Consider the following 57,671-nt stretch of genomic DNA (forward strand, 5'->3'; position numbering starts at 1 on the left):
CACCGCGCCCTCCTGGGTCGTGTGCATGAAGGTGAGCTGTGCCTGCCCGAACTGGAGCCGTTGCGTGCCTCTGGCGCCCTGGAGAACCTGCGCCGTATCATCGTGGTGGCCTGTGGCTCATCCTATCACGCGGGCCTGCTGGCCAAGTACGCCATCGAAAAGTGGACGCGCATCCCGGTTGAGACCATTACCGCCTCTGAGTTCCGCTACTGTGAACCCATTGTTGGACCCGACACACTCTGTATTGCTGTCACTCAGTCGGGCGAGACGCTGGACACCATTGTCGGTATTCGCCAGGCGCGTGAGCATGGCGCGACCGTGATCGCCATTACCAACGTCGTCGCCAGCGCCATTACGCGCCTCTCTGACGCCGTGCTCTACTTGCACGCGGGTCCCGAGATCTGCGTCGTCGCCACCAAGTCCTTCATCAACTCGGTGGCCGTGCTGTACCAGCTTGGCCTCTACCTGGGCCAGCTCAGCGGGTATATTCAGCCTGAGCAGATGCGCGAAATTCTGAACGCGTTTGAGCGCCTGCCCGAGCAGATCCAGAGCATCCTGGAGCATGCTAATAGCCCTGATGACGTCATCGCGCCGCTTGCGCAAGAGATGGCTCAGGCGCGCAGCATGATGTTTATCGGGCGTGGTGTTGGCTTCCCCACGGCCCTGGAGGGTGCGCTCAAGCTCAAAGAGATCTCTTATATCCATGCCGAGGGCTTTCCCGCGGGCGAACTCAAGCACGGCTCCATTGCCCTGCTTGATCCCGAGACACCTCTGGTTGCCGTCGCCACCGCCTCCCACGTCTACGACAAGGTCGTGAGCAACATCCAGGAGGTGCGTGCGCGCGACGCCCGCGTCATCGTCGTCGCCACCGAAGGCGACGAGAAGATCAAGCAGCATGCCCACGACGTCCTCTATGTCCCCGCGACCCTGGAGATCTTCAGCCCACTGCTGGCGAGCATCCCGCTCCAGCTCTTCGCCTATCACGTCGCCGTCGCCCGCGGCTGCAACGTCGACCAGCCTCGCAACCTGGCCAAATCCGTCACCGTGGAATAGGCGATTGCTGAATAGGGTTAAATATTGTTTCAAGCTCTAATGCTGAAGAGCGAGGCTCACAATCCACTCTGGTGGTTATGGGCCTTGTTCTTTTTATATTCATAGCTGTCAGAGTTACTTGCCATATCTTACTTATGTCTACCAAGCAGGAAGAAGGCAATGTTAAGAGCTTATGGTAAAGGACTAAAATATCGTAAACAATCAGCATACTTATGTTGAAAGGAGTTTTATCGATAGGTTGGGGCTGAATCTTGTAGTTGACCAATTGAGGGTAATGAGCACTGATTGTTTCATCTTGGCTGGCTACTATCTTTGTACTTGCCTTTTGCATTTGTAACTCAAAAAATGCATCTACCTCTTGAGGCGATTGTAGGTGGGTAACTTTACCTGGTGTGATCTGAGCTAATTGCTTTTGTAGTTCCTTCTTCTTGTGTATAAAAATGAAATTAATTTGGTTGCTCGTTGTAGGCCAAAATTATCTACACATTCTAGGGGGAGGTCACGGCGAGCCAACCCGTTGTAGAAGTAATGGCGCTCTATCACACGCTGTAAACACAGAGTTAAGGGCAGATCCAGGAAAATAATTGTATCAGCCATTTCCCAGGCTGGTTGGGTAGAGTAGGCGTAGTTTCCCTCAATAATCCAGCTTTGCTCTTGCGTAATTTGTTGTAAAGCGTCAAATCTCGTATCGAAAGGCTTGTTTCCCCAATTTCTGCGCCAGAAGAACCAATGATAAGAATTTTTGACATACAGACCTACTATTACAAGAAAAATATCACTACTTGATAGTGATGAACAACAACGTTTGATAAGTAAGTTCTGCAAAGTGAAACGTTCCAGGTATATGAAGCAGTAACATCTGGAGGAAATACATCTCTAATTGCCCTATTTCATAGAGTACAATATCTTTTTATCAAATACCTAAATAGAATCCATCAAATACTTTTTGTGTTTTCTTCCAACATCATCATGTACTCTTCTGAAATTCGGCTGGTCGCTGGATGATTTGCGCCGTAAGTTTTTATGTAAATTTCCAGTGCTTTGTGATAATGTACTTCTGCATCATCGAATCTATCTACACATATATAGAGTTTAGCAAGGTCAAAATATAAGATAGCTGTATAAGGATGGGCTACCCCAAGTTTTTGTTCACGTAGACATATTGCTCGTTTATAAGCTGCTTCAGACTCGGTATAGTTGCTTTGCAGGAAAAAGTTGTAGCCCCTATTGCGAAGTGTATATGCCAGGTAAGGATGTTCGTTTCCAAGGGCTTGCTCTTGAATAGTGTAGGCTTGCTCAATCATAGGTTGAGCTTCTTGATACTTTCCTTCATCGTGAAGAATTTCAACTATGCTGTTGAGAATAGTTGCTATGTGTTCGTGTTCGAGACCCGAGGTGTGCCTACGAAGTTCCAATGCTTTTTGGTTCCTTTGCATTGCTAATTCGAGCTTTCCCTGTTTATGCTGAATTCTGGCCAGCCTGTTAAGGCTAGAGGGAATGATAGGGTGAGTTTCTCCTAAAAGCTGTTCTTGAATCTGTAGCGCTAGTTTGCAATATTTCTCAGCTTGCTGATAGTCTCCCTGTGCTTCATAGATTTTTGCCAGGTTATAGTAGCTTTTGGCAACAAGAAGGTTTGATCCTCCAAAGACAGCTTTACTAATCTTTATCGCCTCTAACTCCGCGGGTATTGCTAAATTGTAATTGCCCTGTGTACGATAGAGGTTTGCCAGCCTATTTAATGTCTCTGCTACGTCAGGATGATTGGTTCCTGAGACCTGTTGGCGAACGCTAAGAGCTTTTTGTAGGTAGCTATCAGCTTCTTTGTAGCTACCTCTGATAAAGTAGAGATCGCCAAGGTCATTTAAAGTGCGTGCTGTATCTGGATGGTTTTCTCCCAGGATGCTTTGCTGGATCGAGAGCGCATTGAGGAGAAGCGGCTCCGCCTGCTCGTAATTTCCTCGTGTCATGAGATAAGCAGCCGCCTTATATAGCAAATGCGCCGCCTCAGGAAAGGCAAGGTGATACTCTTGAATATAGAATGCACATGAAAGGGCATGCGGGAGAATTCGTTGACATAGATGCCAATTTTGATGCTCAACAACAGGAAAAGCTGAATCTACGGCGTGTATGGCTCTCCTTGCCCATGTGCGTTGTTCTTCTTGCGCCAAGCCATCGCGAAGGACGGCCTGTACCAGGCGATGGATGTGCAGCGTCTTTTCTTCGGGATTTCGTCTGATCAGCGAATAACGCATAAGAAGTTTTATGATGGCGTCCAACTTTAATGGATTACTGGCTGCTAATTGGAGTTCGGGTTCAGGTTTATTTGTCCTGAGTGTAAGAATTTCTTCGGGGATTGCTTCTGGACTGAGAAAGGCAAGCAAGTGCAAAAAATCTGCTGCTTCCCGGCTGGCCTGGGCAATTTGTTGGAAAGAGAGCGACCAGGTGGTAGTGATGGAATCAGGATGCCCCATGGCTGTATCCCCCCTAAGTGAGAGGAGTTGACTGCGGCTGGTCTGGTAAAGTTGCAGGTACCGAGCCAGGCCACAACGAGTTTCTTCTATATACGCACCAGCCTGATCGAGTGCAAGAGGTAGGCATCCTAGCTCAGTGCAAATTTCTTCTGCCAGCCTTCGCTCTTCGCAGCCTATCTCTGCGAATGCATCACTCGCCTGGATGGATTTGATACGACGTAGGAGAAAGGTAACGCTCTCTTCCTGCCTCATGTTCTCAATTTCAAATTTGTGTGCAAAGGCACCAAGGGCCTGGAGCCTTGTTGTGATAAGCATGTGACCTTTGTCGAGCATTGGCACAAATTCATTGATCATGTTCAGATTATCGATGTTATCCAGAATAAGGAACCAGCGAGTGTGTGTGTTGAGCCAGCGTTTGACGGCTCGAATAACCGCGTCCTGATCTTGTTCATCGCGTTGCGTTAGCTGAAGCAACGTTGCTAGTTCCACAAAATCTGCGTATAAAGCATCATGTCTGGAGCCAGAGAGCCAGAAAATAGCCTGGTAGTCCTTCTGGTGAAGATAGGCATATTCAATAGCAATCTGTGTTTTCCCAGTTCCTCCCAGCCCGCTTAAAGCGAGAGGCAGGCTATTTTGAGACTGTGCATTGAAATAGTCATTCATGCTCGCAAGAGCTTTTGTCCGCCCTGTAAAGAGTGGATTGCGTCGATGAGGAACGCGCCAGAGTAGTTGCGTGTGTATTGTATCTGATATCGATATATCTAAAGGAGTCTCAGTCTCTGTGTCGTTTTCGGGAAGAAAGCCTAGCTCTTGTGGATTCTTCTCAAAGAGCTCACTCAGTCTCTGACGGTAGAAGGGGCTGGGTGTCGTAATACCATTCTCCCAGCGACTTACATTGATCTGGTTTGTACCAAGGCGTTCCGCAACCTCGCTTTGGGTCCAGGAATGCCGCTCACGTTCTTTCCGAAGTGGAGAGCTTTTCTTACTCCTGGATATATGTCCGGTGTTCATATAGTAACTCCTGTGAGGAACTTCCTTGCTTTATGTCGCTCAGGAAACAACAGATCTTATTTCGAAACCCATCCCCATTCGCGGACAAGCTCACTAGAGTTTTCGGATCAGAAGACAATGCAAAACAATGAGAACGCCAAATCCCTACTATTACTACTATCCAACTGGTACCTATGCGCTAATCTCTGCCGATCAAAACGGTAATTTCACGACCACTATTCAGGCCGATGGCCTTGTAAGTGGCCAGACATATCACGTGACGGCTTCTGATTTCACCTATGGATTTTCTTCTGTAAGCACTGCAACATTTGTCGCGCAGTAAGTTCTAATGCCAACGAAGAACCTCCTGACCCTCTTTCATTGAGAGCCAGGAGGCCTTTTTAATTTCATACCCAGGAGTTTCATTTCGTATTCGAGGGTTTAGTGCAGGCCCTCTTCCAGGGAGGGTGAGCTGTGGCCGAGATCCACAGGTGCCGCGCAGCAGCACCTGTGCCCCTGTCCAACATAACAAACTGCCTGACCTACTCTGTCATGTCGCGGCGGCTGTAGAGGAGGTAGCCACCGACGATGAGGATGAGCAGGTAGACTATAAGGACGATGAGCGCCGTGGTAGGACTCATAACGTCGGGATTATTGGTGGAATTGGTCGGCTCCTGGAAGAGCTGTCCAGACGGGCCACTCAGCATGGTCTGAGCGACCACGCCGGGGAGCCACTCCTGGAAGTGGATGAGATTCTTGGCGGTATTCTGGTCGAAGAGGCTGACCAGGACGACGAGAATGCTGCGCACCAGGGTCTCAAAGATCTGGTAGCCCAGGGCGACGGCTGTGCCCGCGATGGGATTGCGCCCCAATGTCGAGACGAAAACAGCGATAGTCACAAAGAAGTAGATGTTGAGGGAGTGCCCCAGCCAGTAGGTAAGCAGGCCAAGCCACGCTCCGCCCGTGGGGAGTGCCATTTGCACGCCAAAGATGTTGCCAAAGAGCAGCGAGAGGATGATACCCAGCAGGAGGGTGATCGCCGTTCCCAGCAGGGTCACGACGGCCAGAGCCGCCAGTTGCCCTGTATAGACCTGGAGGCGGCTCATGCCACGCCCCAGCAACTGACGTTGGATGCCATAGGTATATTCGCTACCGATAAGTGTTGCAGCCAGAATTGGCAGCAGGAGCGGCCCCAGCGAGCTAAGTATCGAGCCGAAGAGGCGAAATAGGGTTGGGTAGGCCAGTAAATCGTGTTTGCTGGTTGTCAGGAAGATGCCGACCATGACGATCAGGGGCAGAGCAAAGATAATGCTCAGCCACTTGCTCATGGCACGGCGCCGCATCTGGTAGAGGTTCCAGCCAACCATGCGTGCGACCTGGGCGAGCCAGCCACCTCTAGGGGCTACCTCTATGCTTGTAACCAGTGATTCTGCTTTCATAATTAGATATTCCTCCCTTGGCCGGTAGAAAGTTGGGGCTGGGCTGGCTCCGAAGTTTCATTAAAGTCCGCGTCCTCCCCAGTCAGTTCCAGGAAGAATTTCTCCAGGCTGGCTTCCTGGCGGCGAATCTCGGCTGCATAGATACCACGCTCGCCCAGGAGCGCGTTGACCTCCATGGCGTAGTCGATGGGAGCCTCAACCTGAAGAAGCGGGCTGCCTACGCTTGCCCAGGAGCCCGGTTCGGCCTGGGTATGGGTAACGCTCTTCATCCAGGGAATCTGGGCCTGAACTTCCTTGAGGGCCTGTTCCGCTTTGCTGGCCTGCTCGGGATATTTAAAGCTCAGGCTGATGCCTTCGCGTTCCGCCAGGAGTTCATTGACGTTGCCCTGGACCAGGAGCTTGCCGAACTTAATAATGGCCACACGCGAGCATACTTGTTGAATTTCGTGCAAGATATGGCTGGAGACGATAACCGTGATGCCCTGCTGCGCCAGTTGCCCGATAAAGCGGCGAATCTCGACGACGCCCGCCGGGTCCAGGCCATTGGTTGGCTCATCGAGAATAATCAGTTCGGGCTGACTGAGGAGGGCCGCGGCAATGCCCAGGCGCTGTTTCATGCCCAGGGAGTATTTCTTATAGCTATCGTTAGCGCGCTCTGCCAGGCCCACCTGCTCCAGAACCTCCTCTACGCGAGCGTGCGTTGCCTGGTCATTGGCCAGACCCGCAAAGGTCGCCATGCCGCGCAGGTTTTCGCGCCCGGAGAGGAAGGGATAGAATGTGGGCTGCTCGACAATCGCGCCCGTGCGGCGGAGGGCATCAAGGTAGCCACGCTTATCCTCTGACTGCTTGCCCATGAGCATGATAGAGCCCTGGTTTGGTTGGATCAAACCGAGTATCATGCGGATCGTGGTGGTTTTTCCTGAGCCGTTGGGACCTAGCAAACCAAAGACATCGCCTCGGAACACTTCTAACGCCAGGTTATCCACGGCGGTACGCTTCCCGAAGCGCTTCGTTAAATGCTCTGTGCGTAAGATCGGTTCTTGCTGCATGAGTAAGGTTCCTATCTTTTTATTCTCAGCCTACAGTATGATTGCGTTCTAGTCTAGTGTTGTGCTGTTTCTGACCTTCTTCTTACCCCACTAGTCCTAGTGTCTCTTTGTATCATCACGCCTCACGCCTGTGGCGCTCGCTTGGGTTTGTAATGTGTTAGAGTAGCCGTGTACGCAAGTAGCGGGCCCGCTACTTGCGTACACGGCTACTCTAACACATTTTCTACTTATTTATAACGGTAGATGTTTCTATCTCTCGTCGATGTCCTGGAATTTAACTCTTTTGGTTGATGACACCGGGTTGAGGACATCTATACACTTGAAATGAGGCAGGTTTTCATGTTGAGGGGGTGAGGGTTCTATGAGTATAGCGATAGTGTCTGGATGCCAGCAATGTCAACACAAAACCAGTATTTTCCTGAACCGGGTACGCTTGAGCAGTTGGGGAGCTATCATCTATTGCGTCCGCTCAGGCGTGGTGGATACGCGACGATTTACCTGGGAGAACATCAATATTTGCACACGCTGGGAGCGGTAAAGGTGCTCAATACCTGGTTTGCCACGGGGAGAGATACTCAGCGCTTCCTGGCAGAGGCTACCCTGCAGGCGCGTTTGCGTCATCCGCATATCGTGCGTGTGCTCGATTTTGGCGTTGAGGAGCGGATTCCCTTCCTGGTCATGGAGTATGCACCACATGGGACCTTGCAGGACCGTTTCCCCCAGCAGAGCCGGGTCGCCCTAGACGTGGTGCTTCCCTATGTGCTGCAACTTGGCGCGGCGCTGCAATATATGCATGATAATGGTGTGCTGCACTGCGATGTCAAGCCGCAGAATGTGTTGCTTGGGCCACAAGAGGAGGTCTGGCTCTGCGATTTTGGTATAGCGACCTCCGTGCTTAAACACTATCAGGAGGCTACTGATAGTTCGAATGGAACAGCGCTCTATGCCGCACCAGAGCAGATTCATGGCCGCCCTGAACCCGCTAGCGATCAATATGCGCTAGGAATTATGCTCTATACCTGGCTCTGTGGCCATTTCCCTTTTTCCGGTAGCACCACCCAGGTCTGCCACCAGCATCTCTATATACTACCAGAACCTATTCGCGTATTGATGCCAGAGGTCCCTATAGGTATCGAGCGCGTGGTGATGCGCGCACTGGCCAAAGAACCCGCCCGGCGCTTCCCCGATATCGCAGCCTTTATGAAGGCCCTCCAGCAAGCCGTCCACTCGCGTCCCACTCTGTCCAGGGGACCGCTCAAGTGGGCGCGCTCCCTTCTTAATGCAAAGCACACCTCTTAACCTGTGAACTACGCACAAATATATGCTAGTGTGGGGGAACGGTCCGCGAGCGTTCCCCCACACTAGCATATACTCCAATGAAGCGGATTTACGAGCGCTTGGTAGAATAAAAAAGGAGTAGTGACGGCGCCTTTATGTCAAGTGGTTTTGCACTAAGGTAGGAGATGACCCCTATGATTAGCGTGGTAATTGTGGATGACCATGGTATGGTGCGCGAGGGATTGCGCCAATTTCTAACAGAGGATCCCGAGATTACGGTTGTGGGAGAGGCTTCCGATGGCGCCTCTGGTGTGCAACTCGTGCAAAGCCTGCGTCCCGCGGTGGTGCTTATGGATGTGATGATGCCTGTACTGGATGGTATCTCCGCCACGGCCTCGCTGCGCCACTGCTGTCCTGAGTCCCGCGTGATTATTTTGAGCAATCATGTCGAGCGCTCAACGGTCATCCATGCCGTCAAGGCGGGCGCTGTAGGATACTTGTTGAAGGATGCCCTGGCTGAAGAGCTTTGCCACGCCATTAAAGAGGTGGTGCAGGGTAACGTGCACTTTGCCCCTCAAGCCTCTATCTTTCTCCTGCACGAGGTACGTGAACCCAACCTGCCCGAGAATCTGACGGAGCGCGAGGCCGATGTACTGCGCTTGCTTGCCCAGGGACGTTCGAATAAGGATATCGCGCGTCATCTGCATATCGTCGAGGATACGGTTAAGACGCATGTGCGTCATATTCTCTCAAAGCTCGGGGTTCAGAGCCGAACCCAGGCCGCTCTCTACGCGACCCGCCTGAACCTCGTTCCTATTGATGAGCAGGAGCAGAGCCTACAGTCGAGCCAGGCCAGGTGAGTGGTTCGGGGAGCTATGGGGAACGACGCAACTCAACGCACATGTCTATATATGATGGGATGAGTCGCTGAAACTCGTTTTTCCCTTCTCCCGTGTATCATGCAAGTGACACACAGGTCTTTTTTGTGGAAGTAAATAAGGCTGAGAACGTGCTCTGAGTTAATTCGAGTTAACTGGCAAGAATGCATTCAATTTCGCTGACCAACCACCTCTCTTGTTGTGAAAGGAGGTCTGGCTATGGCAATGGTGCAGAAGACAATCGCTGTCGGTGTTTTCGCGGATAAAGAGCAGGCCAGGAACGCTATTGAAGCGCTGCGGCACGCGGGCTTTACCGATGATGAGATTGGCTATCTGGCGCATGCTCGCCTGGAGGGGCTTTCAGAGGCGACCGCTGTCAATACAGCTACCGGTATGGTGGAGGGTGGTGTGTTAGGTGGCGTACTGGGGGCCGTGGCGACATTGTTGATTCCAGGGATTGGCCCAGCCATCGCGGGTGGTGTCCTGGTGGCAACCCTGGGTGGTGCCGCGCTGGGCGCAGCGGCCGGTGGCCTAATTGGCTCGTTTGTACGTATTGGTATTCCCGAGAAGGATGCACGCTTCTACCAGCAAGAAATCGCAGCAGGTCACACTGTTGTCACGGTCAAGACGGCCGGTGAGGCCAGCTATGACGATGCGTTAGCGATTATGCGTGCCAATGGGTCCTATGATGCCGCGACAAAAACAGGTGTGATCAATACGACGCCGCCCATCCGTCCACATGGAGTCTCCGGCCCTCTGAACACCGGTGAGAATAATCCGCCTGAAGCCCAGTCCTAGCATGAAGAACGCTTTAGAAGAAAGCAAGAACTCGCTCTCTTCTAAAGCGTTTTAGTCTCGGTCAAATAGTTGCTCACCTGGCGAGTTGACGTTGAAATGGGCGGAGTAATAAATGCGCTATGATAGCTGCACTGGCCGAGCTGGTGCAGCTATCATAGCGCATTTATTACCTATTGGTTGTTGGTAAGGTCTGAATGTTCAGGCAGGCCTGGTGTGCTATGAGTTGCTTGGGGTGTTGGATAGGTGATAGTGGATGCGGAAGCGGCGCCTGGGGGGCTCTTCCTGGTCGTAAAAGTCGTCGAAGGCGACCTCTTGCAGGCCGCAGGACTGGAAGACTGAGAGGCTTTGCCGGCTCAGGGGAGAGGGGATTTTACCGTCGCGTTCCTCGTTCTCTGTGCCACGGCAGATCACGAGCAGGTTGCCATCGGGAGCCAGGCAGAGGCTGATGCATTCCATGGCGCGGGACCTCAGTTCGTGAGGAAGGGTCTGAATAGTATATATCTCTAGAATGAAGTCGAAGGTTTGCTGCCATGCTTGTGGTAGGGCGAAGAGGTTTGCTGCCTCGTAGTGGACTTGGGTCTCGGGGAAGCGCCGTTTGCTCCATTCAATAGCCTCTGGCGCGATATCGAAGGCGGTGACCTGAAAGCCCAGGCTCGCCAGGTACTCGGCGTCATCTCCCAGGCCACAACCAACGACGAGCGCTCGCCTGTTGTTTCCCTGGAGTTGCTGGCGTTCGGCCCAGTCCTTGAAGTGCGTATTTACTTGCTGGTCCGCCCAGGGAATGGCTGAGGCGTCCCCCTGGGCTTGCTGATAGAGCGTTGAGAAATAATTCAGTACATCACCCCGGCTGGTATAGGTATCATAGAGATGCTGGGCTTTTTCCCGTGCCTGCTGTTCATCTAGCGTCATATATGTGCATCCGTTTCTATTTGGATTTAAAGGCGCCTGCTGGTAAGCCTGTTATCGTTGTATCATATTCTGCATTTACCAGGCAAGCGAGAGCTAAATGGACCCTATATGTGGATGGTGTGTGCCGCAGGCGCGAGACATCTCGCCAAAAACATCCACATGCAGTTTACTAATCAAAGAAAGGGAAGGGGTGACTTTTATAAAGGCCTTGAAAGAAGGATGAGGAAAGAGTGTACATGAGATCAGTTTTTGCTATAATAAGACACGTACACTAGTTCCAATTTTTGTGTCCTCGGGGCATAGGACGATGACTATTTTGTGTTTCGCCGCGGATTGTGTAGAATTGGAAGGGTAGGCGTGAACACATTGTCGGCATAAGAGTGGGCAGAACAGCAAAGAGGAGAAAGTGTCTTATGGATGGCCAGAAGGCGAAACTGGAAGGAGACAGCAGGCATATCTGGTTGCGCTATGCGACTGAATTTGAGAGCGGAGGGCGCAGGCATACGCTTGAGATGGGTATCCCTATGCCGCTGGGGGCGAGCGATCAGGAGCGCGAGCAGCTGTTGAACGAGGCCGAGCAGGGTATGAATCAGTTAATAAGTCGCATAGAGAAACGTGTATCTCGTACCATCCCGAGTGGCGCTCCAGGGAATGCTCCAGGTATCCCCAGGGTGAGTACGCCTGCTCCTCAGGGGGCGCCAGCTGGTGGGCGCCCTGCGGCTCCACCACAGAAACCAGCCTCTGTGCCTGCTCCGCAGACGAGTACGCAGCCGACTCAGCCCACACCTAAGGTGCGCGAGAGTGCTGCCCCTGTCGAAGAGGCACAGGTGCCAGTGCCGCGCCAGCATAGCGGGGTTAGCCTCCCCTCGGTCCCGAAGGTGACTGGTGATCTCGGTGGCGATATGTCGCTGCCAGATTTTATCCACTATATTAAAGAGACCTGGGGGATTGAGCCGCATGAAGCTATGAAGCAGTTGAATGTGCGCTCCCTCTCCAACATTAATCGACGCTCAGCAATTGCACGGTTGCGTGAATTGCGGGATGCTGACAGTGGCGGCGATGATAAGCAGCATTCGGCCAATCAATCTACGCAGACCACGGCCTCGGCAACGGGCAATGAAAGACCATATCAGGCTTCTTCAGCGGAGGCACAGAATGAGCAGAGGCCGCAGCCCAGGCAGGCCGAGGCACAGCCTGCTCCTCAGAAGCAAATTGAAGCTGCCAAGCGGGAAGCTGTTGCTGATCAGCCGACGCGACCAGTTATTGCGGCTCCCCAGGTAAATGGTAACAATCATACCACTCTGCCCACGAATGTGGTTCCCCTGAATGGGACGCGCCAGGCTGCCTCACGCCAGGCGAGAGCCTTTGATGAGGAGGTTGAGCCTGAAGATCTCGATGGCCTGGTTGACCTGGAGGAGGGCGAGGAGCCAATGTTCCCTCAGGCGATCCTGGACGTGGCTTCTGATAAACTGCACGCGTTTCGTGAGATGCAGGGCGCGACGGCTGCGAGTCCAGATCGCTTGAAGGTCCTCAATATACTGGTGGGTTCGCAGATTAGCAAAGAGCAGTTGCAGGCCTTGCTCGCGGGCGTTTGGGGAATAACCATACAGAAAAAATTGAAGGTAGATCAAAACGAAGCTTTGATTTCGTGGGCTAAGGAAGATAACTTTATACCCGAGGTCGAGGCCGTCTTACACCTGTTGGAGGAGGAAAAATATGCGCGTGGTAACCGGTGAGGCGAAAGGCAAACGGCTCAAGTCACCTAAAACGATTGACACTCGACCCATCCTGGATCGCGTCAAAACGGCGCTCTTTGATATCCTGTCTGGCGAGGTCCAGGGTACACGCTTCCTGGATCTATTTGGTGGTGTTGGCAATGTTGGTATTGAGGCCCTCAGTCGGGGGGCTGCCCACGCGACCTTTCTGGAACTCAATCCCCAGGTATTTCGTATCCTGCGCGAGAACCTGCAATTGACGGGCCTGATCAACCGGGCGGAGACGGTACGGGGAGACGCCTTTAAGTTTCTCCAGGCTGGTGCAGCACCTGGAGCCGCGCCAAAACCCTATGACATTGTCTACGTCGCGCCTCCTCAATACCAGGAGATGGCGGCGCGTGCACTGGAGATGCTGGACCATTCGTCCCTGGTTCCTGATGATGGCCTGGTGATTGTGCAGATCCATCCCAAAGAGCGACCCGGAGTTGCCGCAGTCATCTGTCAGCGTCTCACACTCGTCGACGAGCGACGCTATGGCAGCACCCTCTTGATGTTTTACCGTGTTCCCGGCGCTGAAGAAGCGTAATAAGAGAGTGTAGTATGGCCCTGGCAGCCGAAGGCTGCCAGGGCCATACTACACTCTCTTATTATTGCGAGCACCACGGGCGCGAGACCTAATTGAGCATCGCGGGACCAGGTGCCGGTATGGGCGTCTGAGGCGCAGGTGTAAACTGCTGCTGCATCTTCACAATGCCGGGAAGCGTAAAGTGGAACTGGCTCCCTATGCCCGGTATCCCCTGGCTCTCTACCCAGATCTTTCCATGCATGGCTTCGACCAGGTGCTTGCTGATATACAGGCCCAGGCCGCTGCCACGTGTTGGTCCCGCCAGGTCTTGTGGCAGGCGCGCAAATTGCTCGAAGAGCATGGCCTGCTCTTGTGGAGGGATGCCTGCCCCTCTATCGCTGACGGTGATGCGAACCTGTTCCCCATCAGTGCCCGCTTCAATAAGGATGGGACTCATGTTGGGAGAGTATTTGAAGGCGTTGGAGAGCAGGTTGTAGAGAATATGACGTATGCAATGAGCATTCCCACTGACAAAGAGGTGACGTGAGATCCTGGTATACACCTGGTTATGACATTGGTAAAGCATTTCAAATTGGGCGACCATGTCATACACAATACGATAGAGTTGTAGATTCTCTACCACCAGGTCACCTCTATTATTCGCGATAGCCATGGTATCCAGTACGTTGTTGACGAGGCGGCGCAGCTCGTCGCAGTAGTTGAGTGCATTCCTGAGATAGACCCCGTGGAGGTCGCGTGTCAGATGGCCGGTCTGCTCCAGCAGGTGTGCGAGCATTTCTATATAGCCATATGCCGCTGAGAGGGGGGTGCGCAACTCGTGATTAACGTTGATAATGAACTGGTTCTTGAGCTGGTTGAGTTGGCGCTGGCGCTCATAGGCGTTGTGCCCCTGTTTTTGTGCTTCCTCTGCGCGCCGCTGTGCCTCTTCTGTGGTGTCGAGCATACTGCGTAGCGTACACATCAGGTAACCCTCAATAAGCAAGACCACAACACTTCCCAGCAGAGAGTAGAGATAGGTCGGCGTCAGTGGTGCCAGGTGGTAGATGAACTGGTTATAGAGGATCAAGACGCCAATGTTGCAGACAAAGACGCAGAATGCTCCGTACCTGTTGAAGGTCCAGGAGGAGAGCAGCATTGGGACCGCGAGAATATACCCGGTGTGCGTAAAGGGCAGGGTCCAGTAATAGATGGTCGTACAAGCAATAAAGCAAACTCCACAAATACATAATTTCAGCGCTAAGGGGAGACGTAAGAAGAGGCGCGGCCAGGAGGTAAGCAGGTGACTCCACATGATGACTAATCCTCCGCAATCCACATATTGACAACTAGCACATGCCATGCGCAATTTACAGAATCTGCAAAAATATCTTGTACATGGGTAAACAAGATAGAGAAGAGGTATGCATAGAAATATATTAACATGCGGGAAATATGATTTTCCATGGTAAATTACTTTTGGTTTACAATTTAGCTTATTTTATTTTCTCTTGTGTTACAAATGTATATATTATTATGAATTGCTTGCCCTATTGGACAGGTTCTCTGGGTCGTGGTGTGCGCTATAATTGGGGAGAGAAGCCATAAAATTCATGATTTGCAGATACTATGGAGGAATAAAGAGCTATGTTAAATAAACCTGGAGGGCCGGGAGGTCCCGGTGGGCGTTTTGCCTTTATCGATGCGGGCGAGGCGGCACGTATGCTGGGGATTGATCGCATTACCCTGGAACAGTGGATCAAGGATGGGCGTATCAAGCCAAAGCGAGGCGTGGGACGCGAGTCCTTCTTCCGCGCGGCAGATATCCAGGCGCTTTACAATGAGTTGCATCCCGAGGCTGAGCTTGCGGCGGCAGTCGAGGCCGATGAGCGCGAGAGCGCAGGCGAGGCGCCCCAGGCCCCGGTGCGTAAGAAGCAGGACCCGCAGATGCGTGTCTATCTGCGTTTGCAGGCTGATGCCAAGTGGTTTGACATCTCCGAAGAGGATATTCAGACCTGGTTTAAGCAACTGGCCCCCGATGGCTACGAGCGCAACAAGCGCAATGTTGAGCATACGATCAAGAAGCTTCAGTATCTGGTGGGCCTGATTGATGACGCTCAGCAGCGCCAGGCTGAACTATAGTGTACTAAGAAAATAGTGTTGAGCCTGGCGGGCAAAGCTCGCCAGGCTCAACACTATTTTCTTAGTACATAAATCCTCCGCCATCCACGATGAGCTTCTGCCCGTGAATAAAGTCGGCGCCAGGTGAGAGCAGAAAATCAACGGCCTGGGCTATCTCTTCAGGCTGGCCGATGCGCTTGAGGGGGATGCTCTGCTCAATCTTTTTGAGGCGTTGAGGATCCCTCGTCCCATAGCGTTCCTCAACCTCCTGGGTCTGGATGAAGCCAGGCAGGATGCAGTTGACGTGAATTTTTGGCGCCAGTTCCAGGGCCAGACATTTGGTCATCGTCAGGATACCAGCCTTGGAGGCGCAATAGTTCAGGCCATTTTTTCGTCCCGTGATGCCGGTTGTGGCCCCCAGGTTAATAATGTAGCCACCTGCTTCCTGATGGAGCATGTAGCGCGCGGCGCATTGGGAGCAGAGAAAGGTCCCCTTCATGTTAGTATCTACGACATGATCCCAGTCCTCTTCGCTTAGCTCCAGCACTGGTTTATCGATATTCAGTCCCGCGTTATTGATCAGGACATCGATGCTTCCAAACTGGCTGCTGGCGACATGAAAAAGATTCTCAACATCGTGGGTATTGGCGACATTGGAACGTATTACCAGCACCTGTGGGGTAAGCACATGGCATTCCTGGTAGGTTTCCTGAGCTGCCACGTCATCTGAGTGATAGCTGAGTACCAGGTGATATCCTTCACGTGCCATATGCAACGCAATCGCCTTCCCTAGCCCTTTGATACCGCCTGTAATGATCGCGGTTCTGGCCATTACTGCATGCTCCTTTATCGATGTTCAAGACAAGTGTAGCGGTTGAAGTTGAGTCCGTGGAGCGAGTAGTGCCTGTTTTTCTTAGTATATAGAAAGCCGTGAGGTGGCCCGACGCTGCTGAAGCACGCGTCTACATATCAAGGCGCGATATGTAGACGCGTGCTTCAGCAGCGTCGGGCCTTTTCTCTCAGCGCCAGGCAGCGCTATAATATCCACTGAATGCAAAGTGGGCCAGGAGCCTGTATGAAGAGCATAGCAGGAAGCCAAGGAAAAGGAAGACAGAAAATATGGAATGGAAAGCGGCGGGTGCGGTTCTGGTTGGAGCTCTGGGAGCTATTGGTGGCATGAACTATTATGCGCGTCGCATTGAGCCATCCTGGCTGGAGGTAAACGAGTTCTCGCTGGCGTTGCCACGCCTGGACAGTGCTTTTGCTGGCTACCGGATCGCTCACATTAGCGATATCCATGCCGATACTACCTGGATGGATTATGCCCGCTTGCAAGAGATTGTGCAGACGGTTAACCAGCAGTACCCCGATATGGTGGTCATTACAGGCGACTTTCTCTCAGTGTACGAGCCACCTGCCCTGGAGGCGTTGAAAGCGCTGCGTTTTCTCCAGGCGCGTGATGGCGTCTTCGCGGTCCTGGGCAATCATGATCACCGGGTGGGAACACAGGGCCCCACGTATTTACGTGCCCTCTTCACGGAGTATGGTATTCATGACGCCACCGAGATGGTATTTTCGCTTGAGCGGGCGGGCCAGATGCTGCATATCGTGGGGCTGGCGGATCTCTTTCAGCAACGGAAGGTGCCTTCTGTGCCGCGCACTGTCTCCTACCAGGAGAAGTTTCAGGCTGTCGTACGCAAGATACCTGAGCAGGGCGCGGCTATCCTACTTGTGCATGAGCCAGACTTCGCCGATGTAGCCGCCAAAGCGCAACGTTTTGATCTCCAACTCTCGGGTCATTCGCATGGCGGGCAGGTACGCCTTCCATGGTTGGGCGCGCTCAGGCTGCCGCCGTTGGGCCGCAAGTACTCCTGTGGCCTCTACCGCGTGGGCGAGATGTGGCAATATACCACGCGTGGCCTGGGGATGAAGCCACCCCAGGTGCGTCTGAATTGCCGCCCAGAAATTACTATGATTACCTGCTGTGTGCAATAATATGCACAAACTACATACTCTTATTTCACGGCTTCGGGGAGGATATCCAGCAGGTCCTCGACTGAGGGGACGATGATCTCCGCGCCACGCTGTTTGTAGAGGTCGACCTCAGCGGGATTGACGCTCATCGCGCCAATGATTATGGGTTCGCCGGGTGTTCGGCCTTGCATATACTTGCGCACGAAGTCATGGTCGTCGGCGGTATCGCCGATAAAGAGGCCAGCGCGTGCGCCCGTGCGCTCAATGGCCATACGCAGGGCCTGGGGATTAGGCTTGGGGCAGATATCCGCCGGAATAACGACCTCCCACCAGCGCTCACCGCTATAGGCCTCCATGCGCTCAAGCGCGCTTTCCACCTCGGGTCCAACGCGCCCGGTGATCATGCCCATATGCTTTATACCAGCGGCGCGCAGGCGTTGAAAGAAATCGGGCTGGTAGAGCATATGCTCCCGGTGGTAGAGTCCCGCGAAGTCACTAGGGAGGTAGCGCATCTCCTGGCCGTAATATTTACGCATGCCCTCGCCGCCCCAATAGTATTCGTGATAAATGTCGCCAATAATTGCATAGTCGGCGCGGGCGCGGGCGGGAATGGTCTCCTCAACCCAGGTGCGTCCTCCATGTCCATGCAGGTTGGCCTCGCGTGAGAGGGCGGCCCATTGTGCATTGCTGCGTTCGGCCAGCTCGGTGCCTCGCCATTCGCGCAACTTCGCCGTGTAGAGCGAAGCGAGCAGGTAGCACATATCCCAGTCATTGTTATAGCCACCTGCCTGCTTGAAGATATCCACATCCATGGAGGTCAGCAGGGCTTTCCCTTCATGCTGCCCCCAGTCCAGTCCATGCAGTGTGCCGACTATGTATTCGGCGGTGGCGATATCCGTGGCATGGAAAGATTCGAGCGTATGAATTAAGATGCCATCAACATCGAAAAAGATGCTATCAAAGTCAGGGGGGAATTGTAGTCCCGGTCGTCGCCAGATGCCCGGCTTGCTCATGCGGTAAAGGCCCTTCCTCTCAGGTCTTTGGTCAGAGAATCTGTGTAAATTATCTCTCCCATTATAGCAAGTTATAAGACGACAGGTCTGAGAAGTGGGACCCTTAAACATTCTTGTGTGCTATGCAGGGCGTGTGACCAGGAGTTTGAGGAAGCGGCGCACCAGGAAGACGCCGAGCCAGTAGATAAAGATGGCGACCAGGATGGAGCCATCAATGGCGTAGCCGCTGTAGTGTGAGATGGGCATGAAGCGTTCGAAGGGAAACATAAAGGGTGCGCTAGCGGCGAAGATCCACTGTGAGAAGAGGCTATGGGTCAGTCCAAAGAGGGTGAAGAGGAAGCGCGCAGCCAGGAGCAGCGTCAACATCCAGAGCAGGAAGCCAAGCAACTGGTTGAGCTTGCGAATGAGGGCGGCACAAAAGCGCCCTATACTATAGAGGGCACGCCGGTGCCACGGCAGGTTGGAGAGATACTGTGGAGGCACTGGAGCAGTCGAATCAGGCCACCACGGCTCTGTGGTGGAGGCGTTATATGTATTCTGGTTGAAATGTGGGGTGTTGCGCATGCGCTCATAGGCTTCCCGATAGTTACGACGAAACATGCTTCTTGCTCACACTTCTGCCTACAGTCAGAAAATAATAATGCTGGATGCTCTCACTTATATTGTACCATAGGTTTCCTATACATAGCACGCGCAACAAGAAAATACAGACTTAGGCCTCAGGTGTGGGCGTGAAAGGGAGAACATGAAGCTGGATATTAGCTGCTGAGTGATTGATATCCTCCTCGTCAAGCTGGTATATCTGGTCCCAGCCTTCCTGGGGACTGTTGAGTAGTACCTGTTGTAACTGGCCAAAGTGATAGTTGATCACGTCTGCTCCCACGCGTCGCTGCCGTTGTTGTTCATGGCGTAGGCAGATGTCGGGTGTGATATTGAAGACGAAGAGACAGGTCTGATAATTGTAGCGGTGCGCCAGTTCAAGCAGGTTGCGCCGGGCGTCCCAGGAGATGGCCGTGCTATCGGCGATGGTCGTGCGGTTTTGGCGCATACGTTTGGCGATAATAAAATGAAAGAGATCGAAGGCTTCACGATTGGCCTGCTGGCTGGCCTCGTCATCGAAGATTACGCTGCGGCAATAGTCAGATGAAATAATCATGGTTGGCGCGAAGCCAGCATGCTGGTTAGCGTGAACGAGGTTGCGCGCAAAGGTGCTTTTTCCGGCACCAGCCGGGCCACAGAGCACGATTAATGTTCGCTGTGGCAGCGTAATATAGAGCGGCCGTAGCCGCTGCTGAGAGCTTGCTGTGTCCATTGCGATGCTTCTTCTCCTTTGATATAATGCGCATGCATATATACGCCTTTTTAAGAAACAGATGAAAAGGTGGAACGTAAGGTCATATGCAGCTTTTGTGTTTCATTGTATACTAACAAACACTCACACAAATGTTGTTGTTAACAGCATTTTGATGATAAAACCGGCTCTTATCTATTGCGTCTGTCTCTTTGTGTGCAGAAACGAATACAGGTTGGTGCATCTTATACCGTAATATTATGGTAACGGTAATGACGCCCCGCCTGGGCATTCCAGGCCACCTGAAACCATACACTCTATGTGTCTTTATCGCAAGAGACGCTCCCATACGCTGAGGAGGTTGTTGTGTCTGTAGAGATCGCTCTTACCAGCACGGAAATTCGTGCGCGTTTTTTAGATTACTTCGCGAGCAAAGGCCACGTCAAGGTGCCCAGCTCATCCCTGGTTCCACGCAATGATCCGACGGTGATGCTGACTACCGCGGGCATGCAGCAGATGATCCCCTACTTCCTGGGGCGCGAGACGCCTCCAGGATCACGTCTGACCTCGTCTCAGAAGTGTTTCCGCACAACTGATATCGATATCGTGGGCAATGAGCGCACGTTGACCTTCTTCGAGATGCTGGGTAACTTCTCGGTTGGCGATTACTTCAAGCGCGAGGCCATCACCTTCGCCTGGGAGTTCCTGACTCAGGTGATCAAGTTGCCCGCCCAGCGCCTGCATCCAACGGTCCATCCAGAGGATGACGAGGCACCACGCTACTGGAATGAGATTGCAGGTTATCCTGATGAGGCTATTGTACGCCTGGAGGATAACTGGTGGGGTCCTCCAGGAGCGTCGGGTCCGTGTGGCCCAGACTCTGAGATCTACTATGATCGTGGCGTTGAGCATGGCTGTGGACGTGCCGATTGTAAACCGGGCTGTGAGTGCGAGCGTTTCCTTGAGATCTGGAACCTGGTCTTTATGCAGTTTTTCCAGGATCGCGATGGGGTTCGCACGCCGCTGCCCAAGACGAATATCGATACCGGCATGGGTCTGGAGCGCCTCTCAATGGTTGTGCAGGGGAAAGAGTCGGTCTTTGATACCGACATCTTCCGCGCCATTATCGATCACTTTGCCCAGCTTACAGGCAAGGTCTATGGGCAGGAGACGCGTGTCGATACCTCATTGCGTGTCATCGCCGATCATGCACGTGCCCTGGTCTTCCTGGCTGCCGATGGTGTGCTACCTAGCAACGAGGGGCGCGGCTATATCTTCCGCCGCGTCTTGCGCCGCGCGGTGCGCCATGGTAAGCTGCTAGGACTGGATCAGCCCTTCCTCTCCATTGCCGCAGACACCGTCATCAAGCTCATGGGTGACTATTACACCGAACTGCGCACGCAGCGCGACCGCATTGTCGACGTGTTGAGCCTGGAGGAGAAAAAGTTTAGCCAGACCCTCAACACGGGCTTGCAGTTGCTGACGAGCCTCTTAAGCGACCTGCGCCAGAAAGAGATTTCGGTCATTCCAGGCAACGAAGTCTTCAAGCTCTATGATAGCCACGGTTTCCCGGTTGAGCTGACGCAGGAGATCGCCTCTGAGCAAGGTTTTACCATTGATGCAGCAGGCTTTGAGCTGGCCATGCAGCAGCAGCAGGAGCGCAGCCGCGCAGCTAGCAACTTTGCGCAGGCCGACCACGAGACCAACCTCGACGAGGTGCTCCAGCGCGTTGGTCCGACGAAGTTCACTGGCTACCAGGGCATCACCGGCACGGGTAAGGTTGTGGCCTTATTTGTGGATGGCAAAGAGGTCGAGAGCATTAGCGCGCCTCAGCAAGCCCTGGCGATCCTGGATGCGACCCCCTTCTATGCCGAGAGCGGTGGTCAAATTGGTGATCGTGGAGACCTTCTGGCCCAGGCGGGCGTGTTTAAAGTACACGATACACGCCGCCCGGTAAAAGGACTCTATGTGCATTATGGCGAAATCGCCGAGGGCTACCTGCGCGTCGGTGATAGCGTCCAGGCCGAAGTGATGAGTCAGCGCCGTGAAGATACCATGCGTAATCACAGCGCCACGCATCTTTTACATAAGGCGTTACGTGATTTACTTGGGACACAGGTGGAGCAGCGGGGATCGCTGGTGGAACCTGAGCGCTTGCGCTTCGACTTCAGCAGCCAGCGCGGATTGACTACAGATGAGCTTGCTCAGATCGATGCGCAGGTGAATCGTTGGATTCGCGCCGATTATCCCGTTGATACTACTATCATGCCTATTCAAGAGGCACTTGCCACAGGCGCGATGGCGCTCTTCGGCGAGAAGTACGATGACCTCGTGCGTGTCGTCTCGATGGGCAGTAGTACCGAGCTGTGTGGTGGTACGCATTGCGCCTCAACAGGCCAGATTGGCCTCTACCTGACCGTGCAGGAGACGAGCGTTGCCGCGGGCATCCGCCGTATTGAAGCCTTAACTGGACGGGCTGCTGAAGCCTACCTGCGCCGTCGCAGCGCCCTGGTTGACTCGCTCGCCGCCCGCTTGCAGGTACAGACCGACACGCTTGAAGCGCGTGTGGAGCAGATGCAGCATGAGCTGAGCACGTTGCGTAAGCAGGTGGCGCAGTTCCAGCGCGAGAACGCGGTACGCCAGGTGGAAACCCTGGTCTCACAGGGGCAGGAGCAGTCTGGTGTAACCATCATCGCGACCAGCGTGGATGTGCCTGACGACAAAGTCTTGCGCGAAATGGGCGAGATGATGCGTTCAAAATTAAAGCAGCCACACGTGGTGGTTCTCGCCGCACCTCTGGAGGAGCGCATCGCTCTTCAGGTAAATGTCGAGCCATCCTTGACGAAGCGTGGCCTGCACGCTGGGAAAATCGCTGCTGCCGTCGGCCAGAAGCTTGGCGGCAAGGGCGGTGGTCGCCCAGACGTCGCGCAGGGTGGTGGCAAGAACAAGGCTGAGTTGGGCGCCGCTTTAGAGTTGGTAACGCAGTTCGTGCGAGAGAATCTACAGTAGCTCCTTATACGAAAACCAATGCCACTGTCGTGGCTAGCGCTGCGCGCTCAGGTTTTCGAGAGGTAGTAACTTTGCCAGAAGTACGTTCTTTGTGTTATAACGTACACGTCATGCACTTTCGTTTTTGAGGCGACGGTGCATGACACTCTGAGCGTATATGGCGATGAGAGCGGTAGTCAGCGCGCTGTTTCTGGCGAATGTAGGTGGACCCCATCACCTGTGAAACAAAGAAAGAATGAAATCAGGGAAGACACGCATATGAATCTCTTTCAACGTCTGCGCAATTTGTTTGGCAGAGGACACGAAGAGAATGGGTATTATCCCGAACTAGATGAAGAAGAGTATGAGGTTGAACTCGAGCCTGTGGGTTCGAGCTCTGAGCGTCAGCTCTTTACAGCGTTAGATATTGGTACCGCCTATGCCAAGGCTATGATTATCGAGGTCCATGGGGATAGCGCTGAGGTTCTAGGCGTGGGACACCATCCTCAAAGCTATACACATATGTCGGATGGTATTGTAACCGATATTCCCGGCGTTATCGCCAACTGTAACAAGGCTCTGCTCAAGGCGGAGCAAGCGGCAGGGGGGTTATCGCGCCTTCCGCGATCATTGGTATCGCAGGCGAACTGGTCAAGGGTAGCTCGACAACGGTCAGTAAGAATCGGCAGCAACCGGCACGTCCGATCACAGCGGATGAGCTGGAAGCGCTAATGGCTAGTGCGCAGAATAAATTATTGAAGAGCGCCAAGGAGCGTATTGCCGCGGAAACGGGTTACCATAATATCGAGGTTCGTCTAACCAATACCGCCGTCGTCTCGGTGCGTATTGATGGGCAGGCCGTATCCAATCCTATTGGCTTTCCCGGTCGCTACTTCTCGCTGACGCTCTTTAGCGCCTTTGCGCCACTAATGCAATTGGGCGCACTGGAGGCGGTGGCCCAGGGGCTGGATCTTACTCTGCTGGCGATTGTGGCTGAACCCTACGCCCTGGCACGTTGTTTGAGCACGAATGCTGGAGCCGATAGTGGCGCCATCTTTATTGATATTGGCGGCGGTACGACCGATATCGCCCTGGTACGGCAGGGAGGCATCGAGGAGACGCGTATGTTTGCCCTGGGGGGCGCTCGTTTACGCGTCGCATTGCCACAAGTAAAAGCATCTCGATTCGCGAGGCCGAGCGCCTGAAATTGAGTTATAGCCGGGGAGAGATTACAGGCGAGGCCTATGAGGAGATGCGGGCTATTCTCGAACCCGATTGTCAGACCTGGATGGATAGTGTCGAACTCTTGCTCGAAGAGCTTGCCAAGGAGGAGTTATTGCCACCAGCCATTTATGTCGTCGGTGGTGGCTCGGGGCTTTTAGATCTGTTTCAGAAGCTTGAAGCCTTTCCCTGGATAGAGCGCCTGCCCTTCTCGCGGCATCCAATCATCCGCACTGTGCAACCAGAGATGGTGGGACATATTACTGATCCCGAGAGTATGTTGCGTAGCGCCCAGGATATTACGCCTATGGCTCTGGCATACCAGGCCGTCGAATTAGAGAACGATGATTCAATGCTGGAACAAACCCTGTATCGTGTTCTAGACGCGATGCGCATGTGATACATATTCTCTAGCATATAGATCTTATTCCGGAATCTAGCGCCACTTACGTGTCTAGCGCTGCGCGCTCAGGGTTTTCGGATCGGAAGATGCTTGAAAATGGGCAGAAAATGCATCGGGAGAGCGGAACTGGCACTATCATACGTTATTATATGAGAGACACAGGGATGTGATACTACGCTATAATTAAGCTGCACAGCCCGAAATTCGTGTGGATCCGTTATTGATGGGGAGAATCTGGGCTTATGAGTGATGAGCAAACAATTTATATTGGTCCTGAAGACGATTTAACCAGTGTACGTGAGCGCCTGCAGCGTGTTGAATCGCGGCGTGTGACCATGGTAATACCGGCGCAGACGCAGTTGCGTAGTCATGTGGCCTGGAAGTTACTGCATGCACGAGCACGGGAGATGGGGAAGGATGTGGTCATTGTAAGCTCTGATCCTCAGGTGCGTTCGGTGGCCCAGGCGGTGAAGTTTAAGGTGGCTCAATCACTCGAGGCCCAGCCCAGCGATCCTCGCCAGAATAGTCGCCCGGGGCGCTCGGCCCCGGGCGGTCGAGGACGAGGCTCCTCTCGTAAGTCCCCTGAGGGACGTAGCCTGGGGCCTCGCCGGTCTCGTCAGTTAGAACGTTCGTCCGAACGCTGGAGGTCTGCTCCCCCCTCTCCCCTGCCCCTCTCTCCTTCTCCTTACATTCAGCCAGTCTCCGAAACCTTTGAGCCAGGTCAGAAAGAGCTACCCAGCAAACACTCCCAATTTGATGGAAGCTTTGAAGAACAGAAGCGTCCAGTTGAGGAGACGCCTGCGCGTAAGTTCGAGGCGCCCTATGTTTATGAGGGGCAGAGCCGTCCTTCAATTCACTCGCTGCCTCCCCAGGAACTGGATGATGACGAGGCCGATCTGCTACTCGAAGACTATAACCAGGCTCAGAGTATTCGGCGATCTGCCATGCAAGATCAACCACGTGCACAAGCAAAGGAGTCCGAGGGCAACGCCAGGCTAGCCGCCTCGCAGCGCACCCCCGATGAGGCGAAGCCGAGCTATACAACGCCCCCTCTCTCGCCAACTGTCGCGGATGCCATTCTCTCCGATCCTTTCGCGTATTTTGATGATGAGTTACCGCCGCCACCACGTGCCGAGCAACGAGGCGCGGTAACGATAGATCAGCTTGAGAGTGGAATGCATCCCATTCCCGAGACTCCTGTACATGGTGGGCCATCGACCCAGCCCGGTATTATCGTGGATGGCGAGATTGAAGACCTGGGTGACATGGGCAGTGATGACGCCTTTCCGCCTGCCCGCCAACAGGAGATGGAGTCGGATGACGAAATTGATGAGCTTACGCCTCCTTCACTGCCCGCGGCGCGCCGTGATCGACGTTCAGTGCCATTGCAGAAAAGCTCAAAGCGTCCCATGCCCGGCCGAACCCCTCTGGAGGGGGACCAGGATGAGTATGAGGCACCGGATGTGGAGGAGCAGCCAACACAAATTATGCCACCACGTCCCGCCGCCCAGGCGCCCGCCCAGCGTTTAAGCCGCGAGTTGACTCCGGTGCATTCGCGCGCGGTACGGCCCGCGAGCGGGATACAGGAGCATCCCAATCAGGTAAAACCAGCTTCGCGTAGCAGCCAGGCGTCACAACGACCATCCAGGCAGGCACCTCATAGCCGTGTCAGTCGCCGCTCTTATCAGGAGCGTAGGCGCGGGGCCAGGGGAGGCTTCCTGGTGGCAGCCGGTATCTTACTGGCGTTTCTAGTGGTTGGTTTGCTGGCCTTTTTTGTGCCGAGCACAGATGTGACGATTACCTTTGCGGGACGTAGTTATAGCCATGCGCTCACACTGGCCGCGGTTCCCAATGGTCCGGGTGTGGTTGGGCCACGCCTCGCGCAAGCCACGAGCGCAAGTGTTCCGGCACAGCGCCTCTCACGGGACTTCACACAGAATGGCATTGGCACGGCAACCGGCCAGAAGCTTATTGATAATCAGGTGGCTACCGGCAGCATCACATTCACCAATAATGGGAGCGCTAATATTACCATTCCCTCCGGGACGGTATTAGAGACGCAGAGTGATGGCATTCAGTTTGTGACAACCGCGGAGGCTGTGGTTACGCCTCAAGGTGGTGGCGCGAACCCTGTGGATGTACCTGTGCAGGCGCAGAAGCCTGGGACGAGCGGGAATGTGGGCGCTAAGACCATCACCATACTCCCCGATAATAGCAAGAGCGAGATCGCCCGGGCGAGTCATCTCTCCTCGCCTGACCAGGTAAAGCTAACCTTTACCAACGCGGACCGCATGACAGGTGGCGGTGCTGGCAAGGCTACCGTGGTCACTCAGGGAGACCTGGATGCTCTGAAGCAGAAGCTACAGGACGCCTTGAGCGCGGATATCCAGAACTGGTTGACGCAGCAGAAGAAGTCGCCACAGGATATCGTGGGGAAGCCTGATCTCCAGAGCACCTTAACCGATGCCCCCAAAGTTGACCAGGTGGTAGAGAATAACTCTTTTACCGCGAATCTACATGTGACCTTGACGGCACTGCTTATCTCTGGCAGCGATATCCAGAAGGCAAGTGTCGATCCACTGAATGTGTCCTTGCAGCAGGAGCAGAACTTTAAGGACTACATCGTAACTGCCGATGCGGCCCCCTCCATTCAAATTCAAAAACTCTCGACAAGTGGCACAGGAGAGCACCTGACGCTCAACTTTACCGCCCAGGTAAACACCACGCCCTCAATCAAACCCGAGACTGTACAGCACCTGGTGCTGGGGAAATCGGCGACCAACGCGCGTGCCGAGGTGTTGCATAGCTATCAACACTACAATGTAAAAGAGGTCCAGATCTCCTCCACCCCATCGTTTGTCTTCTGGGTGACGTTCTGGCAGCCAAATATTCATGTCCACCTGGTGCCAGCAAACTCCTGAGCAACTTACCTGAAGCGAATGACTCTCCCATCGCTGCCGGGCCAGTCAAAGCTAGTCCGGCATTTTTCGTATGACCCCCTTACCTCAAAGGCTCGCGCAGCGAGCTGAGGTGGAAGTGAGGAGATGACTTTTGCGAGTCTCCTGGTGGTAAATCTTGGGTGAAAGTAGACAAAGCGAAGCCAGGTTCGCTAGAATGCAATAAAGAGGGTCTGGTAGGTTGGTGGTGTTCGTACAATTTTTGGGAAGGGGACGTTCATGGGGAGATTGCTCGCATTAGACGTAGGCGAGGCCAGAATAGGAGTTGCAGCGTGTGACGCAACTGGTTTTCTGGCTTCACCGTATACCACTATATATGTTACTCGGGATGAGGCGCAGACCTGGGATGCGATTGAGCGACTGATCGCAGAGACCGATGCAGAGGGCCTGGTAGTTGGACTACCAGTGAGCCTGGATGGTCAGATACATGCCCAGGGTGAGCGAATCATGGCCTTTGTAGAGCGTTTAAAAGCCCATATCGCCGTTCCGGTGACCTTCTGGGATGAGCGCCTCTCAACGGTAGAGGCCGAACGCCTACGCACACAGCAGGGGGGAAGAAAGTCGAAGCATACCGGCGGGCGTCAGCGCTCTCAGGGGAAACGTCGACGTCCAGGACATGAGATTGATGCCCTGGCGGCGGCCGTATTTCTCCAGGAGTACCTGGATGCACAAAGGAGTAGCACAAAAGAGGAATACGAATGATGAAACGACCGAAGAAATCACGTGCTGGTCTTATCTCAGTGCTGATGGTTGCGGTGGTGATATTTGTCGTCAGTCTCGTGGCATGGAATACTTTTACCTCTGTTTTTCAACCGGCAGACTCCAAGAATAACAAAACGGTGGCCCTGGAAATTCGCCCGGGCGAGAGCACGGCTGAAATCGCCAACGACCTGCAAAACAAGGGTTTGATTCGCAATGCGCTCGTCTTTCGCATCTGGGCGCGTGTGCGCGGCCTGGATAATCAGTTGCAGGCAGGCGTGTATAAAAAGCTGACACCTGATATGACGGTAGACTCGATTATCAACCAACTCTTGCGGGCCCAGCCGGACGCTGTCGCAGTCGTCTTGCCTGAAGGCTGGCGCCTCGAACAGGTCGCCAATGCCTATGCGCAAGCGCAACCCACGCTCTCGAATTTTAAGAAGGACGACTTCCTGAAGTATGCCAGAGATATCAATGCCTTTGATGCTTATGTGCAGGGCAAGTACAAAATGTCCGCGCGGGATAAGTACCCCATCTTAAAATCGATCCCGAATGGGAAAGGGATGGAGGGTTTCCTTTTTCCTGCCAGCTACCAGGTCGACCTCAAATCTGATGCGGGCGACGCTATCGGCTTGATGCTGACAACTATGAACGACGTCGTAAAACAGAATAACCTGGAGGCGCTGGCTCAGCAGCATAAGATGAGTCTGTATGATATGGTGAATCTGGCCGCCGTCGTCGAACGCGAGACGGGCCATGCCTCTGATCGCGAGGATGTAGGCAGCGTCTACTGGAACCGCATCTACCGGCCTAATGACGAGACCAATGGGAAGCTACAGGCCGATCCCACGGTTCAGTACGCCCGTGATAGCGATCAAACGCCTGCGAAGTACTGGCTGCCGCTCAATACGGTCGGAGGAGATACGGCCTCTAATAGCCCGTACAATACCTATAATACGGCGGGCCTGCCTCCCACGCCCATTTGTAGCCCTGGCCTGGCCAGTATGAAGGCCGTTGCCAATCCCAAACAGACCGACTACTACTACTTTATCGCGGATAAAGATGGCAAATCGCATTTTGCGAAGACATTCGCGGAGTTCCAGCAACTGGAGTCCCAATATGGCGGCTAAGCTGAAGAGGCCATGCTAGCATGGCCTCTCAGTTTCACTGGGAAACTTTGTCCAGATAAGTCACCGAAAGAGAGGATGCCCTCACGTGAGGCGCTTCCCAAGGCTGGTCCCTACTGGGTATACAGCGTCTTCCCAAATGAGAAGTCCAAGTTAACTTGGACTCTACAATGCGGCGGATGTGTTTACAATTACAACAATGAGAGAGATATAGTTATTTATGAATATAACAATCTGGCAGACGATTGTTCTGGCGCTATTGCAAGGCGTAACTGAGTTATTTCCGATTAGCAGTCTGGGGCATACAGTTCTTGTGCCGGGCCTGCTGGGCTGGGGCAATATGACGACCGACACGGCATGTGGTGGTGAGAGCTGTTTTGTCCCTTTGATCACGGCGCTGCACCTGGGGACAAGCATCGCTCTCTTACTCTATTTCTGGCGCGACTGGTTGCAGGTAGGCAGGACGCTGGTGGTGACAGCCAAAGATTGGAAGAGCGTACGTAAAGGCACACCAGAGTGGGTAAGCTGGCTGATCATTGTTGGTACCATTCCCGCTGGCCTCCTGGGTCTCCTGCTAGAGCATACACTCAAGCGTGTTTTCGCCTCACCCCTGCTCGCCGCTGCGTTTCTGGTACTCAATGGCGCGGTTCTGTTCCTGGGCGAGGCCATGCGGCGCAGATCTGCTGCAACGTTTTCCGCCTTGCCGCCACGCGAGCGTGAGAAGCAGTTTCGCCACCTGGACTCGCTCTCCTTCAAAGAGGCCCTGGCGGTCGGAGCTGCGCAGGCCCTGGCCTTGATTCCAGGCTTTTCGCGCTCTGGCATGACAATTGTGGGGGGCCTCTCTGTGCGCCTAACGCATGAGGATGCCGCGCGCTTCTCCTTCTTGTTGGGGACACCAGTCATTCTAGCGGCATCGGTTCTAGAGGTGCCCAAACTGCTGCACCTACCAGTCTCGACACTGCTGATGGTGCTCTTTGGCGCAGTCCTCTCTGGGATCGCGGCCTTCGTGAGCACCAGATTCCTGCTCAAGTACTTTGAGACTGGCCGTCTTGATCCCTTTGCCTATTACTGCATGGGAGCTGGCCTCATTATGCTGATCCTGTTCTTTACCGTCCTGCCAGGGCGGGCATAAAAAAGGATTAAAGCTGCACGACGCTGCTAAAGCACGCGTCTACATATCAAGGCGCGATATGTAGACGCGTGCTTTAGCAGCGTCGTCCCACTCTAGTTGCCGAATGGCTGTTCTGAGATCTGGCTATAGCCACGGAGAAATTCTTCAGTGGTCATGGCCTTTTTTCCCTCTAGCTGTAGGCGTTGTACCTGTAAGAGGCCCGAGCCGGTCGCGACCACCAGTACCTTCTGTCCGGCATGCTCACGAACGAGGGCAGTACCCGGCGCGACCGCTGTAGCGGGCTGGCGATCCAGAGGACGGGCTGTCAGAATCTTGAGCAGCTTGCCTTTCCACGTGGTGTAGGCGCTGGGCCATGGCTGGTAGGCGCGAACCTGGCGTGAGATGGCGCCCGCCGAGCGTTCCCACTGGATACGGCCATCCTCTTTCTTCAGCATACGTGTATGCGTCGCGTGCTCCTCATCCTGGGGCTCAGGCGTGATTTTTCCCTGAATCCAGAGCGGAAGGGCCTCTAAAAGCGCCTCTGCCCCCAGGTCTGCGAGTCTGGGGGTGAGTGTTCCCGTGGTCTCGTCTTCAGCCAGGGTCAGCGTGCGCCTGAGCAGGACGGGGCCAGTATCGATACCCGCGTCCAGGAGCATAATGGAGACGCCGCTCTCAGCATCGCCCTGGAGAATACATTCAGCGATAGGGTCGGCTCCTCGATACTTGGGGAGGAGCGAGGCATGGACGTTGAGCGTTCCATAGCGTGGCTGATCCAGCACATTTTGTGGTAGAATCTGCCCGAAGGCGGCCACAATGTAGAGATCGGCCTTGTAAGCGGCGAGCGCCTCACTATTTTCGGCCTTCTTAAAAGAGCCTGGCTGCCATACGGGCAGATCATGCTCTACGGCGGTCTGTTTTACGGGGGAGTAGACGATGCCGCGTCCGCGCCCGGCTGGTTTATCAGGCCGGGTGATAACGGTCACGATCTCGTAACCTTCAGGGAGAAGCGCTCCTGGCTTTGAATGCTGGATTAAGGCTTCCAGGGCAGGGACAGCAAATTGTGGTGTTCCCATATAGATGATGCGTAACAAGTCTTACCCCTCTACTACAACTCTTGCTAGATAGCGTTTATCCTTGTATTATGGTATGTATCTTGTTGTGTTTAGCGTCGCTAAGGTCATGTTGTGGCGGTATGTACAGTCCTGTTTTCCCGTGTGCCACTTCTGGCATGCAAGAAAGACTCTCTTATAGTAGCATATTCAGGCTATTTTATCACTCTTATCCGTTGATAGGGTTATGCTATATTTGCATTTGACTCATCATTAGTATTTTGTCGTTTCTAGCGTGGGAGGAAGCGTCACCTATTTTTATGGAGCCGCCCGTGAATAATGAGTACTCATTGCAACAGCCTCAGGGTCAGATTGCGCCATCGGCTACACCCCATACCCCGCGTGATTTCGCGGCCATGCGGCAGCACCAGCCATCCCAGTTGCCCTTTGGCATTAACGCGACTATGCCGCCTCCCACAGATGCACAGCATATCATGCAGCGCGTTGATGAAGTAACGACTCTTCAGCGTATGTTGATGGATCCAAACACGAGTTCTGTGATCGTGACTGGTAATCCTGGAGCAGGGAAGTCTACCCTGGCTGCCCTTCTTTTTCAGCGTCTGCTGCAAGCGCGTAATGCTGGTCAGCCCGCGCCCTCGCGCCTGGTCTGGCTTGAGATTAGCCCCTACACCACAGTCCCAGATATGCTCGCGGCCATATTGAATGGTATCGATGCAGGTGACCCCGGCCTCTTTCTGCTCAAACCAGAGCAACAGATGCAGCGTTTATTGGATGCCTTGCGCGATCCGCGCAAGAATGCCCTCGTTGTGCTCGACCAGTTTGAGGCGCTGCTCTACCCCGACGATATTCAGCCGGGAGTGGCGGCTCGGGGCGCGCTTCCCCTCTTTCTCGCTCTCTTACAGCAGGACCTGGGCGCCAGTCGCCTGCTGCTGACGAGCTATAGCTCACCTTTTGATGAATATGCCGAGAATACACGCGTACGCTCCTGCCTGATCTCGCGTATCAGCATCCCGGAGGGAATAGCCCTGTTGCAACAGCGGGGGGTGCGTGGCTCTCCTGAAGAGCTCTCCCTGGTCTGGCAGCGCTGTAGTGGCCATGTGTTTGCCCTGGCCCTCTTTGGCGCCTTGCTCAACCTGAGTGGTATATCGCTGAGCTATTTCCTGAACTCAGACGATTATCAGCCTATGTGGGCGGGCGATGTGACCTCGCACCTGTGCGCCGCCGTGTACCACTTTCTTAATCCCATTCAGGCTCAGCTTATGCACGCGCTCTGTCTCTATCACGAGTCTGTGCCTTTGTCCGGAATTCTGACGACAATTACGGGTGAGAAGGCTTTTGGTGGACAGACGATGACCGTGTTTGAGCATGAGCTGAATATGCTTGTGCATTACTCGCTGGTCCAGCGGACGTATAACTTAGAACGTTCGGCGGAGCGCATGCCACTCTTCATACTGCACCCGCTGCTGCGTCACTACGGCGTGGAGCATTATCTCGATACTCCCGAGCAGCGCACGGCTGGCAGTACCAGTGCAACGGGTTTGCGCCTGGCTCCCAACTTCGATGATACCCCTCAGCAGAACGACTCCTTGCAGGCGGCCCTCTCGCAGGCGCACATGCAGGCCGCTGCCTACTACCTGCATTTGGCTCATGAGACGGCTCCCCCCCAGGAGCAGCGACAGACGCTTGGCGATGTCGAGCCATTTATCGCGGCCGCGCGCCATTACTGCCTGGCCTGGCGCTGGCAGCGTGCGTGCGACCTCATTTTCGCCGAACACTTGCATGAGATGATGGTGCAACTCGGGGCCTGGAATACGCTGATCGGGCTGTATACGACCCTGCTACCCCCTCTGGGCGTCATTGCACGCCAGGATCAGGGCCTAGTCGCCAGTTATAATGGCATGCTGTATGGGCGCCTGGGCGATTATCAACAGAGCATAAGCTTCTTTAGCCAGGCGCTGGAGATCCAGAAACAGATGGGAGACCAGCAGGGAACCATCGCGACCCTGGTAAACCAGGGCGAGATGCTGCGCCTGCATGGCGATTTAGAGCAGTCGTACGCGAGCTTTGAGCAGGCACATGTGCTTAACGAGCAGGTGAAGGATCAGCAATTGCAGTGCGCCATCTACCATAACCTGGGCTTGCTCTATCATTCTGCCAGGGATTTTGAGCTGGCGTGCAACTACTATGTAGATGCTTTGAAGTTAACTGATGAGTCCTCGTCCCTGAATAAAGGGATGATTTTGACGAACCTGGGTATGCTGCTCTATCAGCAGAAGCAGGTGCGCGAAGGGATTGCCATTCTGCTCGCCGCACTAAGTCTGCGTCAGCGCATCCATGATCCAGCGGTAGTCTCTCTAGAGAAGTTTCTCCACGCCATTGAAACAAAGCTGGGTCCTGAGCACTATCAGCACCTCTGCCAGGAGGCGTTGGAACTCCAACAAGAGGTGTTCTCACGCTTCGTTCTCCTCAATATCTAAACCTGAGTGGAAGCTGAGAAAATTTGACAAGGGTTCTTTTGCTCGCTAAAGTAGGGGTAGGCTGGTTGCCAGTTGCCAGGCTTGTGCCGGTTGCCCGTCAATTACTGCCTAAAAAGTAAGAGAAAGAGAGTTCGTCGCGTTATGTCGTCTACTGCTGAGTCTGATTCGCGTGCCACAACCATGGTGGAGAAAGCAGCTCCCCCTGGAAATGGACAGCGTGTACATGATTGGTTTTTGATCCTGCTGGTATTTGTCTCTGGTGCCGTCTCCCTGGCGGTAGAGCTTTCGGCTTCGCGCTTGCTGGCTCCTTACTTTGGGACGTCGCTGTTTGTCTGGGCAAACGTGATCGGCCTGATTTTGCTGTACCTGACCGTCGGCTACTATGTTGGTGGTCGTATCGCCGACCGTTATCCCCGCTCATCTGTGCTTTACGGTATGACCGCTGCCGCGGCCCTGCTAATTGCTGCGATTCCTGCATGCTCACGCCCAATTTTGCAGTGGGCCTTGACCTCCTTCTCCTCCTATTCTATTGGTGTCTTTTATGGTTCATTGCTCTCGGTCATTCTCCTGTTCGCTCTACCCACGATTCTGCTGGGGTGTGTCTCGCCTTTTGCCATTCGCCTGCGTATCGAGCAGGTTGGCACATCTGGACGTATCGCTGGTGTGCTCTATGCGATTTCGACTGCGGGTAGTATTGTGGGAACGTTTCTGCCCGTCCTGGTCTTGATTCCAACCTATGGCACATACGCGACCTTCCTGATCTTCGCGGGCCTGTTGCTGGTCGTCTCGCTGATTGGCTTACTTTTTTTCGTGGGCGGGAAGCCGAGCCTTCCCAAAAGTAATAAGCGTTTTTTTTTGGCTGCTGCTGATTCTCGTCTGGTTGCTGACAGGAATGCTCGGAACGCACGGCCCTATTAAACCCGCCAGTGGCACGGGTGATGGGGGGCGTCTCCTGGAGGAACATGAATCGGCATATAACTATATTCAAGTGGTGCGCGCGGGCGATGAGACCCAGCTAGTGCTCAATGAGGGTCTGGGCATTCACTCCATTTACAACCCGCATGCGGTGCTGACGCAGGGGCCGTGGGACTACTTTATGGTTGCTCCCTACTTTAATAATCCACCCTTTACGCCTGACCAGGTCAAGCGGGTCGGCATTATTGGTCTGGGCGCGGGAACCTCCGCGCGCGAGTTTTCGGCTGCCTATGGTCCCATTCCAATTGATGGCGTCGAGATCGATAGCAAAATCGTCGAGATGGGCCGCAAATACTTTCATATGGATGAGCCCAATTTGCATGTGGTGGTTCAGGATGGGCGCTATTTCTTGAGCACGACGCAGAACAAATATGATGTGATTGGCATCGACGCTTACCAACAGCCATATATTCCCTTCCAGCTAGTTACGACGGAGTTCTTCCGCGAAGTACGCTCTCATCTCTCCTCGACCGGCGTAGCGGTCATCAATGTGGGACGCACAAGCGAGGATTACCGTATGGTTGATGCCATGGCGCAAAATATGAAGACCGTTTTCCCCAACGTCTATATTGTTGATACTCAGCGTTTCTCCAATAGCTTGATTATTGCGACCAATGCGCCAACGAAGTTCGAGAACTTCCGCAATAACGCAAATGAGCTGACCAATCCCCTGCTTCAGCAGGTGGCGAACACGGCTCTGCGCTACGGCAGTATGCGCGAGCAGATACCATCTCATGTCTTCTTCACCGACGATCTCTCGCCCGTTGAGCAAATGACCGACCAGGTTATCTTTGGCGAGATCAACCGCTTACAGAAGTAGGGTCAAAAGCCGGGTACATGACCATCTATGCCACCTGGGATCAGGAGATGCCAGGTGGTATCGACCCGGCCACCATCTTGGCAACCGTATATGACAAGGCCATTGAACGCTGAAGCCAGCGCGGGATTGTTCCTGGTGAACCTATCCGCGAAAAGCGTTTCCTCTATAGCGAAAAGGCTTAGACGTCATACCTCAATTTTCGGCGAAGTGGAAGCCGCATGTGCAAGGCTTTTCGCAACTATATCAAGCAATTCATCGAGATGAAAAGGCTTGTACAGAATAGGAATGCCTTTTTGTTCAAGGATTGCCTCTTGTTGCAAAACATCAGTAAGGCCTGCAGTACAAAGGATAATAGGGATATGCATAGTTGGGCGATGTAACTTGAGTTTCTGCAAAAAGTTCCATCCATCTTGGTGAGCACCAAATCTGAAATCAAGAAGAATGAGATCAGGTTGAAGGCGCTCAACATCTATGACATCCTCAAAGATCATCTCTGCAATCGTTACTTGATACCCGCCTTCCTCTTCTAAGACAAGGCGCATCATTTCGAGAATTGACGGGTCGTCATCAATAATCAAAAGATGGGCAGACATGACGTAAAAGCTCCTTTCATCGCTCTAGAATTGCATCAGAATGGCTCAGACAAACTTTATACTCAAGTATACGAATGAGTATTGGTATCAGATGCAGTTTGATTTTCGATCATAGCAACCTCGTGTGCCAGCTGGCACACGAGGTTTTTTTATGGAGGTTGCCCAGTATGCAGAAACCAGTAACCACGGCTCCAGGTGAGTTACAGTAAAGACGGATGTACAGTGCTGCTTACTGTCGAGGTTTTATCTCTAGAGGCTTATAAATAGGCGTTTCGTGCTGCTCTTGACTTTAGGAATATGGGGAGTGTTGTGATATACTAACCATTGTTTCTCTTTGCTCGCTTCGCTATTCCTTGCCCAGAAAGGATAAAGATATATATGAGTAGTGAACAGCTACCCCAGAATTACTATTTCCATAAGCTGCCCAATGGGATTGAGCTGATTGGGCAGTATATGCCCAGCTTGAGCTCGACCACGCTGGGCTTTCAGTTTGATGCCGCGGTTATCCATGAGCCAGCGGATAAGCCGGGCCTGGCGCATCTCTTTGAGTATATGCTCTTTCAAGGTACAAAGCAGCATGACGCCCGTGCGCTCAATGAAGCATTTGAGTCGCTGGGAGCGCGCAAAGGCGCAAGCACAGGGCTGGAGACCAGCCAGGTGTGGGCGCAGATTGTGCATACCAAGCTCGACGCCACGCTAGAGCTCTTGCGCGAGGTCATACTCCAGCCTACCTTCCCGCGTAATGAGCTGGACCAAATGCGCAATATCGTACTTCAGGAGATTCGCCGTCGCGACGATGAGCCGATGAGCCGCATCTTTGAGCTGGTGCGCTCAAACTTCTATCATGGCTCTCCCCTGGGACGCCCTATGCTTGGTAGCGATGACACGGTGCGGGCCTTACAGCGCCAGGATTTGCAGAACTTCTGGCAGGAGCGCTATCAGCCCAATAACATGCTCTTTGCCATCGCGGGCAAGTTTGATTGGGAGCATGTGGTGGCGAAGATTGAGGAGCTGTTTGGCTCCTGGCAAGGCAACGCGCAGGCTCTGACGTTGCAGAAGCCGCAACCAAGCAATAGTATTGCGCTGGAGCACCAGGAAGGCAAACAAGAGCATATCGCCATGATGGTCCCCTTCCCCAACTACATGGATGAGGATTATTATGCCGCCCAGGTGCTGAGCGAAGTGCTGGGTGGTGGCATGGCCTCGCGCCTCTTTGTCGAGGTACGTGAGAAGCGCGGCCTGGTATATGGCGTCTCCGCGGGCCTGGCTGGCAATAAGCAGATTGGCGTGCTGCGTGTCTATGCAGGCACCACGCCCGAGCAGGCCAACGAGTGCTTAAAGGTCATTGTCGATGAACTGCGCAAGCTGGAGCAGGATGGGATTACCCCCGATGAGCTGGAGCGTGCCAAGATTCAGCTTAAGAGCGAGCTGGTAATGCGCGGCGAGGGTTCTGGCTCACGCATGGGCGCGATCAGCCGCTCCTGGTGGTATGAGCGCAAGTTTAAGACGATCTCGGAGGTCAAGGAGGCGATTGATGGCGTGACTCAGGAGCAGGTGCTCAAGGTATTGCGCCGCTTCTCGCCGCTAAGTCCACTCACTGTGGCCGCGATTGGCCCCTTGCAGCATGACGAACTGGTTGGCGACACACTTTCCTTCTGAGTAGAAGGGGACAACGCTGCTAAAGCACGCGTCTACATATCATGGTACGTCATATGTAGACGCGTGCTTTAGCAGCGGTAGAAACAGGATTTTTTATGAGAATACCGCAACGCTTCTTGCTGCTTGGTTCCAGTGGCTATCTTGGGCGTACGCTGACTACTCTAATGCAGGAGCAGCCAGTAACCCTGTTCCCTACCTATCGCACCACAACTCTCTTTCCTCAAGCGTTGCGCTATGATTTCTGGCGCGATGACCTGGCAGACTTCGTGCGTGAGCAGAAAATAGACGCGGTGATCATGGCGGCTAACATGGCATATGAGGCCGTGGATCCTCTTTTCGATGGAAAGCTCTATCGGCGCCGGGTGAACCAGCTGGTTCAGGCCTGTATGCATTGTCGTTTTATCTATATCTCCAGTGATGGTATCTTTGATGGGCGGCAGGGAACATACACAGAGAGTGATCCTCCCCATCCAACTACTCCTTACGGCCAGAATCTCCACTTTTTTGAAGAGCGTGTGCGCGAGTTTTGCGAGAACTACTGTATTATTCGCCCCAGTTACCTGTACGGTTACTCACTTGGTGAACTGGATCGCCGCTTGCGGCGTGTGCGTGAGGGGTTATTGCAGGGCGAGCATTTTGAGTATTTTGATGATATGCTGAAGAGTCCCCTGGATGTAAACCAGGCCGCCCAGGCCATTGTTCAGCTTGCGCTCTCCAATTTTGTGGGTATTGTGCATGTCGCGGGTAAGCCTATGAGTGTCTATCACTTCTACCAGGCCGCGATGCAGGCCTTAGGAGTTCCTGTTGAGCATCTGCATCCCATCTCCATGCCGCCTGAGACCTATCTACCGCGCGACACCACGCTACGGACGCGCCTGATGAAGGGGTTAACGGGAATAGAGCCGTTAGAGATCGCGGAGGCGTTGACGCGCTATGCCCCGGCCTCCCTCAAGCCTCTGGAGGAGGCGTAAGCGCTCCTGTAGAGGCTTGAGGGAGACGAACTGCGCTAGCCTGTATACCAGATGCGGTAAATGGTCCCGTCTTTATCATCGCTGACATAAAGGGCGTGATCGGGTCCTACGGCGAGGCCCACTGGGCGACCCGAAGCATCATTTCCTTTGAGGAAGCCTGTAGCGAAGTCTTGCGCCTTGCCCGCGACCTGCCCATGGGCGGTCAGGGGGATAAAGACCACCTTGTAGCCTGTGGGGACGCTGCGGTTCCAGGAGCCATGGAAGGCAACGAAAAGGCCCTGGTACTGCTGGGGAAAGGCTTTCGCTCCCTGGGGGCTCTGGCCCTGCTGTTGCGCGTCATAGAATGCCAGCCCAAGCGGGGCAGAGTGCGCCTGCATTCTGACCAGGGGCTGTGTTACCCCTTTACATGAGTCTGAATTGCCCAGGTCGGGATCAATAATATTTCCCGCGTGGCAATAGGGCCATCCGTAATTTGCTCCATCTACGAGGTGGTACACCGTTTCAGGAGGAACGTCGTCCCCAAGTAGGTCGCGCCCATTATTGGTGACCCAGATCTGCTGGTTCCAGGGATTGATGCTCAGACCGACGGCGTTGCGCAGCCCCCTGGCGTAGAGGCGTCCATTGTTCCCGTCCAGGTTGTAGCGCCAGACGGTGGCGCGCTGGGGATTCTGCTCCACGCAATTGTTACAGGTTGAGCCAATAGAGACATAGAGATAGTTGTCGGGTCCAACCAGCACTGTGCGTGTGGAGTGGTTGCCGCCTACTGGCAGATTGGGCACGATTACCTTGCGCTCAGTGACCTTGTAGTCTTTATCGAGAGTAAAGCGCGTGACGCGTGATCCCTCGCCCACGTAGAGCTGCCCAGCATGGAAATCCAGGCTGGTGGGATCATCGAGTCCACTGACGACGACGATGCGCTCGCTGGCCTTTCCGCTGTGGTCGCGATCAGGAAGGGCGATGATACTTTTGGCATAGCGCTCCGCGACAAAGATCGTGCCATCGGGGCTAAAGGTAATCATACGTGGACCTGAGAGGCCGCTATAAAAGGCACTGGCATGAAAGCCAGGTGGCAGCGTGAGCGGAACTGTCGCGGCATCGCCACCAACATAGTGTGTGCCAGTCAGGAGGGAATCAATCGTGCGCCACTTGCTGGCGAGTATCCCCCCACCGATGAGCAGGAGAATTAATCCAACGATGAGTGCGATATGCCAGGGCCTGAGGCCACCACGCTTCCCGGCGGCTGGCAAATTTTTTTCACTGGTGTCCATGTGTTGCGCCTCTCTCCTTCGCCTTTTGTTATATCTCATTATGTCTCATCATGTTTTTGATTATAGGGAGGCTGTCGTATATCCGCAAGCTGTTCCTCACGTTTATCCCCGAAAGGTCCGGTATGCTGGTAAAGGTCCAATCGTGCAGTATTTGGAGGAGAGAAAAGCGCGCTCACCTCCATTATTGGTAGCTTGCTTGACACTAGCGTGAAGGCATGTGACAATGAGCATCCAATCCGTGGAGGGATGTCAGGCGAGCAGATAAGAGAGCTCCGGTTATGCTTTGTGCAGGATGCAAAGGTTGGTATATGCAGAGATGAGAAATAATTATTATGATCCTACCCGCACGCTGATTGTACCCTGTCCTAACTGTGGGGCGCGCCCCCAGGCGCGTGTCTGGTCGAATGCTCCATTAGAGCAGGTACGTATCTATAGCTCTGGTAGCCAGCCCAATACCTGGGGGGCCTCGCCCCTTTTCCCTCTGGTGTGTAGCCGCTGTGGATTGGTGCAGTTGTTTACTGATCCACGCAATTTTCAAGCAGAGACCGATATCCCGGTGAAAGAAGATACGTACACTCCCGCACCGGGTAGCGATCCAGATTAGCCTGGTCAGAGTAGACTAAAAAGAGAGACCTGCAAAGAGGAGCAGTGATATGGCAGACGAACAGAGTTACGCGAAGCAGACGGATATGTCTAAACGACACGATCAACAATATTACGACCAGGTAATGGCCCGCATCGAACATGAGCGGGTACGTTTCATCAACCTGGAATTTACAGACGTGGTAGGGATGGCCAAGTGTGTGACTATCCCTGTCGAGCAGTTTAATGACTGCCTCACGCATGGCAAATGGTTTGACGGCTCCTCAATTGAAGGCTTTGCGCGTGTCGCTGAAAGCGATATGTACCTATTTCCAGATCTCTCGACCTTCGCGATCCTTCCTGATAAAGTCCGCCTATCCTATACGGCGGAGGGCCATCGCAGCGACGACATCGGGAATGCGGACGTGGTTGCGCGTGTGATCTGTGATGTACGCACGCCTGATGGCGAGCATTTTGATGGCGACCCGCGTGCGACCTTGATGCAGGCTCTGAACCTGGCGCGCGAGATGGGCTTTCAATATAAAGTCGCCCCTGAACTGGAGTTTTTCTTGCTTAGCCTGGAGGACGAGACACCGAAGCCGCTGCCCCATGACCGGCGTGGCTATTTCGATCTCTCGACCGATCTAGCTGCGACTGTACGGCGGCAGATGGTCTACTCCCTGCATAAGATGGATATCAATATTGAGGCCAGCCACCATGAAGTTGCCGATGGTCAGCACGAGCTGGACTTTGAGATCGCCGACGCACTGCGCATCGCCGATGGCTTGATGACGGCGAAATATGTGCTCAAGGCCGTCGCGGCTCAACATAATCTCTACGCGACCTTCCTTCCCAAGCCCTTCTTTGGTGTGAATGGCTCGGGTTTACATATCCACCAGCAGCTGATTAATAGCTCGACGGGTCGCAATGCCTTCCTCAACCCCCAGGCTGATTATGCGCTCTCCGAGGAGGGGCGCTGGTTTATCGCCGGGCAATTGGCGCATGCGCCCGCCATGTGCGCCCTGCTCGCCCCCCTGGTCAATTCTTATAAGCGCCTGGTCGGCGGCTATGAGGCCCCGGTGGTTATCAACTGGGGGCGCATCAATCGCCAGGCCTTGATCCGTGTACCGCGCCTGGGAAGCGATTCCGAGAGCACGATGCGTGTTGAGCTACGCTGCACAGATCCAAGTTGTAACCCCTATCTCGCGCTGGCGGTCATGTTGCGCGCCGGCCTGGATGGCATTCAGCGCAAACTTACATTGCCAGCTGCTATGGACGAGAACCTCTTCCTGCATGACGAGGGCGACCGCCTACGTCCACGCGCGCCGATGCTGCCCGCGACCCTTGGCGAGGCCCTGGAGGCCTTGCGTGAGGACCCACTGATCCGCGAGACCCTGGGCGACGCCATCTATGAAGGCTTCCTCGATGCTAAGGGTATCGAGTGGACCGAGTATCGTGAGCAGGTTCACCCCTGGGAGATCCAGCGCTACCTCTCTGTGTTTTAGTTCTCTCCTGGCCCGACGCTGCGCCAAGCCGCCATTTCCTTACAGGTCGGAGGGGAGCAGTGGCTCCTGGAGGAAGCGGCGGAAGTTGGCGAGGCGTTGTGGGCCTTGCAGATGAGGGCATAGGATCTGGTTACCATAATGGTAGCTGAAGATGTAGATGCGCTCGATGGGATCGCGTAGCGCGTCCAGGTCCGCGCCTCCACGCAGGTAGCGTATCATGTACTCTCGAACCTCTTCGTCTGGCTTGCCATCCTCTAGCATCAGAGCGGCGTTACAGGCTACGCCCTCCAGCATATTCTGCGCATACATGATGCGTTCCTCTTCCAGAGGATTGCTATCCATATCGCGCCCTAGCTGGCTAGTGATCTGCTCGCCTAACCATTGAAAGCCCTCTACAGGCTCAAAAAGCATCTCGCGGGCCTGCATGGCAATGCCTTCGCTAATGACGATTGCAGGCGTCAGCAGGCACATGGTCGCTGCTTCTTTGAAGCCGCGCTGGCGATAGAGGAACTGGTCCTTATGCACAAACTCGGTATGATGGCCTGGATAGCACTCGTGGCAGAGCGTATCGAACTGCCGGTAGAGCTTGGGCTGCACGTTTTTGTTGAGTTCGATGCGTGAGCGATAGTTTCCCTGGCAGAAGCAACCGCCACCGAAGCGCATGTCTTCAGGAAAATGCAGGTCCAGTGTCTCGCCCTCGGGCAGGCCGAAGCGTTCGACCGTTCGCTGGCGTAGCTCGGCGAGGATCGTGGGTACAATTTGTGTCAGGAAATCACGTTTCTCCCAGGGAAGCTCACGCCGTCTATGCCAGGCACGAAGGCGGTCAAAGATAGTGCCTTTCCCTGGTAATACCTCATCATGAATGCGGCGCGCCTCCTCAAAGTAGCTATCGGGTATATAGTCGGGGCGAATATCCAGGCAGCGCTCGACGAGATCACGCAAGGGAATCTGCTCGCCGCACAATAGGCGACAGATAGTCTCTAACGAGCGCACATTCGCCTTCAGCACATGTTTACGCTCTGCGCTAAAATCCTGCTGCGCCAGCTCCCCGGCCAGTTTCTGCGCCTCTTCAAGCAGGACCGCTGGCTCCTGCACCTCCTCCGCCTCAACCTTCGCCCTCCACTCCCCCGGCCCAAAGTACCCATCCACGAAAGGCGAAAAAGAAATTTTCTCCAGACGCTTATGCATACGCAAGGCTAGACAAGTATAATCCCGCGTCCATGCTACTATCATAACGTTGTCCTTTCGTCCGTAATACGTATACTTATAATAAAGATCAGGTAACGCTTGTACCCCCCCATTCGGGCGCACGGCGCCCTACCCCTCCCCTTCCAGAGAACACGCAGCCGCCCGGCAGGGAAACGAAGGTAGGTGCGCCCTTTAGAAGCACATCCTTCGTTTCCCTGCATGGGCGGCGTACCACTCCCCGTACCTGCATATGTAGACCCTACTTGTCCGACGTACTGATAGGGCGAATCAGCCAGTAGCGCCCATTCTCGCGCATCATTAGCTTCTGGTTGATCAGCTCGCGTCGAATGAGTGGCACATCGGTATAAATGGGCTTCAGGATGGCATTGACCTCGGATTCTTCATAGATGTGCCCCCACTCAAAGGTGCGGGCGATCTTCTCCATGACATAACGCCTGCCCTGAGTGCCTCGTGGAATACTGAGCAGACGTTCGCCCTCGAAGAAGGATGACTCTACCATCTGGCGATCATCTTCCTGCATAGGGTTCACCAGGGCATTTGTGTCCTGAAGCTCTGCGCCAATGCTCCGCAGGTGCTCTAGAGTGAGAAGTGAGCTGGCTTGTTTAAAACCCTCGGTTTCCAGTTCGTAATGATGATAGTTGTTCTCCTTGCGCACCTTGATCAAGCCTGCACCGCGCAGGAGGGCCATATGATGCGAGATAGTAGGCGTCGAGACGTCCAGTTGCTCCGCCAGTTCCTGCCCATACATTGAGCGCTGGGCTAAGAGCGCCAGGATGCGCACGCGCATAGGGTCAGCGATGGCTCGCCCCAGGCGAATGAGCGGCTCGGCCTTTTCGAGGCCATAACGCATCCGTGCCATACCATAGTTTGTATCGGCCTGGCGCGCATTCTGGCGCTGTTCGCGCTGCTGCTGAACGATTTCTTCTTCTCGCATTGCCCTTCTCCTTCGTGCGCTGAATATGTGACCAGGTAGGCGAATTACTAGTTGTATAATTGCCTAATTAGGTGATAGTTAAATTACCCACTTTTGTCAAGTGGGCAGCGCTTTACGGGTATGATTTACAGTACCCTGCTGGGAAATTAGGAATCGCGCCAGGCACGCTAAACTCGGTAGGGACCCGCTTCAGCGCGTCCGAATGCCATTTATGGCATGTCGGCGCAAGCCGCTTTTTGGCCAGTGAAGATGCAAAATGACATATGACATGATGCAAAGGTGCGCTTTGGGCTGCGCCCACAGGCGATTAATCGCCTGTGGACGCGCTAAAGCGGGTCCCTACCAAGAAATAATCTCACCTACGCTTTACTCGATTGATGCTTGATAGGCTTGTTCGTGCTGCTCAAGCATGGAGGTGAAAGAGAAATGGCGTTCGACATGTTGACGGCAGGTGGATCGTTGTATGGAGTCTAGTTCCGTCACCTGGTGCGCGGCCTGGAGTGTATCACCGGGCCTGATTAAGTACCCGGTCTCGCCATGCTTGATTACTTCTGCCGCAGCCCCGCGCTCGAAGGCCAGCACGGGCGTACCACACGCCATCGCCTCGACCATGGTCAGGCCGAACGGCTCGTCCCAGGTGCTGGTAAAGAGCAGGCCACGCACCTGCCCCATGAGTCGCCAGAGCTCATGTTGCTCAATCGATCCCAGGTAATGTGCTCTCTCTCCCATTTCCTGTAGTCGTGGTGCAATGTGTTGCTCATAATAAGCCTGGTCATAGATGCCACCTGCCAGGAGTAGGGGAACGTTCGCGCGTTCAGCGATCTCCAGTGCCGCCTCAACCCCTTTCTCGGGAGTGATGCGCCCGGCGAAGAGTAGCGGCGCGTCCGGCTCAATATATGGTGCGAAATGAATAACGTCGGTATCGAGGCCATTATAGATAATATGATCAAAGAGTGTGTAGGGCTCATAGGTGCGTGCGCAGGCCTGGGAGACCGTAATCAGCCGCAGGGGATGCCCTTGCTGGTGAAGCAGGCGAAGCGCCTCGCTGATCTCTGGCGTGACGGCGGGCAGGTGAATGGTGTGTATCACAGGAATGGCTGTCAGAAGGGTGCTCAGCGTAAAGGCGGGCCAGTCGAAGGCGTGGGCATGAACGAGATCGAACTCATGTTGACGCTGACGCAGTTCAAGGAAAAGATCGAGAAAGATATTAGCTTGCGCGAAGAAGCCGGGGTCTGCCGGGCGCTCCTGCGAGGGACCGGAGAAGCGTGCCGGAACGACGCTGTCAGGGACGACAAGCTCTTCAATCTTAATTCCAGGTACCGCTGATCCCTGGCGCGCGAACAGCGTTACCTCGTGTCCACGCTGTTGTAGTCCCTGGGCGAGTTGTGCCACCATGGCCTGTGAGCCGCCCAGGAAGGGTTGTGCGATGGGGGTGACGATAGGAGCAATCAGCGCTATTCTCATGCCTCTGGCCCTCGATAGGAGGCGTAGTTGTTCTCGGTTTCGTGAAGCGTGATCTCGTAGAGCCGTCCCTCGAAGGCCGGCGCCAGGCGCTCCCAGAATTTGATAACCAGCATCTCGGCGGTAGGGATAACCCCCTCCAGCCAGGCGACATCGTAATTGAGATGTTTATGATCCACTCCATCCACGACGCGCTCATTGATGATACGCTTCATATCCGTCAAATTGAGGACCATACCAGTCGTGGGTTCTGGCTCGCCACGAACTGTCACTTCCAGGATATAGTTATGCCCGTGTCCATGGGGATTGGCGCATTTATCGTAAACGTTGTAGTTTTCATCCTCTGAGAGATATTCGCTCCACAGGCGGTGTGCGGCACTAAAGGTCACCCGCCTTGTGAGATATACCATATCTTTCTCCTTGCTTGGATTCTAGGCATTGGTAAAGAGTTCGATATTGCTGCCATTGAATTTGCTCCCGCTTTCGTCATCCGCCAGGAAGAGGAGGATTTTGGCGAGTTCTTCGGGGGTCATGCCTGCCTTCAGGTGAGGCGCGGCCTGGCGCAGCATATCGGTATCGATGGCGCCCGGGCTGACGGCACAGACGCGAATATTATATGGTTTTCCCTCTACCGCGAGGATTTCTGTCAAGCTGGCTACACCTGATTTAGAGACGTTATATGCGCTCAAGCCGGGGAACTTCTCTACCCCTTTCACGCCAGAGAGGGAGGAGATGTTGATAATGACTCCCTGTTCCTGACCAGCCATCAGGCGAAAGGCTTCATGGCAACAGAGGAAGGTGCCGCGCAGATTGACGCCCAGCACGCGATCCCAGGTCGCGCTATCCATCTGGAGAAATGGGCGCACCAGGACCACGCCAGCGCAGTTGACCAGGATATCGACGCGCCCGAAGCGCTCGCTTACTGCCGTGAAGAGTGCATGGACATCTTCATCCTGTGAGACATCGCCTGCCACAGCCAGCGCCTCGCCTCCCTGCTCCTGGATCTCGCGCACGCAGGACTCAATTGTTTCGCGTGTACGGCCAAAGAGCGCGACTTTCGCGCCCTCGCGTGCAAACAACTGCGCGGTAGCGCGTCCCACGCCTCGCCCCGCACCCGTTATAATAGCGACTTTATCTTTTATGCTCATGCCTGCATTATAACATCCAGGGAGTTGTGCCTGTCAGCCAGGCAAGCCTTTGGGTAGAATGTGTGCTGGGAAACGGGTAAAAACCGTTTCCCAGCACACATTGGTACTATCTCTGTATCTGCTTCTTTTGCCGGAACGTGTTTAACATTGAAAAATATAGATTTTTGATGTAGTATGGGTCAGAGGCTGAGATGTATGTTGCGTCGATGTTATGCTGAGTAATGGTGACGAGGTTGATGCAGGTAGGGAGAGGTGGCTTGTTCTACTCTATTGTGTACCATGGATACCAGTTGTATGCTTGGGCTACTTGTTGGAACATGTGGGGCTTGCTATAATTGCTCGGGATTGAGCGTTTTCTGCTGTGACCAGGAGAGGGATATCTCTCGTACCGCATCGTATAATTGCCATTGTATGAGTGCCTGGTACGACTTTCAGAATTATAATCTTATTCCGAAACCCAACGTCACTTGTGTGCCTAGCGCTTCCCCCATTCGGGGACAAGCGCGCTCAAGGTTTTCGGATCAGAAGTATCATGACATCGACGTTGTAACGTTTTCGCGACGACCTGACGCATGGGGGATTATGAGCACAGGCACGGTACTGTCGGGTTCATTAAAAGACTTTGGGCTGGTGGAAGTTTTACAGGTTGTGGAATTGGGTGGCATGACTGGTGCAATTCATTTAAAGCAGAGCCAGGGCCGGATGGGCATTCTCTATTTCAACGAGGGCAAGCTCGCCAATTGCAGTGAGTTTGATCCCAGTGCACTCACACTTGGCGATGTGTTGCAGCAGTTAGGTATGACCACTTATCACCAGATTGAGCAGGCCTTCGCGCAGCAATTACAGGACCCCATTGGCAAACGCATTGGTGAGCGCTTGATGATGATGGGTGCCATTACCGAGAAGCAATTGAATGAAGCATTGCGCATGAAGACCCTTTGGACCGCGCGCGAGTTGAGCCTCTGGACCGATGGTACCTATGAGTTTATTGCCAGTCAGAACGTGCAAAAGCTTTTGCCGCATGGCGAATCTTCGCTGGATATTGATGTGATGCGCGTCACCATGGATATGGTGCGTTATAGCGATGAGTGGCAGGAACTGCGCAACTTTCTCCCCATGGGCATACGGACTATGCTACAACTCTCCCCCGCGATTCCCTATACTATTCGCTTCGATCTGCGCAGCCTGGAACTTTTCACGCATGTAAATCTCTATCGTCGCATACGCCGCATCGCGACCGCTATTCGCCGACCCGAGATGGAGGTCGCGCGTGAGCTAGGACAGCTCGTGCAGCAGAAGTTTCTGCAACCTGTCTACCAGGATACAACTCCCCGCGCCAATGGCAGCAAGATGCGCCTCCCCGATCCCGCCGAAAAGCTGCGCCTGGAAAACTTTGCGTTGCTTGACCTGCTTAGCCGTATGGAGCAGGAGTGGGATAAGCGCAAGACTCCGATGGAACAACTCGCAGCCCTGGTTGATTTCGTCAACTGGACCATGGATGCCCTGGCCGAGACCTGCCGCGCCAATGGCATTACCCTGGATAGCAATGCGCTTCTGCAACTCATGCATAATGAGCAGGTGGATCGCCTGGGCAACTACGCATTTCGCGTGGAGCAGAATCACATCGATGTCGAGGACTTCACACGCCTCTGCTATGACGTGATGAGTGGAAAGATGCAGCAGGCCGAGCATTTCTATAACCAGGCCTCCATGCTGCTACACCACCTGCTCTGTAGCCTCTTCGAGATGATCAATGCGCGTGTGGCCAATCCCCGCGAGCGCATGGAGAACCAGGAGGTATGGGAGGCCATGTTCGAGCAATTCTCGCTAGTAAGCAGTTCTTAGCCCTCAAGACTTCTCGCCACTGCGTGGCTCGCCTGGGTAAAGAGGGTCTGGTGGCAACGCGGCAGAACCGCGTTGCCACCAGACCCTCTTTACCCTATTAAAGTATCGCATGTGCTAAGATGACATCACTTCGCGGGAGGATAGGAGACGAAGACGCTCTTGGTCTCGCTGAACTCCTCTACGGCATAGGAACCCAGCTCGCGGTGGCCATTACCACTACTCTTCATGCCGCCGAAGGGCAGGTGAATTTCGGAGCCGGTGGTGCCGGCGTTGATGTAGACCAGCCCGGCCTCGATATCGCGGATGGCACGGAAGGTCAGGCGCGAGTTCTCAGTAAAGATGGCGGTTGAAAGGCCGTACTCTGTGCCGTTAGCCACGGCAATGGCCTCTTCGTAGCCTGCGACGGGTATGACCGCGACGAAGGGACCAAAGACCTCTTCGCGTGCGATGCGCATCTCTGGACTTACCTCGTTGAAGATTGTGGGCTTGTAGAAGGCCCCTTCCTGGTAGGCGTCCTCGGTCAGTGGCGTGCCGCCATAGACGAGCTTCGCGCCCTCCTGCTGACCAATTTCCGTGTAGGCATGGACCGCGGGCACGCGCCCGGTGTTGACCAGGGGACCCATCTCGACCTGGCTATCCAGGCCATCACCAATGCGCAGGCGTTGCGCCGCCGCGGTGAGTCGCTCTGTGAAGGCTTGTTGGACTGAGCGCTGGACAATGACGCGGCTGGTGGCTGTGCAGCGTTGTCCTGTGGTGCCAAAGGCACCCATGGCCACGCTAGTGGCGGCCAGGTCCAGGTCGGCATCCTCAAGTACGATGACCGCGTTTTTGCCTCCTAGTTCAAGCGCGCAGCGGCGCAGATCGCGCCCACAAATCTCTGAGACCTGTCGACCAACCTCGGTTGAGCCGGTGAGGGAGATCATGTTGACGCGTTTATGGCTGGCCAGGGCATTGCCCAGTGTGCCACCGCCGCCAGTGACAACGTTTAGCACGCCATCGGGCAAGCCCGCCTGTTGCAGCAGTTCGGCCAGTTTGAGAGTCAGTGCGGGCGTATCGCTGGCGGGCTTTAGAACCACCGCGTTGCCTGCCAGGAGAGCCGGAAGTGTCTTCCAGACCGGAATGGCCAGGGGGAAGTTCCACGGCGTAATGATGCCGACAATACCTAACGGATGGCGTACCGTCATGCAGAATTTATTAGGGAGACCCGATGGAATGGTCTCACCTTCGGGGCGACGCCCCTCGCCGGCGATAAATTTGGCAACGTCGATGGAAACCTGGACCTCGCCCAGCGTCTCTTTGAGAATCTTGCCCATCTCGCGCGTCATGAGGGTTGCGAGCTCATCGCGCTGCTGTTCAAAGAGGTGGGCCAGGCGGAAGAGGACCTCGCCGCGCTCGGGGGCGGGCGTTGCGGCCCAGCCCTTCTGGGCCTGAGTTGCAGCCTCAATGGCGTCTTCCAGATCTTCAACGGTTGATTTTTGATAGCTGCCAATGATATCGCTGGTACGAGCGGGATTAGTGCTGATAAAGGTCTCACCACCGCGTGAAGTGCGCCATTGGCCCGCGATAAAGTTCTTGTAGTCTTGTCCTGACGTGGTGGAAATAGAGGATGAGAGTGACATTGAGAAAAGCTCCTCGACGAATTTCCCGATCTTCTTTGATTGGGACTAGCTTCGCGGCCCCCTTTTATATGGAGCGGCGAGAAAACCGCGAGGTCTTCAGCCTCGTGGATGAATCGCCGGACCCCCCCTTGTTCTTGCGAGCAAGAGACGATCCCTTGACTCAAAAAACTCTGCCCGGAGGCAGGTGATGCGTATCTCTTTGCTATGACCACAAAGAGAATCCGGCTTCATCTCGACAAGGTTCAAAAGGCTTTTTACACCTGGATCACCGGACCTTCCCTCAGTCCTTCTTAAACCCAGACGACAGAGCAGCGGTCTGATGCGTCAACCGCAGGTGTCATGACCTTACCGAACGTAGCTCCCATTTCTGGGGCTGAGTCTGGTGAACTCAAGCTTCCGAAAAAGCTACCAAACCGCAGACCCGACAACTTCCGAAGAAGCCGCTGCGTCTTCAGCTCAGTGGTAGTTCACGGGTGGACTAAACGAATGCATCCGCTTATGAGAGTGTAAGTGGGTAAGTGGCATTACTTGCCTGCCAACATTATATCAGCCTACACGGTAGCACGTCGAGGACGTTAAGAAGTCATGTGCAGTTGTGAGTTGCGCGCAACTCACAACTGCACATGACTTCCTTTTAATGTTGAGCGATGAGGGGTCGTATGGCGAGGAGCTTCTCATCCAGTTGTTTGACGTCGGAGAGGCCTTTCCAGGGGGTTAGGGCGTGATTGAGATCGTTCAGGCGTTGCAGGACGCGGGCGGATTTCACCTGTTTGAGCGTCTCAAGGGCCAGGTCGATGTAGTGGAGTGTACCCTCGATCTCGCCTAGTTGTAGGTAGGCGGAGGCAATATCGATGAGGACGATAGTTCGATGACGTGTACGCGCGCCGTCCATATGCTGAAGAGCCGCTTGTAGGGCCGGAAGAGCCCCTTTCGGGCGCTGGAGCTTCAGGTTGCATACTCCCTGGTAGCCGAGGAGTACGGTATGGGAGAAGCGCGTGTGTGCGTTTTCGCCGTTGCGTCGGGATTCATGTTGCTCCAGGAAGTATTCCGCCTTTTGCAGGGCTTGCAGGCTGTCCTGGGTCTGGCGGAGATTGGCGTATGCCTCTGCCTCGATGGAGGCCAGCCAGGCTTGCGTGATGGAGGGGACATTGCGCCTGGCGATGACATTTGCTTGTTGCAGCCAGGGGATGGCTTTTTCTGGCTTCTCCCCATAGATAGGGATAAAGCTCCGGCGCCCCAGGAGGGTCACTTGCATCAGGGGATTTTGCGTGACGCGCGCTGCCTCCAGCCCTACTGCATAGTAGCGGTCGGCCTGCTCGCTCTCCTTCATGTCGAAGAGAAGCTCGCCCGCGATCTGTGTAAGTTCAGCTGCTACACTAGCGATGCGTATGCGTTGCTCAGTCACAAGAGTTGTTGAGAGGAGCTGCGTGACGATTTCCAGGCGTTGGAGCACATATTGCAAGAGGCTTTGGGAAAAGGTGCCAAGCATCGTAGGGAGGACGCGCCAGCTATCGCGCACAATGGCTTCCAGGTGCAGGAGTGTTTCATTATCCATGTTGGATGGTTGGGCGAGGACTCGCGAGAGGCGCTCCCAGAGCGGTGGATAGAGTAATGGTGAGGAGGAGGCCGCTAGCGAGGTGCCGGTGATACCCAGAGCCTGGAGAAAGCCGCGCCGGGATTGCTCCATATCGGCGCTCTCTAACTCCTGGATGGCCAGGGCCTGACCACGAATGAGCATCCGTGAGCGCGTTTGTGAAGACACAGGCTCTAAAGATTCGTCTTCGCCATGTCTCCCTTTGTGTTGCTCACGCTTATCACTGACTAGTCCCAGGGCATCCGACGTCATGTGAAAATATGCGCAGAGGCGGCGACGTGAATCCGCGTTGATGGGCTTATTTTGCTCGGCGCGCATAATGGTCTGGGGGGCGACACCTGTCTCCAGGGCCAGGCGTTTTTGCGTAAGGTTGAAGCTCTGGCGGGCGGCACGTAATGGATGGATAGCGTGATCACTCATATTTCCTCTTCCCTTTCCACATGTCCTACGGTATAGGCTGGTGACACAGTGTGAACATCTATGTTGTGCTTTGTTTTACAATGTGTTCTTAATTTGTTAATAATAACATAAAAATGTATAAAAGCTAGTAAATGGGATAAAAGTATATAAAATAAGTGATATGCAAGAAGGAGTGCTGGTTGGCAGCCATTGGCTGCCAACCAGCACTCCTTCTTGCATATCACTTATTTGTTAAGCATTTTCGATGGTCGGCCCGCTCGCGGGATTCTCGCTGGTGGGTTGTGCCTGTGGCTGCTCAGCGCTGGTGGCTGGCTGCTCTTCCGCGTAGTCGCCCTCCTGAGCAGGGCGCTTGAAGATGTAGTAGGCCGAGTTAGAGGTCAGAGGCTGGAGGCTGACCAGCTCCCAGTTCTCCTTGCCCAGCTCGTTCATGTAGCGGCGGGCAAAGGCGCTCCGTCGCTCTTGATCGCCAATAAGGGTCTCCTGACCCTCGCATGAGATACGCCCGCGATAATCGATATACACGACCTTATACGCCCACTGGCTCATGATCCGCTGCCTTTCCAAACGTGTGAAAACGTATGGATTGCGGTGAATACTCCGCACACCGCACGGGATTACCCGTGTGTGGCCCTAGCCGGGCAAGAGACCTTTGGAGGGTATCTCACATGTAGCTACTACCTCTCTTGCGAGAAAAGGATGGTTCTTTCAACCTCTTCTTTTTTTATGGTAGTAAAAGTATTTTACCGCAATCTACATACATTTTCAAGTACTGTCTGTAATTTCTTTAGCTGTAAACTTTGATGATGGTCCCCACCAGGCCACACCAGCCATGCGCTACATCAGTAGGCATGTCAGGGTTTGACGACGCGCAACGCCGGGTTCCACAAACAGCGTTGCTCACCGTTGGTGTGGTTACTGGTGGGCTTCCCTCGCACAGTGGTAAGTATACTCTGCACATAGGTCGCTTCACACCGCTAATTTGGCGGGTTTTTCTGCCCGTGCAAACTAACAGGAGAGGAGCCTGTAGAAACAGACAGGGGGATGATGACCGCTGCTAACCCCATTCGGGGGCAAGCGCACGCGTCTATATATAATGGTATGAGGTATTTAGCGCTATTATATGTAGACCCGTACTTTAGTAGCGTCACGCTATTGAGCGAAGAGGTTTTGTTGTATCGGCAGCTCGAAGGTGAAGGTCGTGCCGTTTTGACTGCCTGGGGTCGCTTCTTCTAGCCAGAGCTTCCCATCATGAGCCTCGATGATGGACTTGGTGATGTAGAGACCGAGCCCTGAACCCTGGCGAATTTCGCGTGTCGCTTCCAGTCGCCCAAAGGGGCGGAAGAGGTGCTGCATATCCTCTGTGCGGATGCTGACGCCCTGGTTATGGACGCTAACCTTGACCTTTTCCGGCTGGTCGAAGGCAGGCTCTAAGAGTTGGATGCGCAGAGTGATGGTGCTCCGCTCATCGGAGTACTTAATCGCGTTGTCTAGCAGGTTGCCTATGGCCTGTTGGAGCCGCCCCCCATCCCAGCAGCCGTTTATCGCTTGAACAGGTGCGTCCACGACAAAAGAATGATAGGGCGCTACAGGGCGCAACTGTTCAACAACCTCGCGGCCAAGCTCGACAACATCACAGGGTTTGCAAATAAGCGTAAACTGGTCAGAAGCCAATCTTGAGGCATCTAGCAGGTCGTTCACCAGGCGTGCCAGCTTCTGAGCCTGGCTGATAATAATACTGGTATTGCGCGAAAGGGATTTTTTGACAGGATCCGCGACATTGTTTTTGGGAGCGAAGAGACCTCGGTTTAACATCTGCGCATAGTTGATGATGGGCGCAAGGGGGCTACGCAGTTCATGCGCGATCATGGCCGTGAACTGCTCCTTGCGCGTAATTTGTTCCTTGAGCAGGAGGTTTTCCGCTGTGAGCTGATCTATCTGTTGTTGTAACTCTTCAATGAGCCTATCTTGTGATTTCTCGTGTTGCACCTGCATACCCCGGGTCTCCTCGGATTCTGGCTTTTCTATCTCCTGGTATAGATTGTGTAATTTTAGTATACACCGAATAACGCCCGCACACGCGTTAATAAGACAAGCTCCTAGGAGTATTGGGTAGTATTGAGTGTGAGGGCTATACCTCCTCGCCGAGTGGAGGCAGGAGATTGAGATCCGCCAGTTCTTCGCGTGCCATCTCGCTAAATTTCGTGATATCAAGCGTCCGGTCAGCATGGGAAATTAAGTGGCGAATACGCTCAGCGATGCTGCCACGCATGTAGTGATCACTACTCAAAAGTAGTTCACCTACCGCGATTTCGATCTGCTGGCGCTGTAATGCAGCTAACATTGACTCTTCCATGCCCTTCCTTCTTTCTAGCAGTTCTTCTGTAATATTTCTTTTCATATGCCACTTACGCCTATTTTACTACAAAATAGATATCTAAGCCAATAAAACACAACAGTAAACAAACAATATTATACATCTCCTATCGAGAAGCATTAAACGAGAGCACAAAAGAGTAAGAGAGCCCCTGGTAGTCACTACTATCAGGACCTCTCTTCATTCTGTAAAGGCGACCCGAGCCAGCTCCGTTCCACTTCGCTACACGGAGCTGGCTCGGGTCGCCTAATTTTCTCCTTTTTTAACGGAAGCAGCCACCTAAGCGACCGTAGCCGCCTCGCTAGCGGTAATAATACGGGTGATAGTACGGGTAGTAGTACGGGCGATAGTACGGGTAGTAGTACGGGCGATAGTACGGGTAGTAGTACGGGCGATAGTACGGGTAGTAGTACGGGTAGTAGTACGGGCGATAGTACGGGTAGTAGTACGGATATTGGGTAGCTGTTGCTGTCTTGCTTGGCATCGTCGTTGTAGTACTGGCGGCTGATGCTGATTGTGTTGAACCTATGAGTAGCAGCAGTGCAAACAGCCCACTGAACACGGTCAGCATAACTATCTTTGTAGAGAATTTCACTGAGTCCTCCTTTCTGTACAAAAGCATTGAATTTGAATTTAATGCTTTTGTACTAAGAAAAAACTACTGTTGAGATTCATATGCGTGAGCACTACAAAAACCTTTTACTTCGTATGTTTCTATTCATAGCACCAAGAACAAACTCAAGATACATAAATGTAAATGCAACAAACCCTATGTTGACCCATAAAGAATTATGTAAGAGAAAAAGACAAGAAAATGGACATTTATCAACAGAAAAATATGCTGAAGCCGCTTGTAGACTGGAAAAGCATTTTTTTCCATAATACTACAAAGTAGATGTTTGCCAAGCGGCTTTCTTACAGATCTCAATATTGGTAAAAGCTCTCAATCCCTCGCTGGCAGGGGGAGCGCATAAAAAAAGCACCTTGCGGTGCTTTGGGCCTGGAACTCGAGATGGGACGCGGAGGAAGGTCCGCGCCTGGCAGCAATTAAGATGCTGCTGGAGTCGCGGCCTTGCTCTCGGTTGAGGGCGTTGATGCCGGGCTTTCGCTCTTACTTTCCACTTTACTGTCGCTTGTCGCGCTCTCGTTCTTAGCGCTCTCGCTACCCGTGGAGGCAGAGGCGGTGCCGTTGCCACCTTTATGGTCTGTTGAATAGAAACCAGAGCCCTTGAAGATTACGCCCGACGCGTACAGCACGCGGCGAATAGCGCCACCACACTCAGGGCAGACTGTTAAAGGCTCATCAGTCATTTTTTGCCAGGTTTCAAAGCGATGATTACAGGTTCGGCAGAGATACTCGTACGTTGGCATATATCAATCACCTCTCATATATTTCGATTATTCCAAAGGCGTCTTTGCGCCCCATATCACATACCATTGTTCAGCATAGTAGCGCGAAATTGTGCAGGTGTCAATCGCAGATGATGACTGCTAGCGCTCGTTATGCATAACACTATAGAGCGCCATTTTATTTCTGTTGTGTATTATGTTCTATCGGCAGGGGTGTGCATGGTTAGAGAATTAGCCTGCCTGAGTAGCCTTTGTCTCCCATTGCCGCTAGTCTGAATCGCCTGGTTGCTCAGAGGTGAGACCTGTGATCGCTCCCATATTCCGTCCAATGAACTCTTTGACCTTCTCGGCGGAATCTCTGGTCATTCCATCAATGGCTGCCAGCTCGTCAAGGCTGGCTGTGCTGATGGCACGTACGGAGCCAAAGTGTTTCATGAGCGCCTGCTTGCGCTTGGGACCGATGCCGGGAATCTCGTCGAGCAGTGACTTAAAGGTGCGATTTGTGCGTAGCTTGCGGTGATAGGTAATACCGAAGCGGTGGGCTTCGTCGCGAATACGCTGTACCAGATAGAGGCCCTGCGAGTTGCGTGGCAGGAGTATGGGTTCCAACGTCCCCGGAATATGCAACTCTTCCTGCGTTGTGGAGCGGGTATGCGAGCCTTCTTCCTTGGCGACACCAATGATGGGAATGTCCAGCTCTAGCTCCTGTAATACCTGGAGTGCGGCGTTGAGTTGGGGTTTGCCACCATCGATCAGGATCAGGTCAGGCATGGCCCAGTTATGTTGGAGGGCGTTTTGCTCACTCTCGCCCCCAATCTCTTCCTCGCCGTTCGCCCGCAGGCTGACCCCCTCCACGGCGGCCGTACTCTCGCGCTCAAGAGTGGCCTCCTGGAGTGCTGCCGCCTTGCGGAAGCGCCTGCGCAGCACTTCTTGATGACTGGCTACATCGTTGGCTCCCTCGACGGTCTTGATCTTGAAGCGGCGGTATTCGCTGTTTTTTGGCTTGCCACCCTCGAAGACCGCCATCGCGCCAACTGAGTTAGAACCCTGGGTGTTGGAGATATCGTAGCATTCGATACGCTGTGGGGCTGAGACGAGGTTGAGGGCCTCCTGCAACTCCTCCAGGGCCATCTGTGTCTTCTGGCTATCGGTGAGCCACTTGATGCGCTGCTGCTCCAGAACCTCCTTGGCGTTGTTATGTACCATTTCGACCAGGCGCAGCTTCTCGCCGCGTTTGGGTTCGTTGATGGTGACACTGGCGCTGCGTCCCGCGGCACTGGTTCCGCGTCGCTTCTCTTTGAGCCAGCTCTGGAGAACCTCGCGGTCATCGGGCTCGGCCTCGACGAGAATTTCGGCGGGGATATGGGGTGAGCTTTCATAGAATTGTTGGAGGAAGGAACTCATGATCTCGCCAGGCGCGCTATCGCGTGTTCCCTGGAGAATGAAGTATTCGCGTCCAATCAGCTTGCCGCTACGGAAGAAGAAGACCTGGGCGCAGGTCTCGTCGTCACCGCTGGCAAGCGCGACAACATCCTGGTCATCCTGCCCCTCGGTGTTGATAATCCGTTGTTTCTCCAGCACGCGCTCAACGGCTTTGATGCGGTCACGAATGCGCGCGGCCTCCTCAAAGTTGAGGTTCTCCGCCGCCTCTTCCATGCGGCGCTGGAGATCTTTGAGCACCTCGTCGTGTTTGCCTTCCAGGAAGAGGATGACTTGCTGGATAATCTTATCGTACTCCTCACGGCTGGCG

General features: G+C 54.0%; 49 protein-coding genes (2 of these 49 running past the window's edge). 25 read left to right on the forward strand and 24 right to left on the reverse strand.

The window, feature by feature from the left end; all coding sequences use genetic code 11:
• On the forward strand, positions 1 to 1,053 hold the 3' portion of the coding sequence (glmS, locus tag JMJ04_RS11400) for a glutamine--fructose-6-phosphate transaminase (isomerizing) (RefSeq protein ID WP_201370607.1). It extends 819 nt beyond the left edge of the window; 1,053 of the gene's 1,872 nt are visible here — the last part of the coding sequence; its start codon lies off the left edge, out of view; the stop codon is at positions 1,051 to 1,053.
• 935 nt (positions 1,054 to 1,988) lie between these two features.
• Here glmS and JMJ04_RS11405 read toward each other — a convergent pair.
• Positions 1,989 to 4,535 (reverse strand): helix-turn-helix domain-containing protein, encoded by a 2,547-nt coding sequence (locus JMJ04_RS11405; RefSeq protein ID WP_201370608.1) that lies wholly within the window; start codon positions 4,533 to 4,535, stop codon positions 1,989 to 1,991.
• 127 nt (positions 4,536 to 4,662) lie between these two features.
• Between JMJ04_RS11405 and JMJ04_RS11410 the strand changes: the two genes are divergently transcribed.
• Positions 4,663 to 4,857: a hypothetical protein gene (locus tag JMJ04_RS11410; protein WP_201370609.1), complete on the forward strand. Its 195-nt coding sequence runs from the start codon at positions 4,663 to 4,665 to the stop codon at positions 4,855 to 4,857.
• Positions 4,858 to 5,056: 199 nt separating this feature from the next.
• On the opposite strand, the gene JMJ04_RS11415 is transcribed toward JMJ04_RS11410, so the two are convergent.
• Both JMJ04_RS11415 and JMJ04_RS11420 read right to left on the reverse strand, forming a co-directional pair.
• Positions 5,057 to 5,953 carry an ABC transporter permease gene (locus JMJ04_RS11415; RefSeq protein ID WP_201370610.1) on the reverse strand — a complete coding sequence of 299 codons (897 nt, stop codon included), beginning with the start codon at positions 5,951 to 5,953 and terminating at the stop codon, positions 5,057 to 5,059.
• 2 nt (positions 5,954 to 5,955) lie between these two features.
• The gene (locus JMJ04_RS11420; protein WP_201370611.1) at positions 5,956 to 7,002 is read right to left on the reverse strand and encodes an ABC transporter ATP-binding protein; all 1,047 of its coding nucleotides are present in this window, start codon (positions 7,000 to 7,002) and stop codon (positions 5,956 to 5,958) included.
• 393 nt (positions 7,003 to 7,395) lie between these two features.
• Between JMJ04_RS11420 and JMJ04_RS11425 the strand changes: the two genes are divergently transcribed.
• The 3 genes from JMJ04_RS11425 (at position 7,396) to JMJ04_RS11435 (ending at position 9,956) form a co-directional block, all read left to right on the forward strand.
• Entirely contained in the window at positions 7,396 to 8,301 is a 906-nt protein-coding gene (locus JMJ04_RS11425; RefSeq protein ID WP_201370612.1) for a serine/threonine protein kinase, read from the forward strand.
• 173 nt (positions 8,302 to 8,474) lie between these two features.
• Positions 8,475 to 9,140: a response regulator gene (locus JMJ04_RS11430; RefSeq protein WP_201370613.1), complete on the forward strand. Its 666-nt coding sequence runs from the start codon at positions 8,475 to 8,477 to the stop codon at positions 9,138 to 9,140.
• Between the two features lie 237 nt (positions 9,141 to 9,377).
• A complete protein-coding gene (locus JMJ04_RS11435) occupies positions 9,378 to 9,956 on the forward strand; it encodes a general stress protein (protein ID WP_201370614.1) in 579 nt (192 codons plus the stop codon).
• Positions 9,957 to 10,172: 216 nt separating this feature from the next.
• Here the strand turns inward: JMJ04_RS11435 and JMJ04_RS11440 are convergent, their stop codons facing one another.
• The gene (locus JMJ04_RS11440; RefSeq protein WP_201370615.1) at positions 10,173 to 10,865 is read right to left on the reverse strand and encodes a class I SAM-dependent methyltransferase; all 693 of its coding nucleotides are present in this window, start codon (positions 10,863 to 10,865) and stop codon (positions 10,173 to 10,175) included.
• A 413-nt stretch (positions 10,866 to 11,278) separates the two neighbouring features.
• Between JMJ04_RS11440 and JMJ04_RS11445 the strand changes: the two genes are divergently transcribed.
• Together JMJ04_RS11445 and rsmD are read left to right on the forward strand one after the other, a co-directional pair.
• Positions 11,279 to 12,601 (forward strand): hypothetical protein, encoded by a 1,323-nt coding sequence (locus JMJ04_RS11445; RefSeq protein WP_201370616.1) that lies wholly within the window; start codon positions 11,279 to 11,281, stop codon positions 12,599 to 12,601.
• Positions 12,582 to 13,166: a 16S rRNA (guanine(966)-N(2))-methyltransferase RsmD gene (gene rsmD, locus JMJ04_RS11450; RefSeq protein WP_201370617.1), complete on the forward strand. Its 585-nt coding sequence runs from the start codon at positions 12,582 to 12,584 to the stop codon at positions 13,164 to 13,166. The genes JMJ04_RS11445 and rsmD overlap by 20 nt, the downstream gene beginning before the upstream one ends.
• Positions 13,167 to 13,254: 88 nt before the next feature.
• On the opposite strand, the gene JMJ04_RS11455 is transcribed toward rsmD, so the two are convergent.
• A complete protein-coding gene (locus JMJ04_RS11455) occupies positions 13,255 to 14,457 on the reverse strand; it encodes a sensor histidine kinase (protein ID WP_201370618.1) in 1,203 nt (400 codons plus the stop codon).
• Between the two features lie 332 nt (positions 14,458 to 14,789).
• Between JMJ04_RS11455 and JMJ04_RS11460 the strand changes: the two genes are divergently transcribed.
• Positions 14,790 to 15,284, forward strand: coding sequence for a helix-turn-helix domain-containing protein (locus tag JMJ04_RS11460; RefSeq protein WP_201370619.1), 495 nt, complete (start codon positions 14,790 to 14,792; stop codon positions 15,282 to 15,284).
• Between the two features lie 61 nt (positions 15,285 to 15,345).
• On the opposite strand, the gene JMJ04_RS11465 is transcribed toward JMJ04_RS11460, so the two are convergent.
• Positions 15,346 to 16,095, reverse strand: a complete 750-nt coding sequence (locus JMJ04_RS11465; RefSeq protein ID WP_201370620.1) for an SDR family NAD(P)-dependent oxidoreductase — start codon at positions 16,093 to 16,095, stop codon at positions 15,346 to 15,348.
• Positions 16,096 to 16,382: 287 nt separating this feature from the next.
• Here JMJ04_RS11465 and JMJ04_RS11470 point away from each other — a divergent pair, with 287 nt between their 5' ends.
• Entirely contained in the window at positions 16,383 to 17,258 is an 876-nt protein-coding gene (locus tag JMJ04_RS11470) for a metallophosphoesterase (protein ID WP_201370621.1), read from the forward strand.
• Positions 17,259 to 17,278: 20 nt separating this feature from the next.
• On the opposite strand, the gene JMJ04_RS11475 is transcribed toward JMJ04_RS11470, so the two are convergent.
• The 3 genes from JMJ04_RS11475 to JMJ04_RS11485 form a co-directional block, all read right to left on the reverse strand.
• Positions 17,279 to 18,250, reverse strand: a complete 972-nt coding sequence (locus tag JMJ04_RS11475) for an HAD family hydrolase (protein WP_201370622.1) — start codon at positions 18,248 to 18,250, stop codon at positions 17,279 to 17,281.
• Between the two features lie 120 nt (positions 18,251 to 18,370).
• Positions 18,371 to 18,850 (reverse strand): YggT family protein, encoded by a 480-nt coding sequence (locus JMJ04_RS11480; protein ID WP_201370623.1) that lies wholly within the window; start codon positions 18,848 to 18,850, stop codon positions 18,371 to 18,373.
• 112 nt (positions 18,851 to 18,962) lie between these two features.
• A complete protein-coding gene (locus tag JMJ04_RS11485) occupies positions 18,963 to 19,562 on the reverse strand; it encodes an AAA family ATPase (RefSeq protein WP_201370624.1) in 600 nt (199 codons plus the stop codon).
• Between the two features lie 345 nt (positions 19,563 to 19,907).
• On the opposite strand from JMJ04_RS11485, the gene alaS reads away from it, so the two are divergent.
• From alaS to JMJ04_RS11525, 8 genes are all read left to right on the forward strand, one after another.
• The gene (gene alaS, locus JMJ04_RS11490) at positions 19,908 to 22,550 is read left to right on the forward strand and encodes an alanine--tRNA ligase (protein WP_201370625.1); all 2,643 of its coding nucleotides are present in this window, start codon (positions 19,908 to 19,910) and stop codon (positions 22,548 to 22,550) included.
• Positions 22,551 to 22,808: 258 nt separating this feature from the next.
• Positions 22,809 to 23,261, forward strand: coding sequence for an acetate and sugar kinases/Hsc70/actin family protein (locus JMJ04_RS11495; protein ID WP_201370626.1), 453 nt, complete (start codon positions 22,809 to 22,811; stop codon positions 23,259 to 23,261).
• The gene (locus JMJ04_RS11500; RefSeq protein ID WP_201370627.1) at positions 23,261 to 23,734 is read left to right on the forward strand and encodes a cell division protein FtsA; all 474 of its coding nucleotides are present in this window, start codon (positions 23,261 to 23,263) and stop codon (positions 23,732 to 23,734) included. Before JMJ04_RS11495 ends, JMJ04_RS11500 begins: the two co-directional genes overlap by 1 nt.
• A 2-nt stretch (positions 23,735 to 23,736) precedes the next feature.
• Positions 23,737 to 24,150 carry a hypothetical protein gene (locus JMJ04_RS11505; protein ID WP_201370628.1) on the forward strand — a complete coding sequence of 138 codons (414 nt, stop codon included), beginning with the start codon at positions 23,737 to 23,739 and terminating at the stop codon, positions 24,148 to 24,150.
• 245 nt (positions 24,151 to 24,395) lie between these two features.
• A complete protein-coding gene (locus JMJ04_RS11510) occupies positions 24,396 to 27,074 on the forward strand; it encodes a baseplate J/gp47 family protein (protein WP_201370629.1) in 2,679 nt (892 codons plus the stop codon).
• A 255-nt stretch (positions 27,075 to 27,329) separates the two neighbouring features.
• A complete protein-coding gene (ruvX, locus tag JMJ04_RS11515) occupies positions 27,330 to 27,812 on the forward strand; it encodes a Holliday junction resolvase RuvX (protein WP_201370630.1) in 483 nt (160 codons plus the stop codon).
• Entirely contained in the window at positions 27,809 to 28,939 is a 1,131-nt protein-coding gene (gene mltG, locus JMJ04_RS11520) for an endolytic transglycosylase MltG (RefSeq protein WP_201370631.1), read from the forward strand. Before ruvX ends, mltG begins: the two co-directional genes overlap by 4 nt.
• 217 nt (positions 28,940 to 29,156) lie before the next feature.
• Positions 29,157 to 30,068, forward strand: coding sequence for an undecaprenyl-diphosphate phosphatase (locus JMJ04_RS11525; RefSeq protein ID WP_201370632.1), 912 nt, complete (start codon positions 29,157 to 29,159; stop codon positions 30,066 to 30,068).
• A gap of 92 nt (positions 30,069 to 30,160) precedes the next feature.
• Here the strand turns inward: JMJ04_RS11525 and fmt are convergent, their stop codons facing one another.
• Positions 30,161 to 31,138, reverse strand: coding sequence for a methionyl-tRNA formyltransferase (fmt, locus tag JMJ04_RS11530; RefSeq protein WP_201370633.1), 978 nt, complete (start codon positions 31,136 to 31,138; stop codon positions 30,161 to 30,163).
• A gap of 290 nt (positions 31,139 to 31,428) precedes the next feature.
• On the opposite strand from fmt, the gene JMJ04_RS11535 reads away from it, so the two are divergent.
• The 3 genes from JMJ04_RS11535 to JMJ04_RS11545 all read left to right on the forward strand — a co-directional run bounded on the left by JMJ04_RS11535 (position 31,429) and on the right by JMJ04_RS11545 (position 35,389).
• Positions 31,429 to 33,594, forward strand: a complete 2,166-nt coding sequence (locus JMJ04_RS11535) for a tetratricopeptide repeat protein (protein WP_201370634.1) — start codon at positions 31,429 to 31,431, stop codon at positions 33,592 to 33,594.
• Between the two features lie 141 nt (positions 33,595 to 33,735).
• Positions 33,736 to 34,512: a fused MFS/spermidine synthase gene (locus tag JMJ04_RS11540; RefSeq protein ID WP_201370635.1), complete on the forward strand. Its 777-nt coding sequence runs from the start codon at positions 33,736 to 33,738 to the stop codon at positions 34,510 to 34,512.
• Positions 34,487 to 35,389, forward strand: coding sequence for a spermidine synthase (locus JMJ04_RS11545; RefSeq protein WP_201370636.1), 903 nt, complete (start codon positions 34,487 to 34,489; stop codon positions 35,387 to 35,389). Before JMJ04_RS11540 ends, JMJ04_RS11545 begins: the two co-directional genes overlap by 26 nt.
• A gap of 185 nt (positions 35,390 to 35,574) precedes the next feature.
• On the opposite strand, the gene JMJ04_RS11550 is transcribed toward JMJ04_RS11545, so the two are convergent.
• Positions 35,575 to 35,982, reverse strand: coding sequence for a response regulator (locus tag JMJ04_RS11550; RefSeq protein WP_201370637.1), 408 nt, complete (start codon positions 35,980 to 35,982; stop codon positions 35,575 to 35,577).
• Positions 35,983 to 36,360: 378 nt separating this feature from the next.
• On the opposite strand from JMJ04_RS11550, the gene JMJ04_RS11555 reads away from it, so the two are divergent.
• Complete coding sequence (locus JMJ04_RS11555) at positions 36,361 to 37,641, forward strand: M16 family metallopeptidase (RefSeq protein WP_201370638.1); 1,281 nt, start codon at positions 36,361 to 36,363, stop codon at positions 37,639 to 37,641.
• A gap of 95 nt (positions 37,642 to 37,736) precedes the next feature.
• Positions 37,737 to 38,612 (forward strand): SDR family oxidoreductase, encoded by an 876-nt coding sequence (locus JMJ04_RS11560; RefSeq protein ID WP_201370639.1) that lies wholly within the window; start codon positions 37,737 to 37,739, stop codon positions 38,610 to 38,612.
• Between the two features lie 35 nt (positions 38,613 to 38,647).
• Here JMJ04_RS11560 and JMJ04_RS11565 read toward each other — a convergent pair whose 3' ends face one another.
• Positions 38,648 to 39,880 (reverse strand): PQQ-dependent sugar dehydrogenase, encoded by a 1,233-nt coding sequence (locus JMJ04_RS11565; RefSeq protein ID WP_201370640.1) that lies wholly within the window; start codon positions 39,878 to 39,880, stop codon positions 38,648 to 38,650.
• A gap of 316 nt (positions 39,881 to 40,196) precedes the next feature.
• Here JMJ04_RS11565 and JMJ04_RS11570 point away from each other — a divergent pair, with 316 nt between their 5' ends.
• Complete coding sequence (locus JMJ04_RS11570; protein WP_201370641.1) at positions 40,197 to 40,484, forward strand: hypothetical protein; 288 nt, start codon at positions 40,197 to 40,199, stop codon at positions 40,482 to 40,484.
• Between the two features lie 49 nt (positions 40,485 to 40,533).
• Positions 40,534 to 41,967 (forward strand): glutamine synthetase family protein, encoded by a 1,434-nt coding sequence (locus tag JMJ04_RS11575; protein ID WP_201370642.1) that lies wholly within the window; start codon positions 40,534 to 40,536, stop codon positions 41,965 to 41,967.
• 39 nt (positions 41,968 to 42,006) lie between these two features.
• Here the strand turns inward: JMJ04_RS11575 and JMJ04_RS11580 are convergent, their stop codons facing one another.
• The 5 genes from JMJ04_RS11580 to JMJ04_RS11600 form a co-directional block, all read right to left on the reverse strand.
• Entirely contained in the window at positions 42,007 to 43,200 is a 1,194-nt protein-coding gene (locus JMJ04_RS11580; protein WP_201370643.1) for a DUF885 domain-containing protein, read from the reverse strand.
• A 214-nt stretch (positions 43,201 to 43,414) separates the two neighbouring features.
• Entirely contained in the window at positions 43,415 to 44,110 is a 696-nt protein-coding gene (locus tag JMJ04_RS11585; RefSeq protein ID WP_201370644.1) for a DUF2087 domain-containing protein, read from the reverse strand.
• Between the two features lie 366 nt (positions 44,111 to 44,476).
• Positions 44,477 to 45,574: a glycosyltransferase family 4 protein gene (locus tag JMJ04_RS11590; protein WP_201370645.1), complete on the reverse strand. Its 1,098-nt coding sequence runs from the start codon at positions 45,572 to 45,574 to the stop codon at positions 44,477 to 44,479.
• Positions 45,571 to 45,981 carry a 6-carboxytetrahydropterin synthase gene (locus JMJ04_RS11595; protein ID WP_201370646.1) on the reverse strand — a complete coding sequence of 137 codons (411 nt, stop codon included), beginning with the start codon at positions 45,979 to 45,981 and terminating at the stop codon, positions 45,571 to 45,573. Before JMJ04_RS11595 ends, JMJ04_RS11590 begins: the two co-directional genes overlap by 4 nt.
• A gap of 21 nt (positions 45,982 to 46,002) precedes the next feature.
• Entirely contained in the window at positions 46,003 to 46,719 is a 717-nt protein-coding gene (locus tag JMJ04_RS11600) for an SDR family NAD(P)-dependent oxidoreductase (protein WP_201370647.1), read from the reverse strand.
• Positions 46,720 to 47,301: 582 nt separating this feature from the next.
• Here JMJ04_RS11600 and JMJ04_RS11605 point away from each other — a divergent pair.
• On the forward strand, positions 47,302 to 48,564 hold the full coding sequence (locus tag JMJ04_RS11605; protein ID WP_201370648.1) for a DUF4388 domain-containing protein: 1,263 nt from the start codon (positions 47,302 to 47,304) through the stop codon (positions 48,562 to 48,564).
• A 125-nt stretch (positions 48,565 to 48,689) separates the two neighbouring features.
• Here the strand turns inward: JMJ04_RS11605 and JMJ04_RS11610 are convergent, their stop codons facing one another.
• The 7 genes from JMJ04_RS11610 to uvrC form a co-directional block, all read right to left on the reverse strand.
• Positions 48,690 to 50,183: an aldehyde dehydrogenase family protein gene (locus JMJ04_RS11610; protein ID WP_201370649.1), complete on the reverse strand. Its 1,494-nt coding sequence runs from the start codon at positions 50,181 to 50,183 to the stop codon at positions 48,690 to 48,692.
• 634 nt (positions 50,184 to 50,817) lie between these two features.
• Entirely contained in the window at positions 50,818 to 52,197 is a 1,380-nt protein-coding gene (locus JMJ04_RS11615) for a helix-turn-helix transcriptional regulator (protein WP_201370650.1), read from the reverse strand.
• 231 nt (positions 52,198 to 52,428) lie between these two features.
• On the reverse strand, positions 52,429 to 52,743 hold the full coding sequence (locus JMJ04_RS11620) for a DUF4177 domain-containing protein (RefSeq protein ID WP_007908158.1): 315 nt from the start codon (positions 52,741 to 52,743) through the stop codon (positions 52,429 to 52,431).
• A 603-nt stretch (positions 52,744 to 53,346) separates the two neighbouring features.
• Positions 53,347 to 54,189, reverse strand: coding sequence for a sensor histidine kinase (locus tag JMJ04_RS11625; RefSeq protein ID WP_201370651.1), 843 nt, complete (start codon positions 54,187 to 54,189; stop codon positions 53,347 to 53,349).
• A 136-nt stretch (positions 54,190 to 54,325) separates the two neighbouring features.
• Positions 54,326 to 54,550, reverse strand: coding sequence for a hypothetical protein (locus tag JMJ04_RS11630; RefSeq protein ID WP_201370652.1), 225 nt, complete (start codon positions 54,548 to 54,550; stop codon positions 54,326 to 54,328).
• Positions 54,551 to 55,618: 1,068 nt separating this feature from the next.
• Complete coding sequence (locus tag JMJ04_RS11635) at positions 55,619 to 55,942, reverse strand: FmdB family zinc ribbon protein (protein ID WP_201370653.1); 324 nt, start codon at positions 55,940 to 55,942, stop codon at positions 55,619 to 55,621.
• A gap of 246 nt (positions 55,943 to 56,188) precedes the next feature.
• On the reverse strand, positions 56,189 to 57,671 hold the 3' portion of the coding sequence (uvrC, locus tag JMJ04_RS11640; protein ID WP_201370654.1) for an excinuclease ABC subunit UvrC. The gene runs 590 nt beyond the window's last position; 1,483 of the gene's 2,073 nt are visible here — the last part of the coding sequence; its start codon lies beyond the right edge, outside the window; its stop codon occupies positions 56,189 to 56,191.

It is taken from the genome of Ktedonobacter robiniae, assembly GCF_016587375.1.
Classification (GTDB): Bacteria; Chloroflexota; Ktedonobacteria; order Ktedonobacterales; family Ktedonobacteraceae; genus Ktedonobacter; species Ktedonobacter robiniae.

Bases quoted from the DNA above. Each gene is read 5' to 3' on its own strand.
- JMJ04_RS11405 (WP_201370608.1), bottom strand. From the start codon at position 4,535: ATGAACACCGGACATATATCCAGGAGTAAGAAAAGCTCTCCACTTCGG.
- JMJ04_RS11410 (WP_201370609.1), top strand. From the start codon at position 4,663: ATGAGAACGCCAAATCCCTACTATTACTACTATCCAACTGGTACCTAT.
- JMJ04_RS11415 (WP_201370610.1), bottom strand. From the start codon at position 5,953: ATGAAAGCAGAATCACTGGTTACAAGCATAGAGGTAGCCCCTAGAGGT.
- JMJ04_RS11420 (WP_201370611.1), bottom strand. From the start codon at position 7,002: ATGCAGCAAGAACCGATCTTACGCACAGAGCATTTAACGAAGCGCTTC.
- JMJ04_RS11425 (WP_201370612.1), top strand. From the start codon at position 7,396: ATGTCAACACAAAACCAGTATTTTCCTGAACCGGGTACGCTTGAGCAG.
- JMJ04_RS11430 (WP_201370613.1), top strand. From the start codon at position 8,475: ATGATTAGCGTGGTAATTGTGGATGACCATGGTATGGTGCGCGAGGGA.
- JMJ04_RS11435 (WP_201370614.1), top strand. From the start codon at position 9,378: ATGGCAATGGTGCAGAAGACAATCGCTGTCGGTGTTTTCGCGGATAAA.
- JMJ04_RS11440 (WP_201370615.1), bottom strand. From the start codon at position 10,865: ATGACGCTAGATGAACAGCAGGCACGGGAAAAAGCCCAGCATCTCTAT.
- JMJ04_RS11445 (WP_201370616.1), top strand. From the start codon at position 11,279: ATGGATGGCCAGAAGGCGAAACTGGAAGGAGACAGCAGGCATATCTGG.
- rsmD (WP_201370617.1), top strand. From the start codon at position 12,582: ATGCGCGTGGTAACCGGTGAGGCGAAAGGCAAACGGCTCAAGTCACCT.
- JMJ04_RS11455 (WP_201370618.1), bottom strand. From the start codon at position 14,457: ATGTGGAGTCACCTGCTTACCTCCTGGCCGCGCCTCTTCTTACGTCTC.
- JMJ04_RS11460 (WP_201370619.1), top strand. From the start codon at position 14,790: ATGTTAAATAAACCTGGAGGGCCGGGAGGTCCCGGTGGGCGTTTTGCC.
- JMJ04_RS11465 (WP_201370620.1), bottom strand. From the start codon at position 16,095: ATGGCCAGAACCGCGATCATTACAGGCGGTATCAAAGGGCTAGGGAAG.
- JMJ04_RS11470 (WP_201370621.1), top strand. From the start codon at position 16,383: ATGGAATGGAAAGCGGCGGGTGCGGTTCTGGTTGGAGCTCTGGGAGCT.
- JMJ04_RS11475 (WP_201370622.1), bottom strand. From the start codon at position 18,250: ATGAGCAAGCCGGGCATCTGGCGACGACCGGGACTACAATTCCCCCCT.
- JMJ04_RS11480 (WP_201370623.1), bottom strand. From the start codon at position 18,850: ATGTTTCGTCGTAACTATCGGGAAGCCTATGAGCGCATGCGCAACACC.
- JMJ04_RS11485 (WP_201370624.1), bottom strand. From the start codon at position 19,562: ATGGACACAGCAAGCTCTCAGCAGCGGCTACGGCCGCTCTATATTACG.
- JMJ04_RS11495 (WP_201370626.1), top strand. From the start codon at position 22,809: ATGAATCTCTTTCAACGTCTGCGCAATTTGTTTGGCAGAGGACACGAA.
- JMJ04_RS11500 (WP_201370627.1), top strand. From the start codon at position 23,261: ATGGCTAGTGCGCAGAATAAATTATTGAAGAGCGCCAAGGAGCGTATT.
- JMJ04_RS11510 (WP_201370629.1), top strand. From the start codon at position 24,396: ATGAGTGATGAGCAAACAATTTATATTGGTCCTGAAGACGATTTAACC.
- ruvX (WP_201370630.1), top strand. From the start codon at position 27,330: ATGGGGAGATTGCTCGCATTAGACGTAGGCGAGGCCAGAATAGGAGTT.
- mltG (WP_201370631.1), top strand. From the start codon at position 27,809: ATGATGAAACGACCGAAGAAATCACGTGCTGGTCTTATCTCAGTGCTG.
- JMJ04_RS11525 (WP_201370632.1), top strand. From the start codon at position 29,157: ATGAATATAACAATCTGGCAGACGATTGTTCTGGCGCTATTGCAAGGC.
- JMJ04_RS11540 (WP_201370635.1), top strand. From the start codon at position 33,736: ATGTCGTCTACTGCTGAGTCTGATTCGCGTGCCACAACCATGGTGGAG.
- JMJ04_RS11545 (WP_201370636.1), top strand. From the start codon at position 34,487: ATGCTCGGAACGCACGGCCCTATTAAACCCGCCAGTGGCACGGGTGAT.
- JMJ04_RS11550 (WP_201370637.1), bottom strand. From the start codon at position 35,982: ATGTCTGCCCATCTTTTGATTATTGATGACGACCCGTCAATTCTCGAA.
- JMJ04_RS11555 (WP_201370638.1), top strand. From the start codon at position 36,361: ATGAGTAGTGAACAGCTACCCCAGAATTACTATTTCCATAAGCTGCCC.
- JMJ04_RS11560 (WP_201370639.1), top strand. From the start codon at position 37,737: ATGAGAATACCGCAACGCTTCTTGCTGCTTGGTTCCAGTGGCTATCTT.
- JMJ04_RS11565 (WP_201370640.1), bottom strand. From the start codon at position 39,880: ATGGACACCAGTGAAAAAAATTTGCCAGCCGCCGGGAAGCGTGGTGGC.
- JMJ04_RS11570 (WP_201370641.1), top strand. From the start codon at position 40,197: ATGAGAAATAATTATTATGATCCTACCCGCACGCTGATTGTACCCTGT.
- JMJ04_RS11575 (WP_201370642.1), top strand. From the start codon at position 40,534: ATGGCAGACGAACAGAGTTACGCGAAGCAGACGGATATGTCTAAACGA.
- JMJ04_RS11580 (WP_201370643.1), bottom strand. From the start codon at position 43,200: ATGATAGTAGCATGGACGCGGGATTATACTTGTCTAGCCTTGCGTATG.
- JMJ04_RS11585 (WP_201370644.1), bottom strand. From the start codon at position 44,110: ATGCGAGAAGAAGAAATCGTTCAGCAGCAGCGCGAACAGCGCCAGAAT.
- JMJ04_RS11590 (WP_201370645.1), bottom strand. From the start codon at position 45,574: ATGAGAATAGCGCTGATTGCTCCTATCGTCACCCCCATCGCACAACCC.
- JMJ04_RS11595 (WP_201370646.1), bottom strand. From the start codon at position 45,981: ATGGTATATCTCACAAGGCGGGTGACCTTTAGTGCCGCACACCGCCTG.
- JMJ04_RS11600 (WP_201370647.1), bottom strand. From the start codon at position 46,719: ATGAGCATAAAAGATAAAGTCGCTATTATAACGGGTGCGGGGCGAGGC.
- JMJ04_RS11605 (WP_201370648.1), top strand. From the start codon at position 47,302: ATGAGCACAGGCACGGTACTGTCGGGTTCATTAAAAGACTTTGGGCTG.
- JMJ04_RS11610 (WP_201370649.1), bottom strand. From the start codon at position 50,183: ATGTCACTCTCATCCTCTATTTCCACCACGTCAGGACAAGACTACAAG.
- JMJ04_RS11615 (WP_201370650.1), bottom strand. From the start codon at position 52,197: ATGAGTGATCACGCTATCCATCCATTACGTGCCGCCCGCCAGAGCTTC.
- JMJ04_RS11620 (WP_007908158.1), bottom strand. From the start codon at position 52,743: ATGAGCCAGTGGGCGTATAAGGTCGTGTATATCGATTATCGCGGGCGT.
- JMJ04_RS11625 (WP_201370651.1), bottom strand. From the start codon at position 54,189: ATGCAGGTGCAACACGAGAAATCACAAGATAGGCTCATTGAAGAGTTA.
- JMJ04_RS11630 (WP_201370652.1), bottom strand. From the start codon at position 54,550: ATGGAAGAGTCAATGTTAGCTGCATTACAGCGCCAGCAGATCGAAATC.
- JMJ04_RS11635 (WP_201370653.1), bottom strand. From the start codon at position 55,942: ATGCCAACGTACGAGTATCTCTGCCGAACCTGTAATCATCGCTTTGAA.